This window comes from Martinezella miluonensis, assembly GCF_900094545.1.
Lineage (GTDB): Bacteria > Pseudomonadota > Alphaproteobacteria > Rhizobiales > Rhizobiaceae > Rhizobium > Rhizobium miluonense.
In genome coordinates this window covers 1-56,394 of the sequence record NZ_FMAH01000020.1, presented here as the reverse complement: position 1 = coordinate 56,394, position 56,394 = coordinate 1, and the positions used below count along the sequence as shown (strand labels likewise).

Sequence of the window (56,394 nt, the reverse complement as noted above, 5' to 3'; positions counted from 1 at the left end):
GATCGGCAAGGTGCTCTGGACAGAATTCTACAGCAACACCGACTGGCCGCTGGCCTCGGCGGTGGCGACCATCCTGCTTCTGGTGCTGGTGGTGCCCATCGTCTTCTTTCAGCATTTCCAGGCCAAGGCCGACGAGAAGGGGAGATAATCGATGATCCGCTGGTCTCGTTTCAATATCGTCTCGGTCACGCTCGGCTTGGCTTTCCTTTATTTGCCGATCCTGCTGCTGGTGATCTATTCCTTCAACGGCTCCCGGCTGGTGACGGTCTGGGGCGGTTTCTCGACGCAATGGTATGTGCACCTCTTCAGCAACGACACCATGCTGAGCGCCGCCTGGTTAACGGCGCGCATCGCCCTCCTGTCCGCGACCATCGCAACCGTGCTCGGCACGTTCGCGGCGCTGACCCTGGTGCGCTATACGCGCTTCCGCGGTCGCATCCTGTTTTCGGGCATGATCTATGCGCCGCTGGTCATGCCCGATGTCATCACCGGTCTCTCGCTGCTGCTGCTCTTCGTCACGTCAGGCGTCGATCGCGGCTTCTGGACGATCGTCATGGCGCATACCACGCTGACCATGTGCTTCGTCGCCGTCGTCGTGCAGTCGCGCCTGTTGAGCTTCGATCGCTCGATCGAGGAGGCGGCGATGGACCTCGGCGCGCCGCCCGTGCGCACCTTCTTCGAGGTGACGCTGCCGATCATCGCGCCGGCCGTATTCTCGGGCTGGGTTCTGGCTCTGACGCTTTCGCTCGACGATCTGGTGATCGCGACCTTCGCCTCCGGTGCCGGCGCCAAGACGCTGCCGATGCTGATCTATAGCCAGGTCAAGCTCGGCGTGACGCCGGAGATCAACGCCATCTGCACGATCCTGATCGGTGTCGTTGCCGTCGGTGTCATTTGTGCCTCGATCGCCACCAAGCGCCGCGAAGTGCAGCGTCAAAGGGACGAACAAGCAGCCGCCGCCGCGTGAGCGGCAGCGCTGGGCCGGCTTGACGGAAGAGCTATTGCTGCTGGGGTTTCTGCAGCAAAGTGGTAACAGGTGAAACGACCGGATCCGGCCAGCTGCCGCCAAGGAAGAAGGGCAGCATCGGCAGGTCGTCCGCATCGGACGGCGATGTCGCCTCGATCGCTCCCGACAGCGCCAGACCATTGCTGCGGAACGGAACAACACCGTTCAACGTGATGGTTTCGTTGCGGCCGGCGATGGTCGCGTTCTGCACTTCGGCGGATCCCTTGGCAAAGGTCGCATCGACATTGATGCTGTCGAAATTGAAGGCTGCGTCAGCGATATCGCTCATCCTGAAAAAGGCCTTTTGAGTGGCCAAGGACCTGAAAGACGAGAGATCGAACTCACGGAAGGATCCGGCTGATGACGCGAAATGCATCTTCCCGGCAACGTCCCCCAACCTGGCGACCCAGATCGGCCGGGTGGTGCTGAGTGCCAGATCCAGAGACCCGGCGGCCGTCATTGGCAGCGGCCCTGGCAGCTTGAGGCGGGTGAAGAGCCCGCCGAAATCGGCATTGCGGACCGATATCTGCAGCTTGCCGCCGCCGTCGAAATCACCCGGAGCGACCTCCAGATGCGCCGTCAGCGAGCCGCCCTCGAAGCCGCTATCAGCAATGTCGAACTTCGCTTTGCCGCCCGCGACCAGCAGGCTGGCGCCGATATTGTCGAACTGGAAGGGACCGAGCGCAGCCTTGTTGGAGGAGAGCCGCAAGTCGAGGTCGAGGCGCTGCAGCGGATTGCCGTTCAGGAGCGCATTGATGGCGGTCTCCGCGGCAAGGCGCATGGAAAAGGCGGCGAGGAACGGATTGAGGTTCATTTGGTCGAAGGCAAGCGTGCCGGAGACCTTCGGCTTTCCAGCCGTCGTGTAGTTCAGGTCCATGACGCCGGAAGCCGCGGAGTCGTTGACCTTGAAGCTGAGATTGTTGAAGCGCAGGCCTTTGTCGATCGCCGTCACATCGGCGTTGAGTGAGACGTTCTTGAGCGCATCGGCGGCGGGGAGGCGCTGGCCACTCCATGCCAGGAAGGTGGGAACGTTCGGTACGCTGAGCTCGAGATTGCCCGAAAGCGTCGAAAGGTCCGAAATGCTGGTAACCCCGGTATAGGCCCAGCTGATCACCGGCGAGGAAAAGCTGGTCTTGGCGTCGACGTTCTTGCCGGCAAAGAACAGCAGCGGTTGCGCCGAGTCGAAGTTGAGCTTGATATCCTGGTCGTTGAGACGGGCAAGGATGACGGCGGTCATTCGCTGCGAGAGCCGCGGCCAGGAAATGTCGGCATTGACGCCGGTCATCTTGTAGACGTTGCCGCTGCGGTCATCCGTCATCTCGACGCTACCGTCTTCAATGGTCAGCATACCGATCGCTGCATCCTGATCCTTTCGCATCGGCATGGCTTGGCCGGAGGAACTCTCCACCTGTTCGATCGCTTTCGACAGGCGGCCCTCATTGGTCCAGTCGATCAGCCCGTTCTCGTCGCGACGGATGTAGAGCACGGGTCGAACGAAGTGGAACTCGTGAAAATGTGCATGTCCACGGATAGCGGGCAGCAGCGAGAAGTCCGCAGAGAGACTATCGACATGGCCCAGCACTTTGCCGTTCTTTGCCGGTTCGCGGATGGTGACCTGATTGAGCGTTATGCGCGGCGTCGGCCAGAAGTCCAGCGTGGGATCGCCCTCGATCTGGGCTCTGTATCCCGTCCATTCCGAAAGCGCCCTCTCGATGCCGGAGCGCACGATCCCGCTGGAGATGAGGAAAGGAGCGGTAGCCCTGAAAACGACAAAGACGATCAGGAGGGTCAGAAGAACGATGCCGGTTGTCCGGGCAACGGCCGGCAACCATTGCGAGGCCGATCGCATCGTCAAACGCCACTTGTTGTTTCTCGACGCTCTCATATCCCGTGGAGACTCTCAAACTGATAGGGATGATGTGCCTATGCTTGCCGGATATAGGAAATGTTTGTCGGATGCAAACGTCGCAGGTTGGAAAGCCACATGACTCCGTGACTTTATAATGCGTTGCAGCATTGCTATATACTGGGAAAAACAGGGGAGAGAAATATGCAGGATCAGCAGCCGCTCTGGACGCCATCGGAAGAAGCACGCCGCCAAAGCCCGATGTTTGCCTTCATGCAGCAATGCAACCACCATTTTAACCTGTCGCTATCCGATTTCGCCGGCCTTCACGCCTGGTCGGTGGCCGATCGCGAGAATTTCTGGACGGCAGTTTGGGATTTCTGCGACATCAGGGGCGAACGCGGCGAGCGGGCGCTGATCAATGGCGACCTTATGCTGGAGGCACGCTTCTTTCCCGATGCGCAATTGAACTTCGCCGAAAACCTGCTGTCGCGAAGCGGCGGGGGCGATGCGCTGGTATTCTGGGGCGAGGATAAGGTCCGTGATCGCTGGTCATGGGATCGTTTGGCCGCCACGGTGTCGCGCCTGCAGCAGGCTTATCGGGCTGAAGGTATCGGCAAGGGCGATCGGGTGGCGGCAATGATGCCGAATATGCCCGAAACCATCGCCTGCATGCTGGCCGCCGCATCGATCGGCGCGATCTGGTCCTCCTGTTCTCCGGATTTCGGCGAGCAGGGCGTCATGGATCGCTTCGGGCAGATCGAACCGAAGCTGTTCATCGCCTGCAGTGGCTATTGGTATAGCGGCAAGCTGCAGGATGTCGGGGCAAAGGTCAGCGCCATCGCGCAGCGTCTGAATGTGCCGACCCTTGTCGTGCCCTATGCCGGCAGCGCCGATGCGGTGGTGGCGGCAACACCTGGCGCACGGACATTGACCGATTTTATTGCACCTTTCGAGGCGAAAGCCGTCGAGTTCGTTGCAGTGCCTTTCTCCCATCCGCTGTTCATCCTGTTTTCCTCCGGCACGACAGGCGTTCCCAAATGCATCGTACATTCGACGGGCGGCGCGCTGCTGCAGCTGATCAAGGAACATCGCCTGCATTGCGGCGTCGTACCCGGTGAAAAGGTCTTCTACTTCACCACCTGCGGCTGGATGATGTGGAACTGGCTGGTGACCGGCCTTGCCGCCGGCGCGACGCTTTGCCTTTATGACGGGTCGCCCTTTGCTCCCAGCGGCAATATCCTGTTCGATTATGCGCAGGAAGAGAAATTCGCAGTGTTCGGCACCTCGGCCAAATATATCGACGCCGTGCATAAGAGCGGCCTCACGCCGAAGACATCGCATGATCTCTCGAGCCTGCGGCTGATGACCTCCACCGGCTCGCCGCTGTCGCCCGAGGGCTTCACGTTTGTCTATGAAGGCATCAAGGACGATATCCAGCTCGCTTCCATTTCCGGCGGCACCGATATCGTTTCCTGCTTCGTGCTGGGCAACCCGCTGCAGCCGGTCTGGCGCGGCGAGATCCAGGGACCGGGTCTCGGCCTTGCCGTCGATGTCTGGAATGACGAAGGCAAGCCGGTGCGCGGCGAAAAGGGCGAGCTTGTCTGCACCAAGGCTTTCCCTTCCATGCCGATCATGTTCTGGAACGATCCGGAACGCGCCAAATATCGTGCCGCCTATTTCGAGCGCTTCGACAATATCTGGTGCCACGGCGATTTCGCCGAATGGACTGTTCATGGCGGCCTCGTCATTCACGGCCGCTCGGATGCGACGCTCAATCCCGGCGGCGTGCGCATCGGGACGGCCGAGATCTACAATCAGGTCGAGCAGATCCCCGAAGTTCTGGAAGCTCTGTGCATCGGCCAGGACTGGGATGACGATGTTCGCGTCGTGCTGTTCGTCCGCCTGGCTCCTGGTGCCTCGCTGACCGAAGATCTGGTGAAGACAATGAAGACCCGCATCCGCACCGGCGCTTCGCCGCGCCACGTCCCGGCCAAGATCATCGCGGTCGCCGATATTCCGCGCACGAAATCCGGCAAGATCGTCGAGCTTGCGGTGCGTGATGTTGTGCACGGGCGGCCCGTCAAGAACAAGGAGGCGCTCGCCAATCCGGAGGCGCTGGATCTATTCGCCGGGCTGGAAGAACTGAAAAGCTGAGATGCACCCTAAAATTGAGGGGCAAACGATGACCTCCGTTTGGTAACCTTGCGTTAGGAAAGATTGGTCAAAGGTAAAGGCCAACTTGAGACCGTTCGCATACGTCAGCAGCGGATTGGAGCTGGTTCTGGCTCCCGAAACATGAAGTTCACCGACTCGAGCTTTCTTTTGACAGCACCATTCTCAAAGGCAGCGCGGTTCGCTGCCTTTTTTTCGTTCTGGCTGATACAAATACGCGGCCGCTCTGTACATTGGCCTGCCGACCAAGTATGTGCAGGCTTGAAGAAGAGGCCTGCGACGTGCGGGCCACGATGATCGCCGCCTTTTGGCGGGCGAAGAATTCCGAAAGACAGACTATGACTGAATTCGAAGGCATCGTTCCTGCGATTGCCCAGGCTTTGGCGAAGCGCGGTTATGAAACGCTGACGCCGGTACAGAAAGCCATGCTCGATCCCGGCCTTGCCGGGAAGGATGCCCTCGTGTCGGCGCAGACCGGCTCGGGCAAGACGGTTGCCTTCGGCCTGGCGCTGGCGCCCGGACTGCTCGATGGTTCGGAGCGCTTCGGTCCGGCCGGTGCACCTCTGGCCTTGGCGATCGCGCCGACCCGCGAACTGGCGCTTCAGGTGCAGCGCGAGCTGGAATGGCTCTACGGGCTGACCGGCGCGACGATCGCTTCCTGCGTCGGCGGCATGGATATGCGCACGGAACGGCGGACGCTCGAGCGCGGCGCTCACATCGTCGTCGGCACGCCCGGCCGTCTCTGCGATCACATCCGCCGCAATTCGCTCGATATTTCGCAATTGCGCGCCGTCGTGCTCGATGAGGCCGACGAAATGCTCGATCTCGGTTTCCGCGAGGATCTGGAATTCATTCTGGAAGCCTCGCCCTCCGAGCGCCGCACCTTGATGTTCTCCGCGACCGTGCCGCGCTCCATCGCCAAGCTCGCCGAAAACTACCAGCGCGATGCCGTTCGCATCGCCACCGCTTCCGAAGCCAAGCAGCATGTCGATATCGACTATCGCGCGCTGACCGTGGTGCCGAGCGACAAGGAAAACGCCATCATCAACGTGCTGCGCTATTATGAGGCGCGCAACGCCATCGTCTTCTGCTCGACGCGCGCTGCCGTCAATCATCTGACGGCGCGGTTCAACAATCGCGGCTTTTCGGTCGTCGCTCTGTCGGGCGAGCTCAGCCAGAACGAGCGCACCCACGCTCTTCAGGCCATGCGCGATGGCCGTGCCCGCGTCTGCATCGCAACTGATGTCGCGGCTCGCGGCATCGATCTACCGGGTCTGGAGCTGGTCGTCCATGCGGACTTGCCGACCAATCCGGACACGCTGCTTCATCGCAGCGGCCGCACCGGTCGCGCCGGCAACAAGGGCGTCAGCGCCCTCATCGTGCCGCTCAGCGCCCGCCGCCGCACCGAGCGCCTGCTGGAAGCCGCCCGCATTCGCGCTACCTGGGCAAAGCCGCCGTCTGCCGACGAAGTGAGCCAGCGTGACGACGAACGTCTTCTCGCCGATCCGGTCTTCACGGCCGCGCTTGCCGAAGACGAAAAGTCCATCGTCCAGCAACTGCTGGAGCGCCACGGCGCCGAGCAGGTTGCCGCCGCATTCCTGCGGCAGTACCGGGCCGGCCACTCCGCGCCCGAAGATCTGCAGGATGTGCCGGCGGAGGGCGAGCGCAGGAAGCCTCGCCGGGATGATTTCCCGGTCACTCCCCGCGATGATGGCCCATCTGGCGGACGGAACGATTTCACCGATGGCGTCTGGGTGTCGCTCTCTGTGGGGCGCAAGCAGAATGCCGAGCCGCGCTGGCTGATCCCGATGCTCTGCCGCAACGGCAACCTGACCAAGCGCGACATCGGCGCCATCAAGATGCAGCCGGAGGAAACCTTCGTCGAGTTTTCACAGGAAGGTGCCGAGCGCTTCCTCTCCGCCATCGGCCCGGACAAGACGCTGGAACGCGGCATCCGCGTCAAGCCGCTCGCCGGCGTGCCGGATTTTTCGCAAGCAAAGCGCGAAGGGGCTTTCGAGAAAAAGAAGCCCTTCGCCGACAAGGGACCCCGCTCGCAGGAGGGCGGCAAGCCGAAGTGGAAATCCGATCGCAAACCGGAACGGACACAGGCGGGCGAGGGCGGCATTTCCGAACGCTCCGATAAGAAGCCCTGGGCAAAGAAACCAGGCAAGCCGAGCTTCACCAAGAACGATGGTCCCCCCAAGGGCGGCAAACCCAATTCCCGGGCCGCTCGCAAGGGTGCGAAGTCACGAGGCGAATGATCTCAACGCCGCGCTCGCAAGAAGGCGCGGCTCTGCGATCTGAGGTTTCAATATCCAGGCAAATTCACATTTCGCGACAAGGGATTTGACGTCGTGTCCGATCTGGGATCGGCGACAATCCCATGGTCAACTGTGACCGAGATTTGGGAGCGTCCGGCCCATCGGATGATATTTACCGCTCCGAGCCAGTTCCTGACGCTCCCCGTTGAAATGCTCTCGGCAACCGACCGGGATTTTCTGCGATCGAAAGTGCCCGCCATACGTTAGCTAAAGCCTGGGTCCAGCGCTGTATCATGCGCCATCATTCGGCGAAGAGGTTCGCGGCCATATGATCCACGAAGGCGCGAACCTTTGGCGATAGATACCGATTGGTCGGCCAGAGGACGCGAAATGTTCCCGTATCGGCCAGATAGTCGGTCAGCAGCGAAACCAGTTTCCCTTGTGCGATCTCCGACGCCACCGCAAACGGGGGAAGGCATGTGATTCCGAAGGAGCGCTCCGCAAGGTAGATCAGTGGTTCCAGCGTGCTTGCAACGGTGGTCACCGGCAGGTCGAGCTTCATCTCGCCCTCTTCGCGAACCAATGGCCATGGCTCGAGCCTTCCCGAGTTTGCGAAGCGGTGGTGAAGGCAGCGATGCCGGAGCAGATCCTCCGGAACCTTCGGATGGCCATGAGCCTTGAGATAGTCCGGCGAGGCGACGACCTTGTACTTGAAGGTGCCGAGCTTGCGGCTCATCAGGCGGGTGTCTCTGACCTCGCCCGTGCGGATGACGGCGTCGAACCCTTCTTCGATGACATCGACGAGGCGATCCGTGAAATCGAGATCGAGATTGATCTCCGGATAAGCCGTCATGAAGGCCGATAATGTCGGCATCAGCAGCATGCCGGCCAGAGGAAGGCTCACGCGCAGCTGTCCGCGCGGCACGGCCTGCGAGCTGGATAGCTTGGACTGCGCTTCCTCATATTCCGATTGAATGCGCCGACACGTCTCCAGGAAAAAGCTGCCTTCTTCTGTCAGGGCCATGCTGCGGGTCGAGCGATTGAACAATCGCACGCCCAACTCGTCCTCGAGGCGGCCAATGGCTTTGCCCACGGCGGAACCTGAAATGCCGAGGCGATGTCCGGCCGCGACGAAACTCCCGACCTCGGCGACCTGGATAAAGATGCCGAGCGTTCCAAGCTTATCCATGTCTGCCTATTCTGGAATTTTTATCCGATATGTTGAGAATACAGGCTACTTTATCCGCTATCTCTCGCCGGATATCCAGAGGTCGCCGCGGCTGAACAGCGCGAGCTTCAGATGGAGAGACTCATGGAAACGAAACATATCGCCAGCTTTGCGGGTTCTCCCGCTCCTACGACCTTTATCGTCAACGTCATCCACGCTCATCCCGGAAAGCAGGAGGAAGCCTTCGCCATCATTCAGGATGTTGTGCATTACGTCGCGGAACGAAAGGAAGGCTTCCTCTGGAGCAGCCTTGCGAAAAGCTCGGATGGTCAGACGGTCGTCAACATCGAGGCCATCCAGGATGCCGGCAATGTCGGCGAGTTCTTTTCCGATCCGCATTTCGTCGAAAAATTCCGGAAACTGGACACCGTCTCGAAGAGCGAGTTCCACACCTACACGGTCGGCGATCTGGTCTTGCCCAAGCGCGCCTAAGCGGCATGGCCGGCTTTGCCTCTGAAAGGAAGATGCCGGGCGGGCAGCCGTCCGGCAGGGGATACTGCCCCTGTCGGACCTAGTGGCGCCTGTACCCAGCGGTTTGGCTGCGATCTGAGAGAGGCTCTCCTCGTGGCGTGTCGTCTTCGGGAGAGCCTCATTTGCAGATGTCACGCAGCTGAAGCAGAATGCCATTCTCGAACAGGCAGAGGATTGCATTCTACATTCATGCTGATCGGCTCATGTCATTGCGGCAGGACAAGTTGGACCCTTACGGGCGATCCGGGCTCGATCACGGCCTGCAACTGCACGCTCTGCCGACGCTACGGTGCGCTATGGGCCTATGACTATGAAGGGGAGCGGATCTTGCTCAGCGGGCCAACCGCGTCTTACACGCGGGCCGCCGAGAAGGAGCCGTCTCTCGAAATATTGTTCTGCCCAACCTGCGCCTGCGTCTTAAGCTGGCGCGGCCTGCATCTGGAAAAGGATGGCCGCCGGCGCATGGCGGTCAATCTGCGGCTTGCGCCGCCGGATCTCGTCTATGACCTGCCCATCGATCGCTTCGATGGTCTGGACACGTTCGAAGATCTTCCGTCGGACGGAAAATGCGTGCGTGATCTCTGGTTCTGAGAGTTGACGACCGTGGGCGAGCGCCCGGCAGCGGATGCTGCCGAACCGAAAACGTCCCTTAGTTCGCCAGCACCCGCGGCGACGGGAAGGTGACTTCCACCAGCGTGCCCTCGTTCGGCGCGGAGTTGATCGAGAAGGTTGCGCGGTTGGCGTCGACCATCGCCTTGGTCAGCGGCAGGCCGAGGCCGGTGCCGTCGCCGCGCTTGCGGGAATTGGTCGAGACCTGCCGGAAGGGTTTCATCGCCTGCTCGAGTTCCGAGCGCGTCATGCCGACGCCGGTATCTCTGATGCGCAGGACGACACTGCCATTACCTTCATAGGACGTGGACACCACGATCTGGCCGCCCGACGGCGTGAAGCGGATGGCGTTCGAGAGGATGTTGAGTGCGATCTGCTTGATCGAGCGCAGGTCGGCGACGACATTCGGCACGGCCTGCGACAGCGCCGTGCGGATGATGACACGCTGGCTGTTGGCCTGCGGCTGCACCAGCGACACGGCCTCCGTAATCGCCTCGTTGAGGCCGACGGATGCGAAATCCAGATCCATCTCGCCGGCTTCGATCTTGGAGATATCAAGCAGGTCGTTGACGATATCGAGCACATGCCGTCCGGAGCGGCCGATATCGGTCGCATATTCGATGTAACGCGAATGGCCGATCGGCCCGAAGCGTTCGCCGGCCATCATGTCGGAGAAACCGATGATGGCGTTGAGCGGCGTGCGGATCTCGTGGCTGACGCGAGCGAGAAAATCCGTCTTGTGGGCATTGGCGGTTTCGGCGGCGCGCTTGGCGTTGCGCAGCTCCTCCTCGGTCCGCTTCCATTGCGTGATGTCGCGGATCACGGCGCAATAGCCGTTGGAGGAGTTGAGCTGACCCATGGTCATGAACAGCGGCAGGAAGCCCCCGGACGCCTCCCGACCGATCACTTCGCGGCCGTCGTTGAGCACGCTGGCAACGCCATGGCCGGAGAGGCCGCCGAGATAATCGAGCACCGCCTTCTGGCTTTCATGCGCAAACAGCATGACGAAGGGTTTGCCGCGGATCTCCTGGTCGTCATAGTTGAAGAGCGCGCTTGCCGAGCGGTTCATCGAGCGGATCTCGCCATCCTGGCCGACGATGATCACACCGTCGGTCGCCGTTTCCAGCGTCGAGCGCAGTTCCTCTATCTCCACCTGCAGCTTGCCGACCTTTTCGAGGATGCGTTCGGGCCGCCCTTCCTCGGAGACAGGTTGTGGCGGCGGGGCAGGCGGCTCGCTCTTCTCCACGGGCATCAGCGCCAGCATCAGGGCTGTGCCGTCTTCCCAGCGGATCGATTGCAGCCGCGCGGTGACCGGCACCAGCGCATCGTCGGCGCGCACCACCATCATCGTGCCCGGCTGTTCGGTCTTGCCTTCCAGATCGTTGCGCTGCAGCAGCGCATCCAGCCCACCGACCTGCTCGAGATCCGGCAGGTTCTCATAGCCAGTCAGTCGCAGGAATTCCGGATTGCCGTGGATCAGCCGGTCGCCGGCGTGGACGAGGATGGCGAGCGGCAGCTGATCGATGATATCGGACGACAGCCCCGTGCGCATCTTCACGCGCGGCGGAATGGCGGTGTTGAGCACATCGATAGGATCGAAATCCTCTTCCGGCTCGGCGGAGGAGACCGTCGCCTCAAAAGGAGAACCGGCATCCGCGACTGCTTCGCCGCTCGCCTCCTGCACCTGGGAAGGCTCAGCAACGGGCTCGGATGGAGAGGCGTCGGTATTCGACGCCGCGTTTTCCTGCCTGGTGTCGGCGTCGTCGTTTCCGATCGCCGTTTCGCTCGTGTCGGAAAGAATTTCGTCGGCCGCATTTGCTTGCGGGGCGGCATCGACATGTCTTTCGGCGGGTTCTGCCGTGGGTTGCTCGACAGGCGGCTCCGTGCGCTTGCCAAAAGGTTCGAGCTGCCGGGCGATTTCCCGGAAGGCCGCTTGTTCGCTGAGCGAAAGGCTTGCCTGCGCCAATGTCCGATGTTCGTGCAGACGGATGATCTTGTCTGTTTGCCGGCGGTTCGGCGTCTCGACGATATGCAAGGCGGGCGGTTCCGCGCTTGCAGTGGGAGCGTCTTTGGTGGTTGCTTGCTCGTTGCTTCCCGCTGCGGCGGAATCGTCCGGCTCGGAGCTGTGCTGGTCGCTCGCGGCTGCTTCCGCTTCGCCCGCCTGGTCGCTAGTCGTGGCTTCGGCATCCCAGCTTTCCTGCGCGTCCAGCGTCATGCCGCGCTTCATCGGATCTTCGATGGCATCCGCCAGGCGGACGACGCCGAAGCCTCTGAAGCCGTCGAATTCGCGGCTGCGGGTATAGGTCGGCAGGGCAGCCAGGTCGACCGGTACCATCAGGCCCGTGCCCTCCACCGGCCAATAGATCGTCCGGCCCGACCAGGTGTCGCGCCGTGCCAGCAGTTCCGTGATCTTGCCATCCGGATCGAGATTGAAGCGCGCGGCGACATCCGCGAAGGCATTGCCTGCAATTTGCGCCGCATGTGGTCCCACAGCATCGGCGAATTCGCGCGAAACCTCGCTGAAGCGGCCAGCAGCATCGATCTTCCATACGAACCGGGTCGCACGGCCGTTGCGCTTGAAGAGGAAGCCTTCGCCATCAGTGCTATCGGCAGAGACGGCTTCAGATTGGATTTGTTCCGGGCTTGCTTCCATGTGAGCATTGGCGAGGTGTTCTTCGCCAGCCGCCGCGGTCTCCGCCTCTTGCTCTTCAACAGGCGTGGCTTCTTCAACCGCAGCATCATTGGGAGCATCCATCAAAGTCGGAATTGGTACATGCTCGCCTGCCTCATGGCTAATCGGCGTCGCATCGGGCTCCTCATCCGCACTATATTCCGTCGTCTCGTCCAGCTCCTCGATATGGGCGACGGCATCGATGACATCGCTGAAGGGTGCGGACGGTGCGGGTTGCGGTGTTTCGTCGGCGGCTGCCGCTTCGAGCTCTGCCCGGGTCTCTTCCGCCTGCGGTTCGGCGGCGGCGGGCGCTGCCTCATCTGCAAGGCTTTCCGTCGGATCGAGATGGCCAAGGACCGTCTCGACGACGAACAGCAGATGCAGCGCCGGTATTTCCGAGAGCTTGCCGATGGCGGCGGGCAGGTAGCCGCGACCGGTCGAGATCGGCCGCTTGATCAGCCGGTCCGACTGCGCGCCGGCCATGGTCGTCAGCATTCGTGCCGTCTGCGGCGTGATGTCGAGCATGCGGAAACGCTCGGACGCCGCGACGATTTCGCCATCGCGGCCGATGACGGCCATATGCGTGTCGGGATCGTCGAATCCGTCGATCATGCGCTTGGCGCATTCGGAGGTGGCCATCGGTTTGGATGAGACCGGCGAGGAAAACAGGATCGCTTCTTCGCCTGCCTGGATGCGGATGCGCTCGACCGCTGCGTTTACCACAGAACGCTGGAATCCGGAGGCCATGCGGATGAGGAATGTGCGCTGATCGCCGACCGTGCCAAGGCCGCGCGCCGTCGCCTCGATCTGGCGGAACGAAACGTCGCCGGGCTTCGGCCCCTGGTCGAGGAAATCGTAGATGACGTCATAGCCGAAGAGGTTGGCGCCGGCGCCATTGGCCCACAATACGCGATCCATCCCGGTCGAAAACATGACCATGGCCTCGCCGCGGGCAAAGCGCTCCCGAACGCGCGGATGCACGGCAATGTCAATGAACGGATATTGAATTGCGGGCATATTCCAACCTGTTTTGCGGGCGTGACCGCCTCTCGTGTTTAACGGTTTATTAATAACCGCGACCCGCATTCGGGTCCAGCAAAGGCCCGATCTTTCGGCCGGAAAGGTTAACGTGTTGTGCGATGCAAAAAATATGTTGCACTGCACAAATCTTTATATTATATAAGCCTCACACAGGTTCACGAAGGGCGCCTCCGAGAGGGCCCACATAGGAGCGTAATCATGGCTACTGTAAAGAAAGACGACGTTTTTTCAACGGCTGCATTCGATCCGTCCAAGCTCTCCGAATCCTTCCGCGACTTTGCGGAAAAGGGCGCGGCCCAGTCCAAGGAAGCTTTCGCCAAGCTGAAGACCGCGACCGAGGAAGCCGGCAAGACGGTTGAAGCAACCGTACAGACCGCACAGGCCGGCTCTGTCGAAATCGGCCTCAAGGCCATCGACGTTCTGCGCACCAACGCCGAAAGCTCGCTGGCGCATATGGAAGCTCTGCTTCGCGTCAAGTCGGTCGCCGAACTCTTCGAACTTCAGACCGCTTTCATCCGCAAGCAGGCCGAAGTCACCGTAGAGCAGGCCAAGTCCATTCAGGAAACCACCAAGAAGGTTGCCGAAAAGCTGGTAAAGCCGGCCAAGGACGCCGCTGAAAAGGCAATGACTTCCTTCAAGGCCTAATCTTTTCGAAATACGCCTCTCAAGGTACGAATGTCCCGCCTCCAGCTTAGAGCCTGGGGGCGGGACTTTTCGTTCCGGGCGTGGGATGTGCGTGCTTTGATCCGTATCCCGCGGCGCATCTTCATTTGGATATCTGCAAAGCTTTTTTATATTGCGGGGAGATAGGACTTGAAATAATTTCAAAGTCCTCGTATGTCACCCCCGTTCGCGGCGACGCGAGCATGTGCGGTTGTAGCTCAGTTGGTTAGAGCGCAGGTTTGTGGCACCTGAGGTCGGAGGTTCGAGACCCCCCAACCGTACCATTCAATTCCCCGTAAATATCTGAGGTCATTCTGATCTAAGCGACATTAAAGTCGCCGCGTCGGGCACAAGACCGCCGTTCGGTCTGAATGATGGAATTCATCGCAGTTGAATGGGGAAGCCCGCAGCGCGGAGTACGGCCGTGACATAGGCTTTGGCATCCATGGCATGATCATCGCCGGGATAGGCCAGGAGCCGATAGGAGATGGCACCGCTAAGCAAATCCTGCATGAGTTCGGGGTCTAGGCTTTGGTCGATCTCGTGGTTTTGCTGGGCCTGCCGAATGATAAGGCTGAAGGCCTTTCGCCGCGGCTCCACGATTGTCGACCAGTAGAGGTGCTTGATCTCCGCTTCCTGGTCACTCAGTGCGAAGAGCTGGCGCAGGAGATTGCGGGCGAAGGGATCGGAAAAAGCCGCCGCCGTCTGATCCACGAAAATCTCAAGAATCTCGCCAAGCGGTCGACTTGCCCAATCTTCAAGTCCGCTCTCGGCTCTGGCCCGATATCCCAGCAGTGCGGAGGTCACCAGGGCCTCACGCGTGGCCCAGCGGCGATACAGCGCCGTGCGGCTGACGCCGGCCCGTTTTGCGACCTGATCGAAGCTCACCGCCGCCAGCCCGCCTTCCGCAAACAAGGCTAGGGCCGTCGCCTGTAACTCCTGATCGATCGTCTCATCCCGGGGCCTGCCGCCACTCAAAATTGCCACTCCACTTGCCAATCTCCCAATTACGATACATAAGTGTATCGTAATTGGGAGATGCCAGTAATGTCACATCCTATCTTTGACACGGCGATCACCGTCTTTGTAAGTGCCTTCGGCCTGTATGCGCTGATCAAGTTCGCTTTCTTCTTCGTGCTGAGCTACGCCGCTAGGCGCAAGCTTCTCGACAAGGCCTATGCCGGACGCGCCTACGCGACCAGCGGCTCCGACATCGCATCGCTCGTCATTGCGATCGCCATGTCGATCGCGCTATTGGTGCGCAGCGCCGAGCCCATCACCTTCCTCGGCGGTCTTTTGGCTGGCGGAACCCTGATCCAGCTCTATTTCCATGCCTTCCATGCGCCTGTATCCCGTGAACACGATGCGCCGGAGCCTCGCTCCCCACTTAAAATCATGTCCTATGCCATTCAGTCAGCGCCCTGGCGACCTTGGAAAGAGCTGCTTACCTACGCGGCGTTGGTGGTCGCCTGTATGTCGCTCTATTGGCTTGGCTGAATTTAGAGCATTTCCAGGAAAAGTGCGCAGCGGTTTTCCGTCCGGAATGCGTAAGGAAACAAGAAGATAGAGCGTTTTCGCGATTCGAAGAAAAGCGGAAATGCTCTGGCCGCTCTTCTGTCTTCAGAGGCGGACACAATGACCGCCTGAAAAAAATGCGAACGGAAATGGCCGAGGGTCGCTACACGCACCCCGGCCATTCCAGCCTATTTCTGGAAGTCGTACTTCATAACGAGCTCGCCACCTATGACGTCGTCGGTCATCCGAAATCCGACATGCTCATAAAGCCGGCGAGCCTTTTCGTTCTCGGGATGCACGCCAAGTACGACACATGGGCATCCGGGGATTTCCGATAGCAGCTTGACGATCTGGATCAGCGCAGCTCGACCATATCCACGACCCTGGAAGCGGCCGTCGATCATGAGGCGATAGATCCAATAGTTCCCGTCATCTTCATCGAGCGCGTACATGGCGAATCCCACCGGCTCGCCTGCGGCTCGGATGATGAGAGGAACGCAGGCAGGATTCTCCTCCGCTTCTTCAAGCGATTCCTCGTTACTGGCCAGATAGGATGTCTGGTAATCATGCGGGCGCAATAAGAGCACCTGCTGGCAGTCTTCGCGCGCAACGTGTTCAAGGGTAACGGCGGCAAGGTTTGCAGCGTGAAGCTGCTGGTTCTGTTTTGGATGCATTTTTTCGAATGGCGCTCGAACGGCGCCCCTATATTCGAGAGGAAGGTTGGGTCGGAAGACATACAGCAACCATCACGCAGACTTTAGCCGCGCGTTGAAAAACAGAGTTGCTATGCGGTTCCGATGTGCGTTGGTCCGGTAAGGCCTAGCGCTTGAGGCCAAGCCCGCTGCCGGAGTGTGCGGCTGATTCATACGTTTCGAACATCTGCGCACCTCCCTCGTTTGTTTGATGTGCAACCATTATGCTACATGCCGATCTTTGACAAGCATGGCGAGCCTTGATTCTTTGTGGCAAGCCGCAACACCGCTTTGATATGCAGCAGGACGCTATCACCCTCCAGCTGCCGATGTCCTTGGCTTTGATCCCTATTTCTTGTCTTGGGGCTTCTTCGACACATGGCCGGGCGAAATCGGGTCGCTGGCGGGAAAGGTCTCTTCCAGCGCTTCCTCCAGATAGTCGTCCTGCTCCTTGTGCTCTTTTTCGTTGAGCTTCTGCTGCTTCTTGTCGCTCATCGTCCTGGCTCCCTGATCTCTGTCTGAAATACTAGGCTTCGCTCGCCCTTTGTCCAGCATTAGAGGGAGAATGGCCAAGCGTGTGAGCGGCGGATGACGGCCAGGTTTGCCCGCATGCGGAAGCCGCCGATCGAGGAACTGCAGCCGGATGGGCTGCCGGACGAGTTTCCCGTTCCCAACCCGGATGAAAACGACGAGCCGCCGAAACAGATAGGATGGGCAAAAATGCCTAGAAAAACATCCGCCGTTCTTCGCTGACCAGCTCCTGCAGAAAGTCGGCGACAGTGCGCACGCGCACGAGATCGCGGGCGCTCTCGTGATAAGTCGTCCAGTAGGCGCGCTTGATGGAGACATCGGGCAGGATGCGGGTCAGCTCCGGAAATTGTCTGGCAATATAGTCGTGCAGGATGCCGATGCCAGCGCCGGAGCGGACGGCTTCCGTCTGGCCGATGGAGGTGGAGATCTCGAACGAGGCGTCCCAGCTGCGCATGATCTCGCCGGAAAAATTCAGCGAGGCCGTGAAGATGAGATCTTCGACGTAGCCGACGCGCGGATGCAGCTTCAGCGCCTCGACGCTGTCAGGCAATCCGGCCTGCTCCAGATAAGCTTTCGAGGCATAAAGGCCGAGCGTGTAGTCCGTCAGCTTCGATGAAACCAGGCGGCCCTGCTCGGGGCGTTCCAGCGTGATGGCGATATCGGCTTCGCGCTGCGACAGCGAAAAGGAGCGGGGAACGGGCACGAGCTGGATGCGCAGCTCGGGATAGCGGGCGATCAGTCGCCCCAGCCTTGGGGCAAGAAAGGAGACGCCAAACCCGTCGGGCGCGCCGATACGCACCGTGCCTGTGATGGCGCTGTCGAGATGACCGACGCTTGCCTGCGCGCGCAGCATTTCGGTTTCCATGCGCTCTGCGGCATGCAGGAAGATCTCGCCTTCCGCTGTCAGGTCGCAGCCATTGGTGCGGCGCACGAGCAACCGCGTCTTCAGGCGCTCCTCGAGCGTCGTCACGCGGCGGGAGAGGGTGGCGTGGTTGACGCCGAGCCGTTTGGAGGCGGCGAGAATCTGCCCCGTGCGGGCCACAGCGAGAAACATGCGGACATCGTCCCAATCCATATGCACATCCAGGGCTTTAATTTTTGCACAACGGTTGCTTATAACAGCTCATTGATTTGTGCAAATTGAAGTGCCATCCTGTCATTATCAAAGAAAACGAGGAGGCACATTCATGCGTGAGATCGGTCATTTCATCGGCGGCAAGCGCGTCGCCGGCACGAGCGGACGCACCAGCAACGTCTACAATCCGGCAACCGGCGAAGTGCAGGCAACGGTAGCACTCGCCAGCGTCGATGAGCTGCGCGCAGCCGTCGCAAACGCCAAGGCTGCGCAGCCGAAATGGGGGGCGACCAATCCGCAGCGCCGCGCCCGTGTTTTCTTCAAGTTCGTCGAACTGCTGAACCAGAACATGGATGAGCTGGCGACCCTGCTCTCCTCGGAGCATGGCAAGACGGTCGAAGATTCCAAGGGCGATATCATCCGCGGCCTGGAAGTCTGCGAATTCGTCTGCGGCATTCCGCATCTGCAGAAGGGTGAGTTCACCGAAGGCGCCGGCCCGGCGATCGACATGTACTCTATCCGCCAGCCGGTCGGTGTCGGCGCCGGCATCACGCCATTCAACTTCCCGGGCATGATCCCGATGTGGATGTTCGCCCCGGCGATCGCTTGCGGCAACGCCTTCATCCTCAAGCCGTCCGAGCGTGATCCGTCCCTGCCGATCCGCCTTGCCGAGCTTATGATCGAAGCCGGTCTGCCGGCAGGCATCCTCAACGTCGTCAACGGTGACAAGACCGCAGTCGACGCCATCCTGACCGATCCGGATATCGCTGCCGTTTCCTTCGTCGGCTCCACGCCGATCGCCCGCTACGTCTATGGCACGGCCGCCATGAATGGCAAGCGCGCCCAGTGCTTCGGCGGCGCCAAGAACCACATGATCATCATGCCCGACGCCGATATGGACCAGGCCGTCAACGCCCTGATGGGCGCCGGTTACGGCTCGGCCGGCGAGCGCTGCATGGCGGTATCGGTCGCAGTCCCGGTCGGCGAAGACACGGCCAACCGTCTCGTTGAAAAGCTGGTGCCGAAGATCGAATCGCTGCGCATCGGCCCCTATACCGACGACAAGGCCGATCTCGGCCCGCTCGTCACCAAGGATGCCTACAACCGCGTTACCGGCCTGATCGACCGTGGCGTCGAAGAAGGCGCCAAACTCGTCGTCGACGGCCGCGGTTTCAAGCTGCAGGGCTATGAAGACGGCTACTTTGTCGGCGGCACGCTGTTCGACCACGTCAAGCCTGACATGGACATCTACAAGACCGAGATCTTCGGGCCAGTTCTGTCCGTCGTCCGTGCCAAGAACTACGAAGAAGCGCTCGAACTGCCGATGAAGCACGAATACGGCAACGGCGTCGCCATCTACACCCGTGACGGCGATGCGGCCCGCGATTTCGCCTCGCGCATCAATATCGGCATGATCGGCGTCAACGTTCCGATCCCGGTTCCGCTTGCCTACCACTCCTTCGGCGGCTGGAAGGCTTCCAGCTTCGGCGACCTCAACCAGCACGGTACGGACTCGATCAAGTTCTGGACGCGCACGAAGACGATCACCGCCCGCTGGCCGTCCGGCATCAAGGATGGTGCCGAATTCGTCATGCCGACGATGAAGTAAGCATCGGCGCCTTTGCCATCATCGACCGCCGTCCGGGACTTCTCGGGCGGCGGTTTTTTGTTGCGTTTGTTTTCGATAGAGTCATCTTGCCTAAGCCGTCGTTTTCGTCTAGAACAAAACAAGAACAACGGGAGAGCCGCGATGTCCGTGAGCTATCAGATTGACTATCTCGAATTTCCGTCGAAAGACGGCCTGAAGACCCGCCGCTTCTTCGAAGAAGCCTTCGACTGGAGTTTTGTGAGCTACGGCCCGACCTATCACGCCATCGAGGCGGCCGGCATTGATGCTGGCATTCAGGGCGATGCGGCGGAAGCGACCGGAGCGCCGCTGCCAGTGGTGCGCACCACCGATCTGGAAGCGGCCCAGCGCGCGGTCGAGTTCGCCGGCGGCATCATCACGCGCCCTGCCTTCGATTTTCCAGGCGGCCGCCGGTTCCACTTCCGCGAACCGGGGGGGTGCGAAATGGCAGTATGGGTTTCTGCAACCTAAATGCCTGGATCCGACAAGGTGCTAAGGCTTTGGTTGTATGGACTTGGCACCCTGTTGATCAAGAATGGTATTCCGGCATTTTTTCATTGATCGGTGCATGTTTTCCTGCTCTCAAATACAACGGTAAGGCGAGCGATGTGTTGCGCAGCACATCCCGCGGCGGCCCGGGTGTGTGCGGATGCCTCCAGCGGAAAGCTCGTCCTCTTGTGGAGTAGGGGGAACATAAATATGGCAGCTGTCGAGCAAAGCTATCCGATCGGTGGAAGCCGGTATTTCCAGAGGGCTTCCTTCACGGGCAACGCCTCGGAATATTTCGGCATCTGGATCGTCAACATTCTGCTGACGATCGTTACCTTGGGCATTTACTCGGCCTGGGCAAAGGTACGCCGTAACCGATATTTCTACGGGAATACTGTCTTGCTGGGCCATAGTTTCGAGTATCATGCCAAGGGCAAGCAGATCCTCATCGGCCGATTGATCGTGTTCGGCTTTCTCATCGTAGTGAATATTCTGTCACATGTGGCGCCACTGGCGGTCCTGGCGATCTGGCCTGTCATGCTGGTGGTATTCCCATGGTTCCTCATGCGCGGCCTTCGCTTCAACGCGCGGGTCACGAGCTACCGCAATGTGCGCTTCGATTTCGTCGGGACCTATGGCGGCGCGTTCAAGGCGATCTTCCTCGGCGCCCTTGTAACGGTGGTATCGGTCGGACTTCTGTCTCCGATCGCAAGTCGCTGGTATTATAAATACATCTTCGACAATCTCCGTTACGGAGATCGACCGTTCTCGACGGAGCCGCGATTGGGGGCGATCTACAAGGTTTTCGGCGCAACGATCGTGATCGCGATTGGATGTGGCCTGATTCTTGGTTTTGTTGCTGGCGCCTTGGGCCTTTTCCACGGGATGCTGACGCGGTCGGCAGGCGCCGGCCTCAGTGCGGGGCATTTTGTAATTCTCCTTAACTTCCTCGCTTATATCGCCGCCGGCCTCTATTATCGCGCATCGATCCGCAACGTCATCTGGTCGGCTACAACGATTGATCGCCGGCATCAGCTCAGAAGCGATCTTGGCCGTCGGCGCTATATGTGGATTGCAGTTTCGAACGTGATCGTCACCTTGGTGACCCTTGGATTGATGCGCCCCTGGGCGGCGGTGCGCATGCAACGTTTTCTCACCGAGCATACTGCCGTCCATGTCGACGGCGAGATCGGCGTCGTCTTCGATCAGATCCGCTCGACAGGCAATGCGATCAGCGCGGAATATCTCGATGTCGATGGTTTCGACTTTGGCTTCTGATGGGCAGACAATAGCGACGGGTATCTGGCATCCGCCTCATTCCAGCCGGGAGGTTCCTGCCCGGCTGCAGGATATCGGCGGTTCGCTCATCGTGGTCTCGGACGAAGAGGGGGACGAGAGCAGGCGGCTCACCTGGGGCATTCGTTCCGATATCGAGATCAGCCCGCGCGTCGGTTCGATCCCGCGCCGCATCGTGTTCGGAAATGAATCGGTGTTCGAAGCCCGCGACAACGATGCCGTCGATGCCTATCTGCGCAGCCGCGGCGAAGGGCGCAGCGGCTTCGTTCATGGGTTGGAGATTGTTCGCCCCCGGCTGATTGCCTTTGCACTAGCAGTATTCGTCCTTGCTTCGATCATCTATCGCTATGCCTTGCCGGGCCTGGTGGAAGTTGCCGTGCTGGTGACGCCGCCGGTGGTGCCGGAGATGATGTCGGCGGGAACTCTGAAGACGCTGGATCGAGTGACCTTCGGCCCCAGCAAGCTGCCTGAGGCGCAGCAGACGGAAATCCGCGATGATTTCGCCAGGATAGCCGCCAATGCGCAAGGCGGTGCGGGTCGCTATCATCTGAACTTCCGCGATGGCGGCCTTATCGGCCCAAATGCCTTCGCGCTTCCGGACGGCAATCTCGTTCTTACCGATCAGCTTGTCGAACTGGCCGGCGGCGACAAGGAGATGATCACCGCCGTGCTCGGCCACGAGATCGGCCACGTCGAATACAAGCACAGTCTGCGCCAGCTCTACAGCGCCGCGGGTGTTGCCGGTCTTGTGCTTTTGATCGCCGGCGACGTCGGCTCCGGCATTCAGGACATACTGACGCAAGGCGGCGGTCTCCTTGCGCTTTCCTACTCCCGGCAAGCCGAGGCGCAGGCCGATCGTCGCTCGGTGGAGCTGATGATGGCGGCCGGCAAGGACCCGGCGGCATTGTCACGCTTCTTTGATCTGCTCGAGACGAAGCTGCACGATCATGGCAACACCAGCATGCTTTCGACCCATCCCGGCACGCCCGAACGCAAGCAGGCGATCCTCGACTACATCAGAGAGCTGAAGGAAAGGGGAGAGTAGCCGAACGGGTGAGGAGCTTGTGGCCTTCGGAATAAGCTGAATATGAATTTCATATTTTGGAATTGTTCAAAACTAAGAAAGCCACTATATACAGGTCCAGCCCCTAAGCAGCCTCGATTCCAGGAGATCGGCATGCGCCTGACCAAACAGACCAATTACGCAGTGCGCATGTTGATGTATTGCGCCGCCAATGACGGCCATCTGAGCCGTATCCCGGAAATCGCCAGAGCTTACAGTGTTTCAGAGCTGTTTCTCTTCAAGATCCTGCAGCCGCTGACCAAGGCAGGCCTTGTCGAAACCGTTCGCGGCCGCAATGGTGGCGTTCGTCTCGGCAAGCCCGCGAGCGATATCAGCCTCTTCGACGTTGTTCGTGTGACCGAAGACAGCTTCGCCATGGCGGAATGCTTCGAAGAAGGCGTGGTAGAATGTCCGTTGGTCGACAGCTGCGGTCTCAACTCGGCTCTGCGCAAGGCGCTGAACGCCTTCTTCGACGTCCTGACGCAATATTCCATCGACGATCTCGTCAAGGCGCGCCCGCAGATCAACTTCTTGCTCGGCCTGACCGATCTGGATCACAGAGCGATTGCCAAGAAGCCGTCGCTCACCGCTCCTGCAGCCTGATCTTCTGCTTCGAGTTGCATCGATTTTCCATCCGCGGTTGCTGCCGGCAGCCGCGGATTTTTGCATTTAGTACCCCGTATCAGGGCCGTGGAGGGTAATCGGATCGCAAGAGGAAAGCACTAAATCGTCCTGAATCTGACAAAACTGCGTCAAATTCCGGCAGATTATTACCAATTCAAAGGTTTTTTCGTCCAAAAATTTCCAAACTCGACAAATCGGAAAAAATTTAGGCGGGACTTGTTGCTTTCAAACTTAAAATAAAGTTCCATCGGCGCGATCCGAACGGCAACCTCTAGGGTGTCCGCGGCTTCAAAAGAATAACAAATCTGGGAAACGATATCATGAAAAAGATTTCTGCCCTGCTGGCAGTGACAGCTTTGGCTTCGGTCATGGCAACGTCCGCCTGGTCGAAAACACTTGTCTATTGCTCGGAAAGCTCGCCGGAAGGCTTCGATCCGGGGATCTACACCGGAGGCAATACCTTCGATGCTTCATCGCGTACGGTCTACAGCCGTCTCGTCGAATTCAAGCACGGTGGCACCGAGATCGAGCCGGGCCTTGCCGAAAGCTGGACCGTTTCCCCCGATGGCAAGGAATATACGTTCAAGCTCCGCAAGGGCGTGAAGTTCCAGACCACCGATTTCTTTACGCCGACGCGCGACCTGAACGCCGATGACGTCATCTTCGCCATCGGGCGCCAGATCAGCGCAGACAGCCCCTGGGCCAAGTACGTCGCTGGCGGTTCTTATGAATACGCCGACGGCATGGGCTTCCCCAAGCTGATCAAGTCGATCGAGAAGGTCGATGACCTCACCGTGAAGTTCGTGCTGAACCGCCCGGAAGCGCCTTTCCTCGCCGACCTGGCCATGGACTTCGGCTCGATCCTGTCGAAGGAATATGCAGACAAGCTGCAGGCCGACAAGAAGATGGAGCAGATGAACCAGCAGCCGCTGGGCACCGGCCCGTTCACCTTCGTTGCCTACCAGCCGGATGCCGTCATCCGCTACAAGGCAAACGAAAGCTACTTCAAGGGCAAGGAAAAGATCGACGATCTCGTCTTTGCGATTACGCCGGACGCATCCGTTCGCGCGCAGAAGCTGAAGTCCGGCGAATGCAACATCATGCCGTACCCGAACGCGGCCGATATCAAGGACCTCAAGGCCGACAAGAACCTCAATGTTCTCGAGCAGGCTGGTCTGAACGTTTCTTATCTCGCCTATAACACGCTGGTTGCACCATTCGACAAGGTCGAAGTGCGCAAGGCGATCAACATGGCTGTCAGCAAGCAGGCCATCGTCGACGCCGTCTTCCAGGGCTCTGCCAAGGTTGCCACCAACCCGATCCCGCCGACCATGTGGTCCTACAACAAGGAAGTGAAGGACGACGCCTACAACCCGGACGAAGCCAAGAAGCTGCTTGAAAAGGCTGGCGTCAAGGGTCTCAGCATGAAGATCTGGGCTATGCCGGTTTCGCGTCCTTACATGCTGAATGCGCGTCGCGCTGCCGAGCTGATGCAGGCAGATCTGGCCAAGATCGGCGTCAAGGTCGAGATCGTCACCTATGACTGGGCTCAGTACCTGAAGCTCTCCTCCGCTAAGGACCGCGATGGTGCGGCCATCCTCGGCTGGACCGGCGACAACGGCGATCCGGACAACTTCCTTGACACGCTGCTCGGCTGCGATGCCGTCGGTGGCAACAACCGTGCGCAGTGGTGCAACAAGGAATTCGACGATCTGGTGAAGAAGGCCAAGCAGACGGCTGACGTCAAGGAGCGCACCAAGCTCTATGAACAGGCCCAGGTCATCTTTAAGCGCGAAGCACCATGGATGACGATCGATCACTCCGAAGTCTTCATGCCAATGACGAAGAACGTCACCGGCTACTTCCAGGATCCGCTCGGCGTTCACCGCTTCGACGGCGTCGATATCGCCGAATAACGAAAAATCTGTGAGAATGCCCGGCTAGGACCGGGCGACCCGGCGGTCAGGCACTCAGTCTGACCGCCGGAAAAATTTGGACAACTGTCATGTTGCGATTTCTTTTCAGCCGCCTTGCGGTGCTGATCCCGACATTCCTCGGCGTATCGATTGTCGCCTTCTCCTTCATCCGCCTGCTTCCCGGCGATCCCGTCATGTTGCTGTCGGGCGAACGCGTCATGTCGCCGGAGCGCCATGCCGAGATCTCGCACGATCTCGGTTACGACCAGCCGATGATCGTCCAGTACGGCAAATACGTCTGGAACTCCCTGCACGGCGATCTCGGCACGTCTATCACCACCAAGCGTGACGTATTGACCGACTTCTTCACCTTCTTCCCGGCTACGCTCGAGCTGTCGATTTGTGCCATGATCCTGGCGATCTGTCTTGGCATTCCGGCCGGCGTTTTCGCCGCCGTCAAGCGAGGGACATGGTTCGACCAGAGTGTCATGGGAGTCGCCCTCGTCGGCTATTCCATGCCGATCTTCTGGTGGGGCCTGTTGCTGATCATCGTCTTCAACGGCTATCTGCACTGGACGCCGGTTTCGGGCCGCATCGGCCTCATCTATTTCTTCAAGCCGATCACCGGTTTCATGCTGATCGACAGCCTCCTCTCAGGACAGAAGGGCGCGTTTGCTTCCGCGCTCAATTCGCTGATCCTGCCGACCGTCGTGCTCGGCACCATTCCGCTCGCCGTCATTGCGCGCCAGACGCGCTCCGCCATGCTGGAAGTGCTCGGCGAGGATTATGTGCGCACTGCCCGCTCCAAGGGCCTGTCGCCGCTGCGCGTCGTTTCCGTGCATGCGCTGCGCAATGCGATGATCCCGGTGGTCACAACGATCGGTCTGCAGGTTGGCGTGCTGCTCGGCGGCGCCATCCTGACGGAAAGCATCTTCTCCTGGCCGGGCATCGGCAAATGGATGATCGATGCCGTCTTCAAGCGGGATTATCCGGTCGTGCAGGGCGGCCTGCTGTTGATCGCGGGCATCGTCATGCTCGTCAATCTCGCTGTCGACTTGCTCTACGGCTTCGTCAATCCACGCATTCGTCACTAGGAGCGGTCCATGAGCACGGTAAGCGTCAAAACCGACCGTCCTTCCGCTCTCGCGGAGTTCTGGTATTACTTCTCTCGCAACAAGGGCGCCGTCATCGGCCTTGTGATCTTCCTCTTCGTTCTGTTTCTGGCAATCTTTGCCGGCGTCGTGGCGCCTCATAACCCCGATGCCGCTTACGGCAGCGACATGCAGCGCCTACCGCCGGCATGGGTACAGGGCAGCAACAGCAGCTTCCTGCTCGGCACCGATGCCAACGGCCGCGATCTTCTGTCGCGCCTCATCTACGGCACGCGGTTCTCGCTGTTCATCGGTCTTGTGGTCGCCTCGCTTTCGGCGCTCGCCGGTATCCTGATCGGCCTCGTCGCCGGCTATGTCCGTGGCCGTACCGACACGATCATCATGCGCATCATGGACATCATCCTTGCCGTCCCGTCGCTGCTGCTCGCCCTGGTGCTGGTGGCAATCCTCGGGCCTGGCCTGACGAACGCCATGATTGCGATCTCCATCGTCAATCAGCCGCATTTCGTCCGCCTGACACGCGCTTCGGTCATGACCGAACGCGACAAGGAATATGTCATCGCTTCGCGCGTCGCCGGCGCGGGGTCGCTGCGGCTGATGTTCAAGACGATCCTGCCGAATTGCCTTGGGCCGCTGATCGTGCAGGGCACGCTTGCCTTCTCGGCCGCCATTCTCGATGCCGCGGCACTCGGCTTCCTCGGCCAGGGCGCCCAGCCGCCGACGCCGGAATGGGGCACGATGCTTGCGGATTCGCGTGAATTCTTCCAGAGCAACCCCTCGCTCGTTACTTTCCCCGGTCTCTGCATCCTGATCACCGTGCTCGCCATCAATCTGATGGGCGACGGCCTGCGCGATGCGTTCGACCCGAAGCTGAAGAGGTCGTGATGGCACTCCTCGATATTGAAAACCTATCCGTTGAATTCCAGACCTCGTCCGGCCTGTTCCGCGCAGTCGACGGTGTCTCGCTCCAATGCGACAAGGGAGAAATCCTGTCGATCGTCGGCGAGTCCGGCTCCGGCAAGTCGGTCTCCATGCTTGCCATGATGGGTCTTCTGCCCTGGACGGCAAAGATCACCGCCGACCGCATGATGTTCGATGGCAAAGACCTTCGCGGCATCTCCGCCCGTCAGCGCCGCAAGATCATCGGCAAGGACATGGCGATGATCTTCCAGGAGCCGATGTCGAGCCTCAATCCGTGCTTCACGGTCGGCTTCCAGCTCGGCGAAACCCTGCGCATTCACATGGGCCTCGACCGCAAGGCGCGCCGCGAGCGCTCGATCGAGCTGCTCAATCTCGTCGGCATTCCTGCGCCTGCGGATCGCCTGTCGAACTTCCCGCATCAGATGTCCGGCGGCATGAGCCAGCGCGTCATGATCGCCATGGCGCTGGCCTGCAATCCGAAGCTCTTGATCGCCGACGAGCCGACCACCGCGCTCGACGTGACGATCCAGGCGCAGATCCTCGATCTGCTCGTGCGCCTGCAGCAGGAGCAGGGCATGGCGCTCGTGCTCATCACCCACGACATGGGTGTGGTCGCCGAAACGGCAGAGCGCGTGCAGGTGCAATATGCCGGCCAGAAGGTCGAGGAGCAGCCGGTCAAGGAGCTGTTCCGCGATCCGCATCATCCCTATACGGCGGCTCTTCTCTCGGCTCTGCCGGAGCGCGCCGAAGTGGGCGAGCGCCTGCCGTCGATCGCCGGTGTCGTTCCCGGTCAGCACGATCGGCCGACGGGCTGTCTCTTTGCGCCCCGTTGTTCCTTCGCCACGCCGGAATGCGACAAGGGCGTCAAGCGTCAGGGTAGCGAACTCGGCCTGACCCTTTGCAACTATCCGCTGGAACATGGCAAGCCGCTCGGTCATCCCGGCATTGCCGCCACGAAATCTGCAGGAGGTGCCGCATGACCGGCGCTGTTCTCGAAGGGCGCGATCTCGCCCGTTTCTACACCATCAAGCGCGGCAGCTTCAAACCCGAGGCGACCGTCAAGGCGCTGAACGGCGTCAGCTTCAGCCTGCAGTCGGGCCGCACGCTCGCTGTCGTCGGCGAATCCGGCTGCGGCAAGTCGACGCTCGCCCGTCTCGTGACGATGATCGAAAATCCGACATCGGGCGAATTGCTGATCGATGGCAAGCCGGCGAAGCTCGGCGACCGCAGCCTGCGCAGCGCCGTGCAGATCGTGTTTCAGAACCCTTATGGCTCGCTCAACCCGCGTCAGAAGGTCGGCTCCATCCTGGAAGAGCCGCTGAAGATCAATACCGATGACGATGCCGCCACTCGCCGCCGCAAGGCCGAGGAGATGATGGCGCGTGTCGGTCTGCGCCCGGAGCATTATGATCGCTACCCGCATATGTTCTCCGGCGGCCAGCGCCAGCGTATCGCGATTGCGCGTGCCCTGATGCTGCGGCCGAAGGTGTTGGTGCTCGACGAGCCGGTTTCCGCGCTCGATCTGTCGATCCAGGCGCAGGTTCTCAACCTGCTGATGGATCTGCAGAAGGAGATGGGGCTTGCCTATCTCTTCATCTCGCACGGCCTTTCCGTTGTCCGCCACATCGCCGACGACGTGATGGTGATGTATCTCGGACGCCCGGTTGAGACCGGTACGGCCGAAGAGGTCTTCAACCGCCCGCGCCATCCCTATACGGCAGCACTTCTGTCGGCGACGCCGATCGCAGACCCCGATCGTGAGAAGAACCGCATCCGCCTGCAGGGCGAGCTGCCGTCGCCGCTCAACCCGCCGACCGGCTGCCATTTCAATCCGCGCTGCTGGCGCGCTCAGGACAAGTGCCGGCAGGTTGCGCCGGAATTAGCGGGCGAAGGCTCGCACAAATTTTCCTGTTTCTTTCCGCTGGATTGATCCAAGTTGTGAATCGGGCAGTTCCGGCTTTCCCATGCCTTTCTGCCTGGCCCCTCTCCCCGTATGCGGGGCGAGGGTTGGGGTGACGGGCTAGGCAATCGGATGCGTCAACGGTGGAACCTGCCTGATTGTCATTATCGGCCATGATTCAAGGCAGGAAACAAATGAGTGAACTATCCAAGACGCCCCTTGCCATCATCGTCATGGGCGTAAGCGGCAGCGGCAAATCCTCGGTCGGCGAGGGGGTGGCGGCTAAGCTTGGCATTCACTTCATCGAGGGCGATGCGCTCCATCCTGCCGCCAATGTCGAGAAGATGAGCAAGGGAATCCCGCTCACCGACGAGGATCGCTGGCCCTGGCTCGAAAAAATCGGCCAGGAGATTGCGGCAAGCCTAGCCAAGGGCGAGGGGATCAGTGTTTCCTGCTCGGCTCTGAAACGGACCTATCGCGAGCGCCTGCGGGCGTCCGCCGGCGGCCATCTCTATTTCATTTATCTCCACGGCTCCAAGGAGCTGCTGAGCAGGCGCATGGGCGAGCGCAAGGGTCATTTCATGCCTGCTTCGCTCTTGGAAAGCCAGTTGCAGACACTGGAAGTGCCGACCGGCGAGCCGGGCGTCGTCACCGTCGATATCGACGGTACCATTGATGCGATCGTCGAGGCTGCCGTGAAGAGCCTTAAGGCCATCCTCTAGAGCAAATAGCTCAGGGCGCAAACCGGCCCGGGCCATAGGCCGAGATATCGATGAACGGCTTCTCGCCGGTGATGAGTTCGGCAAGCACGCGGCCGGTTACCGGGCCGAGCGTCAGGCCGTGATGCGCATGGCCGAAGGCGAACCACAGACCGTTGTGGCGTGGCGCCTTGCCGATGATCGGCATCATATCCGGCGTACAGGGGCGGGCGCCCATCCAGGGCTCGGGATCGAGCCGTTCGCCAAGCGGGAAGGCGGCACGGGCGAGGGCTTCGGCACGGTCGAGCTGTACCGGCGTTTTCGGCGCGTCGCGGCGTGCGAATTCGGCGCCGGTCGTCAGGCGAATGCCGCGGCTCATGGGCGCCAGCAGATAGCCGCGCTCGGCATCCGCCGCCCAGTTGTTGAGGACGGCATTGCCTTCGGCGGCGTAATGCATGTGATAGCCGCGCTTCACGCCGAGCGGGAAGGCATAGCCGAAGCGTTTCGTCACCAGATCGGCCCAGGGGCCGAGCGCAACGACGACATCTTCCGCCTCGATGGATCCTTCCGCCGTCACCATTCTCCAGGCTGATCCAGACATGCCGAGCGAGACGGCATCGCCCGTGGTCACGCGGCCACCGATGCTCTCGAAATAGCGGCGATAGGCTGATATCAGCCCATGCGGGTCGAGCACCGACCAGGGATCGAGCCAGCGGAGAGCGCCTGCGAAGCCGCCCCTGAGATGCGGTTCCGCCGTCGCGATGTCCGCGCTGCTCAACGCTTCGTAACCGATCCCGAATTCCCGGTTGAGGCGCTCGGCTTCGGCAAACTCCGCGTCGCGCTTCTCGTTCGAGCGGTACAGCTCCAGCCAGCCGTTCTTGCGAATGAGCTCTTCAGCATGCGAGGCTTCGATAAGGTCATTGTGCTCGCTCACGGAATGCTCGATCAACGGCGCATAGGCGCGCGAGATCATCTGATGGCGCTTGGTATTGGAATTCCACCAGTAGCGGGCAAGGAAGGCGATCTGCGAAGGCAGGGCGCGCAGGTGATAATGCGCATCGACGCGATTGTTGAGGGCATAGCGCAGCAGCAGGCCGAATTGCTGCGGGAAGCCATAGGGCACCACGCCCTCGCGCTGAATGAGGCCGGCATTGCCGAAGGACGTTTCCCGGCCGGGCTCCCTTCTGTCGACGAGAACGACCTGGCGCCCCCGCCGCTGCAGATGGATTGCCGTCGAAACGCCGACGATGCCGGCGCCGAGAACGATTGCGTCCTTTGTCATTTTACCCTGCTATCCGCATGTTCATTGCATTTTCGCGCGAATTCGCATGGATATTGCTATCATTGCGTGAGTTGCGCTCTAAGCATCGAAAGTGCCTGCCAAATTTCGGCGGCGCAAATGAAAAATGCAGTCAGGTCGCAGTCCGTTTCAGACAGGCGTTCTCGGCGCGGATGCGGACCGTAAGAATGATGCCGTTCAGCAGCGAAAAGATCGCTGCATAGAGCGGCATCCCGAAGGAAAGCGGCAGGACGGCGATCTCGCCGACTACGATCGCATAATTCGGATGACGGAGGAAATGATAGGGACCTTTCGTTACGAGTGGGCTACCCGGCAGGATGATGATCCGTGTCGTCCAACGTTCCTTCAGCGTCGCTAATACCCAGAGGCGCAATCCCTGCAGCACCATGAACAGCAGGAACCAGGCGAGGACGACCGGCCTGCCGATGGCAAGCAACCAGAGGCCAGCCAGCCAGGCGGCATGCATCGCCACCATGAAGGGATAGTGTTCAGGTGCATATTCCCGGCCGCCGCGGGCAAGAAGGGCGGCGGTGTTGCGTCTGGCATAGATCAATTCGGCCAGGCGCTGCAGTGTCACGAATGTCAGAAGGGCGATCGAGGACCATAGCATCATGCGACCCTCTTCAACGTGATGCAGCTTGCCGAGAAGCCGGGGCCCAAGGCAAGCAATGCCGAACGTCGCGGCAGTCCCGCAGCGATCGCCCGCTCCAGCACGAACAGTACGGTGGGGGAGGACATGTTGCCATAATCGGCGATCACCTCGCGCTCGATATCGAGCGAGCCTTCGTCGAGATGGAGTGCGCTCTCCAGCGCCGCAAGCACTTTGGCGCCGCCGGGATGGCAGATGAAGCGGTCTATATCCGAGAGCGAAAGCCCGGCGCGGTCAAGAATGCCGGCGACCGCGCTCCTCAGATGTGTCTCGGCAAAGACCGGCAGCGATTGTTCCAGAATGATGCCGAAGCCCGTATCGTCGATCTTCCAGCCCATGATGCCGAGGCTGTCGGGGAAGAGATGTTCTCCGGTCGATTCGATTTCGACGACGCCACTCTCACCGGCTCGCAATACGCAGGCCGCCCCACCATCGCCGAACAGGGCCGTAGCGATGATGTTGGGTCTGGTCAGTTCGTCCAGTCGGAAGGCGAGCGAGCAAAGCTCGATCGCGACGAAGAGCACGACGGCGCCGGGCCGGCTTTTCGCCATCTTCGTCGCGATGGCAAGACCGGAAACGCCCGCCGCGCAGCCGAGCCCGAAGACAGGCACCCGCTCTATATCGCAGCGGAAGCCCATTTTTCCGGCCAGCCGTGCCTCGAGGCTTGGGGTTGCAAGCCCCGTCGAGGAAACCGTGACGACACAATCAACCTGATGCGCTTCAATGCCGGCGCGTTGCAGCGCCCCTGTCGCAGCTCGCCGGAAAAGCTCGGTTGCGACCTCGGTATAGGCCGCCATGCGATCCTCCCAGCCATGCGGCTCTTCGAACCAGGAAAGCGGTCGCGCCACATGCCGCTTGCGAATGCCGGTGCTCTCGAACACGCGGGCGAGATATTTGAAATCCTGAAATCGATCTGAGAACAGACGGCTTGCCGTCTCTGCTGCATCCGTTTGGAGGATGATATTGTCAGGCGTGGCGACGGCGAGGCTTAGAAGTTTGACGGTATCGGTCACGGGTTTCTCCTGCCGCCCTTAAAGGGCATGGGACGCAAACACGCGATGACGGCAGTCTATTCGATACTGGAGCGGTCACGAAACAGTGACGATCTTCACGGACCGGCCGCACGAAAAATATTCTGAAGCGACCCGAATAAATGCCGCAGGCGGTGTGTTCTCCCCTCGCAACGTTCATTTGCCAAGGAGACATTCCATGACGACCAAAGTATTTCGCCTGGCTTCCATCGCCCTCGGCGCAAGCCTGACCCTCGGCGCTTTCGCCGTTCCCGTCTTCGCCGCCGGCGATAATTCGAGCACGACGCCGACCTGCAAGAAGGGCGAGATCTACGATCAGAAGGCGAAGAAGTGCGTCAAGCAGCAGGGTGCCAACGTCACGGACGAAAACCGCGCCGATTACGCCTATTCTCTGGCCAAGAAGGATCATCGCTATCAGGAAGCTCTGGCGGTTCTGGACACGATGAAGAACCCGAACACGGCAGAGGCGCTGAACTATCGCGGCTATGCCACTCGCAAGCTCGGACGCACGGATGAAGGCATTTCCTACTACCAGAAGTCCGTTGCCATGGACCCGAAATATACGCTGGTTCGCGAATATCTCGGTGAAGCCTACGTCATCAAGGGCCAGATGGATCTCGCCAAGGATCAGCTGAGCACGATCAAGACGCTCTGCGGCAACACGACCTGCGAGGAATATCGCGACCTTCACGCCGCGATCCTGAATCCATCGACCCTTTGAGGTACGGGATCGGCTCAACCATGACTATCATCAGCAGGGAGCTTTGCGAGGGATATGGGAGTGATGCCAGTCGCTCGTGGCGCGATTTCTGCTTATAGTCGGGCTGCAACGGAGTCGCCGAAAAAGCCGGCGGCTCCCGGATGCGCGAATGCCGTGGAGGATGCCATAGCGAGCGAAGAGGATATCAGGACGGGCCTGTCCCAGCATCTGACGCGGCTGTGGCGCTATGGTGTAGTGCTGTCGCGCCAGCGCGACGTGGCCGACGATCTCGTGCAGGCGACCTGTGTCAGGGCGCTGGAGCGAGCGGCGCAGTTCACTGCCGGCACGCGGCTGGATCGTTGGCTCTTTGCCATCCTCCATTCGATATGGCTGAACGAGGTCCGTTCGCGTCGGGTGCGCATGGGGCAGGGCTTCGTCGACGCCGGCGAGACGCTGGTTTTCGACGGTGCGCACGAGACCGAGACTCACATCATGGCGGGCCAGGTGCTGCAGCGGGTGCAGGCTCTGCCGGAGGCGCAGCGTACGGCCGTGTTTCTGGCCTATGTCGAGGGGCTCTCCTACCGCGAGGTGGCGGAAGTCCTGAGTGTGCCGATCGGCACGGTCATGAGCAGGCTTGCAGCGGCGCGAGCGAAACTCGCCGATGGCATGGGGGTGGCGGCCGACGGAAGTTCTTCCGGAGGTGGGCGACTGGGGAATCGAAATGAGTGAATTGAACAAAGGACATATGCCCACGGACGAGCAGCTCACCGCCTTCATCGATGGCGAGCTGGATGCCGCCGACCGTGAATGGGTCGAACGATTGATCGCCGGCGACGCGCGCGTGGCGGAGCGTTTCGATTTCCTGTCGCGCAGCGCGCTGCCGTTCGAGGAGGCATTCGAGCCCATGCTTGCCGAGGCGCCGGCTGCGAAACTGGAAGCCATGCTTGCCGCTGTTACCACTGCGAAGAAGTCCAAGGCTCGTGCCGCCGGCATCGGCCGTCGCGGCTTCCTTGCAGCTGTTGCTGCAAGTTTCGTGGCCGCTATTGCGATCGACCGCGCCGTGATCGGCCTCGGCCGTCGGCTTTCGAAACCGGATGAGGACACCGAATGGCGTGCCGCGGTTGCCGAATATCTTTCCCTCTATACCGCCGACACCTTGAGCGCCCCGGCCGGCGATCATGTACAGCAGGTCGCGCAGCTGAACGAAGTCAGCATGAAACTCGGCTTGTCGCTGGCGCCGGAAGCCGTCGCCATGCCGGGCGTCGAATTCAAGCGCGCGCAGATCCTGAATTATGACAACAAGCCTCTCGCTCAGATCGCCTATCTCGATCCGGAAAGCGGGCCGATGGCTCTTTGCATTGTCCAATCTGCAAAGGGTGCGGCAGCGCCGGACATGGAGAGCCGTCGTGGCATGAATGTCGTCTACTGGTCGAGCGCCACCCATGCCTTCATGCTGATCGGCCACGCGCCGATTGATCGGATGCAGCAACTTGCGGCTGATGTCATGGCGCGCTTGGTCGCCTGATGGCTGTTCCGGATGCGCCCAAACTGGCGTGATTCAAAAAGAATTTGGCGAAAACCCATCCTGCTGGTATTCTTTGCCCAACGAAAATCAAACGAGTGCCAGCAGCATGCCTCCGGGCCTTGCGCGGCGCGGTGGAAAAGATACGTGAGTGACCCCGACAGCGGCTCAGCGCCGCAGGCAGACGGGGCGTCGGCAGTGGAGCGCAGGAAGGGTAAATCCTCCCGGCGCGCGAAGCGTAAGCGCGGCCATGGTCGCCCGAACGCTCATTCTGCGGAGGCCAATCAGGCAGGCAAGTCCAGCCAGGTGGCGGTGCGCCCAGTGGAAGACGAGGCCGGTTCTCCGGCCAAAAAGCGTAAGCGCCGACGCCGTTCCCGCGGTGGAGCACAAGTTGATGCGCAATCTTCCCCCCAGACACAGCACCCTTCATCAACGGCCGAGCATCGCGCAACGGCGGATCATGGCCATCGGTCATCGAACAAGAGCGGCAAAAATAGGCGCAAGCATCGCAGCAAGCGCGGCCTGCAGGGCCGGCCGCTGGCGCATGAAAAAACCGCGCAATTCGTCGCTCCCACAAGCTCGGCTGCGAACGCGCAGGCTCCGGCTCACGACGATCACCGCCAGATCAGGCAATCGCAGCCGCGTCGTGAAGGCCAGCATCATGCCGATGCTGATTCCCGTCCGCTCGACCTCTATGCCGCCCTCGATCTCGGCACCAACAATTGCCGCCTGCTGATCGCGCAGCCGACCCGTCCCGGGCAGTTCCGGGTTGTCGATGCCTTTTCCCGCATCGTGCGCCTCGGCGAGGGGCTTGGCGCCAGTGGCCGCCTTTCAAGCGATGCCATGGATCGGGCTGTCGAGGCCCTGCGTATCTGTGCTGCCAAGCTGAAGACGCGGGAAATCCGCCGCATGCGGCTGATCGCGACCGAAGCTTGCCGCGCGGCCGACAACGGCGAGGCCTTCCTCGAGCGCGTCACCGCCGAGACCGGACTGCAGTTGGAGATCATCGACCGCGAGACTGAGGCTCGCCTTGCTGTTTCCGGCTGCTCTTCTCTGGTTGGACCGGAGGCACGCTCCGTCGTGCTGTTCGATATCGGTGGCGGCTCTTCCGAGATCGCCGTCATCCGCATCGGCGAGAATCGCTCCAGCCGGCTTGCCAACCATATCACCCATTGGACCTCGCTTCCCGTCGGCGTCGTGACGCTCTCGGAACGGCACGGCGGACGCGATGTGACGCCGGAGCTGTTTGAGACGATGGTGTGCGAGGTCGAGCGTATGCTCGAACGTTTCGATTGCCCGCCGGTGCAGGGGGCCGCGCGCGACAGTGCCGACTTCCATCTCATCGGCACATCTGGCACGGTGACGACGCTTGCCGGCGTCCATCTCGATCTGCCGCGCTACGATCGGCGCAGGGTCGATGGCGTCTGGCTGTCGGACGACGAGGTGAGCGCGATGCAGGCCAAGCTGCTGTCCTGGGATTTTGCCGGCCGCGCCGCCAATCCCTGCATCGGGCCGGATCGCGCCGATCTGGTTCTGGCGGGATGCGCTATTCTGGAGGCGATCCGCCGCCGCTGGCCGAGCCCGCGCATGCGTGTCGCCGATCGCGGCCTGCGCGAGGGACTGCTGACTGACATGATGGCGGACGACGGTGTCTGGCGGCGGGGCCGCTCGCGCCGGGGCCATCGACCGAGGGATACGAAGGGGCCGCAGACGTGACCAAGCCAACCATCGCCGGCAACCGCACGGGCCGCAAGCTCGGCCAGCGCGTCAAGAAAAAGAAGCTCAAGGCCTCCTCGCGGCAATGGCTGCAACGGCATATTAACGATCCCTATGTGCAGCGCGCCCAGCTCGAAGGCTATCGCGCGCGCGCCGCTTTCAAGCTGCTGGAGATCGACGAGAAGCATCAGATCCTGAAGGGCGCGCGCCGCATCATCGACCTGGGTGCCGCACCGGGCAGCTGGTCGCAGATCGCCGCCAAGGTGACCGACTCGACAGAAGAGGATATCCGCGTCGCGGCCATCGACTTCCTGGAAATGGCGCCTATCCCCGGCGTAACGATCCTGCAGCTCGATTTCCTTGATCCGGAAGCGCCGCAACGGCTGATCGATGCGGTCGGCGGCACGCCGGATATCGTCATTTCCGATATGGCGGCGCCGACGACGGGCCATCACCGCACCGATCACCTGCGGACCATGCATCTTTGCGAAGTCGCCGCCCATTTCGCCGTCGAAGTGTTGGCGGAGGGCGGTCATTTCCTTGCCAAGACCTTCCAGGGCGGCACGGAGCGCGATCTCTTGACCTTCCTCAAGCAGAATTTCCGGCAGGTCATCCATGTGAAGCCGGGGGCATCCCGAGCCGAGTCGGTCGAAATGTTCCTGCTGGCGAAGGGCTTTAAGGGGCGCAAGGCAGATGAGGAAATAGCAGAGGCTTGATCTGACGGTCTTTTTCGTTCGATGATGCCGGTTCCCAAGGCATCACGGACAATCAAGACTCAATCATGCTTCTCTACATAACGCTCGGTTCCAACGACATCTCCCGCTCGCAAGACTTTTACGACGCCGTTTTGCCCGTGCTCGGCTACCGGCGTCAGCGCGAATCGGATGAGGAAATCGGCTACGCCGCCGATGGCGACAGCCGTTGCCGGTTCTGGGTGGTCAGGCCCTACAATCAAAGGGCGGCCACTGTCGGCAATGGCTCCATGGTCGCCCTGCATGCCGAAAGCCGTGCTGATGTCGATGCCTTCTATGCCGCGGCTCTTGCCCATGGCGGCATCGATGAGGGCAAGCCGGGCCTGCGCTCCTTCCATGCCAATTTCTACGCTGCCTATGTCCGCGATCCTGACGGCAACAAGCTGAGCGCCGTCTGCGAAAGGCCGGAATAGGTTCCGGTTGCGCCGGAGCGCAACCGAGACGGCATCATTTTGCAACCCGCTGCTCCACCTGCGGCTCCAGGGCGGCGACGCGCTTGAGGCCGGCCTTGTGGCCGGAGACCATGGCGCCGGCGTTGCGATCCATCCGGATGAAGGGGATGGTTGCGAGCACGGTCAGCACCGAGATGCAGAAGAAGGCGATGTGGAAATCGCGGACCTGCAGTTCCGTGCCGCTGAAGAAGGTCGAGGTTTCCAGGATCATGGCAGCGACGGCCACGCCGAGCGCGAGGCTGATCTGCTGCATGACGGAGCTCATCGACGTCGCCTGGCTTGCCTGCTTGTCGTTGATGTCGGCGAAGGCAAGAGCATTGATGCCGGTGAAGAAGAACGAGCGCGAGAAGCCGCCGATCAGCAATATGGCGACGATGATGATATGCGCCGTCCAGGGCTGGAAGAAGCCGGTGCAGATCGTGGTGATTGTCGTGATGGCCGCCGCCGATAGCAGCGCCGTCTTGAAGCCGACGGCGGTGAAAACCCGGCGAGCGATGAACTTGGTGGTGATCGCACCGATCGCGCCCGCAAAGGTGATAAGGCCGGACTGGAACGGATTGAGGCCGAAACCGAGCTGCAGCATCAGCGGCGTCAGGAAAGGCATGGCGCCGATGCAGATGCGAAAGAGCGTGCCGCCGGTCACCGAGGCGCGGAAGGTGGCGTTCCTCATCAGCGACAGGTCGAGGATCGGTGCCGGGTGACGGCGCGCATGGCCGATATAGAGGAAGCCGCAGACGAAACCGATGACGACGGTCGAGGTGCCGACGATCGGTGGCAGGGCAGGCAGGCTAATCACGGACATGCCGAAGACGACGCCGGATGCAGCGAAAGACGTCAGCAGGAAGCCTGTCACATCGAGCTTCGGCGGCATGGTCGCTTCCACATCGGGCAGGTAGATCGTCGACAGGATGACGCCGAGAACGCCGACGGGAACGTTGATGAGAAAGATCCAGTGCCAAGAGGCGTAGGTGGTGATGAAGCCGCCAAGCGGCGGGCCGGCGAGCGGGCCGACAAGGGCCGGAATGGAGAGCAGCGCCATGGCCGAAACCAGATCGCTCTTTTGGGTGGTGCGCACCAGCACCAACCGCCCGACCGGCGTCATCATCGAGCCGCCGACACCCTGCAGGAAGCGGGCGAAGACGAATTCGAACAGGCCGCCGGAAAAGGCGCACATGATGGAGCCGATGACGAAGACGCAGATGGCGATGCGGAAGATGTTCTTCGCGCCGAAGCGATCCGCCATCCAGCCGCTGATCGGGATGAAGACGGCGAGCGACACCATGTAGGAGGTCAGCGCCAGCTTGAGGGTGATCGGGCCGACATGGAGATCGTTGGCAATGGCCGGCAGCGCTGTCGCGATAACGGTGGAATCCATCTGTTCCATGAAGAGAGCGACTGCGAGGATCAATGGAACGATGCGATTCATAGGCATCTGCCTTGATGGGTCTGTCTTCGGGAAGGCGGCCGCCATGGGCGGTCGCCGCTCTGTAGTCCTATGCGGGGCTGCTGCCAATCCCGGATTTTGCACCATGACTGCTTGAGGATCACGTCTTCGTGATGTCCGCTGCCATATGGCGCCGAAAGCAAGATTTGACATATGCTAAGAGCATGGAAATGCTAATCGCATAAAACGTCGTCCGGTGTATTAGCGGATTCGGAAAAGGTTGTCATGGCCAAATCGCCGGCCAGCCAAGATCACTTTCCGGACCGTTTTCACCGTGGCGACGATAGGCGCGGCTTACGCTGAGACAAGCATAAGGAGTAACATATGACTGCTGTTCCGCCCCCGGACATGCATCGGTTCAAACTGGGATCCTGCATCATCACAGTCATCAAGGACGGTGCCAGCATCATGGATAGCCCTTGGGAAATCTTCGGCTCGAACCAGGCGCCCGATACCGTGCGCAAGCTGTTGGAGCAGAATTTCCTGCCGACGGAAAAGCTGGTGAATAGCTATGCCCCAGCCATCATCGACACCGGCTCCGACCTGATCGTCGTCGACACCGGCTTTGGCGCGACTGGTCGCGCTCGCGGTCTCGGCCGTTTTCGCGAGGGGCTGAAGGCTGCCGGCTACACGCCGGAACAGGTCACCGTCGTTGCTCTCACGCATCTGCACGGCGATCACATTGGCGGATTGATGGAGGAGGGCGCTCCGGCCTTTCCGAACGCCCGCTATGTCACCGGTGAGATCGAATATGGGTTCTGGACCGACAAGGCACGCGAGGGAACGCCGGCAGACGGCGGTCACAAGACCGTTCTCGCCAATGTCGCGCCCTTCGCCGAAAAGATGACCTTCCTGAAGGACGGCGGCCAGATCGTCAGTGGCATGACGGCCATGCTGGCGCCTGGCCACACGCCCGGCCATCTCGTTTTTCATCTCGAATCCGACGGCAAGCAGCTTGTCATGACCGGCGACACCGCCAATCACTATATTCTCTCGCTCGGCCGCCCGGATTGGGAAGTCCGCTTCGATGCGGATAAGGCCCAGGCCGCAAAGACCCGCCGGCGCATCTTCGACATGATCGCCGCCGACCGCATCCCCTTCCTCGGCTTCCATATGCCTTTCCCCGCCGTCGGCTTCGTCGAAAAACAACCGGAAGGCTTCCGCTACATTCCGAAAACCTATCAGTTTGAAATCTGAAGACGGAAGGCTTGGTAGAGCTTGAGCGCCCGGCATATCTGCCCAGCGCTTTTTGCTATTCCCTTCCTGTCATAGACGTGTTACCAGCCCTCGCCAACTTCCAAGCAACACTTGCAAGATCGCCCGGTAGACGATTCGTTCCGGAGCCATCCTGCTTTTCACAGACGAAGGAATTGGCCATGGCACGCATTATTGAAACGTCAACAGGGTTGGATGCGCTGACATTCGACGACGTACTCCTGCAGCCGGGACACTCCGAGGTCATGCCCGGGCAGACGAATATCGCCACCCGCATCGCCCAGGACATCGAGCTCAACCTGCCGATCCTCTCCGCCGCCATGGACACAGTGACGGAAAGCCGCCTTGCGATCGCCATGGCCCAGGCCGGCGGCATGGGCGTTATCCACCGCAATCTGACGCCGGTGCAGCAGGCCGAAGAGGTCCGCCAGGTCAAGAAGTTCGAAAGCGGCATGGTCGTCAATCCGGTCACCATCGGCCCGGACGCAACGCTTGCCGAAGCACTCGCTCTGATGAAAGCGCACAGCATTTCCGGCATCCCGGTCGTTGAAAAGTCGCATCGCCTCGTCGGCATCCTCACCAACCGCGACGTGCGTTTCGCTTCTGACCCTTCGCAGAAGATCTATGAACTGATGACCCGCGAGAATCTCGTGACGGTCAAGGACGGCGTGCAGCAGCAGGAAGCCAAGCGCCTGCTGCACACGCATCGCATCGAAAAGCTGCTCGTCGTCGACGGTGACGGCCGCCTCGTCGGCTTGATCACGGTCAAGGATATCGAGAAGTCGCAGCTCAACCCGAATGCCTCGAAGGATGCGCAGGGCCGCCTGCGTGCCGCCGCCGCCATTAGCGTCGGTGATGATGGCTTCGAGCGCGCCGAACGCCTGATCGAGGCAGGCGTCGACCTTCTGGTCGTCGATACCGCCCACGGTCACTCGCAGCGCGTTCTCGATGCCGTCGCCCGCGTCAAGAAGCTTTCCAATTCGGTCCGCATCATGGCCGGCAACGTCGCCACCTATGATGGCACGCGGGCGCTGATCGATGCCGGTGCTGATGCAGTCAAGGTCGGTATCGGCCCCGGCTCCATCTGCACGACGCGTATCGTCGCCGGCGTCGGCGTGCCGCAGCTTGCCGCCATCATGTCGGCTGTGCAGGCTGCGCAGGACCAGAACATCCCTGTTATCGCCGATGGCGGCATCAAGTTCTCCGGCGATCTGGCAAAGGCGATCGCCGCCGGCGCATCCGCCGCCATGATCGGCTCGCTGCTGGCCGGCACGGACGAAAGCCCGGGCGAGGTCTATCTGTATCAGGGACGCTCCTTCAAGGCCTATCGCGGTATGGGCTCCGTCGGCGCCATGGCCCGCGGCTCGGCCGATCGCTATTTCCAGGCTGAAGTCCGCGACACGCTGAAGCTCGTTCCGGAAGGCATTGAAGGCCAGGTTCCCTACAAGGGCCCTGTTGCTGGTGTGCTGCATCAGCTCGCAGGCGGCCTCAAGGCTGCCATGGGCTATGTCGGCGGCGCCGATCTCAAGGATTTCCAGGAGCGTGCGACCTTCGTGCGCATCTCCGGCGCAGGCCTGCGCGAAAGCCATGCCCACGACGTCACGATTACCCGCGAAAGCCCGAACTATCCGGGCGCAGGCGGCTGATCGATGGCGGATCGCGCTCAGGGCAACGCCAGGTCCTTGCAGGGCCTGGCGGCGATCCTCGCGGCTCTTTCCCTGGCTCTGTTTGCCTGGATCCATGCCGGCTTCGTCAGAGCATTCAGCGATGCTGCAGCCGGCCAGCAGATGCTCGATGCGCGCATCGGCGGCTATGAGCGCGACGACGTCATCGGCATGCTGCACTACCTCAAGGATCACCCCGATCCGGCTGCGATCCTGCATTCCATGTATCTCGGGCCGGAGCTGATCTTCCCATTGGTGTTGGGCGGGTTGCTGTTTTGCCTGATGCGCCTGATCGGTCCTGGCGGCTTTTTCTTCGGCCGGCCGATCCCGCCCGGCGCGACTGCAGTTATTTTTTGCCTGCCGATCTTCTATACGATTGTCGATTATGCCGAGAATATCGCCGGCCTGATGCTTTACCCGCCGGCAACGCCCTCCGATGCCATGGTGTCGCTGCTGGCGAGCCTGTTGCCGATCGTTGTCAGGCTGAAATTCCTGACGCTGGTGGTCACCGTTATTCTACTGGCTCGGTTTGCCATTTTTCGCTACCTCTCGCCAGACGGCTCGCGGCCGTCCTGATTGACCCTATCGGCAATGTGGCATTCCAAAGGAGTTGGCGACGTGACAGGCTATGAAATGTTCTGGCCCATGGTGGCGCATGCGGTGCTGGTCTTCATCCTCTACGCGCTCCTCGGATGGCGCCGCCGCGTTCTGACTAAAGCAGGCCGAATTCAACCCACGCAATTTCGCGAGAACCACGCCGCAAACGAGCCGGCTGAAAGCCTGGTGGTACGAAACAGCCTCGCCAATCAGTTCGAGCTTCCCTTGCTCTTCCACACTTGCTGCATCCTGCTCTATACCACCCAGGCGGATAACCTGCCTTCGGTGATCCTTGCCTGGATCTTCGTCGTCGCGCGCTACGCACATGCTTTCGTGCATGTGACCAGCAATGATCTGCGCTATCGCAGCCCGCTCTTCGCTCTTGGCTTTGTCGCGCTGGTCGGCATGTGGATCTGGCTGGGCGTCTGGCTCGCCTTCTCCTGACGCCACTGCGTGATCGCGGGCGCAACCGGCGGTCACGTCTTTGTGTTCTTCTTTTACCGTTACGTCGTCGCTCGCTGACCTATCTTGTCAGCGGATGGCTGGCTGTTTGCGCCTGCCGCGCGGAGCAACAGGGAAAGCAGGACCATGAGCACGGAAAAGCCCATCGTGACGCAGGCGATGATCAACGCCTATGATGAATACACGCATCTGACGCTCGATCGTCGTGGTTTCATGGAAAAGCTGACCAAGCTTGCAGGGTCCGCCGGCGCGGCCGCCGCCATCGCGCCGCTGCTCGCCGCCAGCAAGGCAAGCGCCGAGGTCATTACCGCTGACGACAAGAGGCTGGAGGCGAAGGATGTCACGTTTGCCGGCAGCAAGGGCGAGATGAAGGGCTATCTCGTTCGGCCGAAAGACACAGCCGGCAAGCTCGGCGGCGTCATTGTCATCCATGAAAATCGTGGCCTCAATCCGCATATTCGCGATATTGCCCGTCGTATGGCGCTGGAGGGCTTCGTGGCGCTGGCGCCGGATTTCCTTTCCCCGCTTGGCGGCACGCCTGAGGATGAGGACAAGGCGCGCGACCTGTTCACCAATCTCGACCCGGCGCTGACAGCAGCCAATGCCGAAGCGAGCCTGACTTACCTCGCCAAGCTAGACGGGGCTAACGGCAAGGTCGGTGCGATCGGCTTCTGCTGGGGTGGTGGCGTCGTCAACCGTTTTGCGACGATCTCGCCGGAGCTGAAGGCGGGCGTCGCCTATTACGGCACGCAACCGCCGGCAAGCGATGTGCCCAAGATCAAGGCTGCCTTGCTGCTGCACTATGCCGGCCTGGACGATCGCATCAATGCCGGCATCGATGCCTATCGCAAGGAGTTGCAGGCAGGCGGCAAGACTTTCGAGATATTCATCTACGATGGCGTCAATCATGCCTTCAACAACGACACGTCGGCTGCCCGCTACGACAAGAAGGCGGCTGATCTGGCGTGGGGCAGGACGGTTGAATTCCTGAAAAAGTACCTGTCCTAGAACGATACGAATCGTCGATACCGGCCTAGCGTCCACAGGCTGATTACCGGGTCGAAACCATATTTCGGCCGCAGCTGCGGAGCCTGAGCATGGCTCCTAAGTAATGATTAAAATTGGACTTTTCCCGTTTACGCGCATTGAACGCGTCGGATGCCATAGCGTCTGCCGCGCCTAAGCGTCGTTCAGTATGACAATGAAACGGGTAAAGAATGAATTCGAATAACCCCGACCGCATCACGTTCCGAAAGAAGCCACAGCAGGAGCGGAGTATTCAACGTGTCGATGCCATCCTGTCTGCGGCGGCCTCGCTGATCGCCGAGAAGGGGGTCAGTGCCATGAAGATGACGGAACTGGCTGTGGTTGCCGCTATCCCGATCGGTTCCGTCTACCAGTATTTTCCGGACAAGGCAGCGATCGTCCGGGCGCTGCTCGACCGTCATGCCAATTTAATTCAACAGAAAGTCGAGGAGGCTTTCGCCGGCGTCAAGTCTTGCGATCATGCCATCGAACTCGTCTGCGGTATGATCGACTGGTACTATCGCGAGTTCCGCAACGATCCCGCCTATCTCGGCGTATGGCTTGGCACGGATATCGATAGGGATATCCTGCAGCTCAACATACTGCACAGCAATCGCGTCGCCGGTATATTCCAGGAGAGCATCCGGCCTTTCCTGCCGGCCGAAAGCCGGGTCGACCTGAAGGCGCGCACCCAACTCTTCAGCCATCTGATCGGCGCGTCGATCCGCTTTGCCATCATGAGCGACGACGACATGGCATTGCGCGCGTTGAACGAATGGAAACAGGTGATCCGCGTCACCCTGCTGGCCGAGCCGACATCGTAACGGCGGCCGAAGAAGATCGGTTGGTGGGCCGTCGGCTCACCAGCCCGGCAAAATCTGTCCGGCGCGCTGCCGCGGATAGATGCGTGCGTAGGTCTTCACATCGCCATCGAGATCATCATCCACAACAGCCGGCGTGATGTTGTCCAGGCAGGCAGAGATATGTGCGGTGATGGCGTTCATCAGCGACACCGAAAGTCCGGGCCGCTTCATGATGCCAATCTGCACTGGCGGCAGGGGCGGGAAGCCGTCGGCCTGCGTCAGCACCTTCATGCCGGTGCGCAGCGCCGATTCCGGCATGACCGAAACAGCCATGCCGGCAAGCACGGCTGCTGCGACGACTGTGCAGGACCAGCTTGTGAACAGAATCTGATAGTCGCGGCCGCCGGCATCGAGCGCCGAGCAGGCAAGCTGGCGCCACTGGCAGTCGCGCCGCCCGACGGCAAGCGGAATGGGCGCATCGTCCCGCAGCGGATGGTTGGCTGAGCCGACCCAGCAGAGCGGTTCCGTACGCACCACGTCAGACATCCGCTCGCGTGGATTATGGGTGACGAGCGCGATATCGAGTTCGCCGCGATGCATGCGTTCGGCCAGATCGACCGAGGGCTCGCAGACGATGTAAAGCTCGACATTCGGATGCGTCTTGGCAAAGCGGCCGATGATTTCGGGCATGTAGCGGTCGGCATAATCGTCCGGCGTGCCGATGCGCAGCGTGCCCTCGAGGCGGTTGTCGTCGAAGGCGGCGATGGCCTCGTTGTTCAGGCGAATGATGCGGCGGGCGTAGTTCAGCAGCTTGTCGCCTTCGGCCGTCAGGCGGTTGCCGCGGCCATCCTTGATGAAAAGCTGCTTGCCGACGCGCTCTTCCAGCCGGCGCATCTGCATGGAAACGGCCGATTGCGTCTTGAACACCCGGTCGGCTGCCTTGGTGAAGCTGCCGGAATCCACGATTGCGATGAAGGTCTGCAACTGATCGATATCAAGCGGCGCGGACATGGGTTCACCTATAAAGGAGTTTGATAGTTATCATTAGAAACATTCGTTGGACTGATCAATAGGGCTTTGGCATCTTCTGAATGCAATTCAGCATACCAATCGAACAGATACTCCTGTCGAACTCCTCCCGGCCTGCGCCCCTTCTCCGGTCCCTGGGAAGGGGCTTGGCTGGCGCGTGCCTCAAGGAAAGGACTACGGAAATGCGCACGACAGATCAGACCCTTGGCCTTGTAACGCCATCGCTGTCTCTGACGGCTCGTATGACGGTTGCTTTCGGCAAAGCGGCTTCCGTCTGGCGCGCGCTCCGCAATCGCCGCGAGATTGACTACCTGAACGAGCTTGATGACAGTCAGTTGAGAGACATCGGCTTGACCCGTCAGGACCTCAACACCGCGTTGACCACCTCGACCTTCTTCGAGGATCCGTCCGGCCATTTGACCCAGTCCGCGCGCCGCTGCGCGCGATCCTCCGCTTTCGGCAGCATGCGCAGCTGAAAGCGGACACTCGTTTCCCCGCAGGGTGATAGCCAATAAGCCCTGCTTCTTTCCCGGTGTTCGGCCCAAGGGCCAGCACCGGGTTTTTTCTTTCTGGAGATGCTGTTTCGCAGCAGGTCGTGCGCGGTTAAGTTGCCTCCTGCGGCAATTGCCTTATCTTACAGCCTGATCGAAACAGCAGGCCCGATCGAAACAACAGGAAAGCTGCGATGGCAACGGTGATCTTTTTCCACTCGGTCTATGGTTTGCGTTCGCTCGAGCATGAGGCGGTAGAGCGCGTGCAGGCGGCAGGGCACCGAGCCTTCGCACCGGATCTCTATGACGGGCTGATTGCCCGATCGATCGAAGAGGGCTTCGAGTTCAAGGATGAGATCGGCTGGCCGACGATCTGCGAACGCGCGGAATGGGCGCTGGCGGGCCTGCCCGCCTCGACGGTCCTTGCCGGCTTCTCGATGGGCGCCGCTGTCGCGGCAAGTCTCTGGCCGAAGCGACAGAACACCGCCGGTATCCTTTTCCTGCATGGCATTGCCGCGATTGCCGACAATGCCCGCAAGGGTCTGCCTATGCAGCTACATCTAGCCGACCCGGACCCGTTCGAGCCGGAGGAAGACGTTGCCGCCTGGCGGCAGGTGGCCGCACGGTCCGGGACCGCTGCGGAGATCTTCAGATATCCGGGCGGCGGCCATCTCTATACCGATGCCAGTCTGCCCGATTATGATGCCAAGGCAGCCGACCTCACCTGGAAGCGCGTCATCAGCTTCCTTGATGCGATCGACGCCCAGACTTGAACGATCCTGACTTGAAACGGCGCAACTTGTCGCTTAGCTTATAGGCATCGTTGATACCAACAGGATGTGTGCAGCAATGGATTCCACCTCGACCGCAATGCCGTTCAGCCTTGCCATCGGGGAAATTCTTGCTCATGCCTATATCCATCGTTCTATCCAATCTTTCGTGGTCCACGCCTGAGGGTCGGCCGCTTCTTTCCAATCTCGATCTAAGCTTCGGCGCCGAGCGCACCGGCCTTGTGGGCCGCAATGGCGTCGGCAAGACGACGCTGATCAAACTCGTCTCCGGGGAATTGCAACCGCAATCCGGCAGCATCTCCTTCAACGGCAGATTGGGAATCCTGCGCCAGAGCGTGCAGGTGCAGGCCGAAGAAACCGTTGCCGATCTTTTCGGAGCGAGCGAAGCACTGGCGGTGCTGAAGCGTGCGGAGGCGGGGGAGGCGACGAATGAAGAGCTCGCCTCGGCCGACTGGACGCTCGAGCAGCGTATCGCCGCGGCACTTGACCGTGTCGGGCTCGACGTTACGGCGGAAACGCGTCTTGTGACTCTATCCGGCGGGCAGCGCACCCGCTGCGGCCTTGCTGCGCTCATCGTCGACGATCCCGATTTCCTGATTCTCGACGAACCCACCAACAACCTGGACCGTGACGGCCGCGGCGCAGTGATCGATCTCCTCTCGGGTTGGAGGGCAGGCGCCATCGTCATCAGCCATGACCGGGAGCTGCTCGATACCATGGATGCGATCGTCGAGCTGACGTCGCTCGGCGCATCGCGTTACGGCGGCAACTGGAGCCAGTATCGCGAACGCAAGGCGCTGGAGCTTTCCGCCGCCGAACACGATTTCGCCGAGGCGGAAAAGCGCATCGCCGAGGTGGAAAGAAGCGCCCAGGCGGCCGTCGAGCGCCAGGCAAGGCGGGACAAGGCTGGCCGGAAAATGGCGGCCAAGGGCGGCATACCGCGTATCCTGCTTGGCGGGATGAAAGAGCGAGCCGAAATGACGGGCGGCGAGAACACGCGGCTTGCCGAGCGGCGGCGCGGCCAAGCCCTGCAGGATGCCTCGGCCGCCCGCGAAAAGATCGAGATCCTACAGCCCTTGACGGTCAAGGTTCCGACATCCGGCCTGCCGGCGAATCGGGTCGTGCTCAGGCTGGAAGGCATCACCGCCGGCTATGATCCCGAGCGGCCGATCTTCCGCAGTCTCGATTTCGTCATGACGGGGCCGGAACGCGTCGCGATCACCGGGCCGAACGGGTCGGGCAAGACGACGCTTCTGGCGCTGATATCAGGCGCGCTGGAACCCTGGAGCGGGAGTGTGCGGGTCGTCTCGTCGGCTCTCCTGGACCAGAGGGTTAGTTTCCTCGATCCAGCGCTTTCGATTCGCAACAATTTCCGCAGGATCAATCCGGACGCAGACGAGAATGTCTGCCGCGCCGCCTTGGCGCGGTTCATGTTCCGGGCCGATGCCGCGCTGCAGATTGTTTCGAGTCTCAGCGGCGGGCAGCTTCTGCGCGCGGGGCTTGCCTGTGTGCTCGGCGGCTTGGTGCCACCCTCGCTATTGATCCTCGACGAGCCGACCAATCATCTGGACATCGATTCCATCGCCGCAGTCGAAGCCGGATTGCGCGCCTATGACGGAGCGCTTCTGGTCGTCAGCCATGACGAAGTGTTTCTCGAGAATATTGGCATAGAGAGACGGCTCGAGCTGCCTGCGCGAGCCGTCTCGGTCTTGCCGGATAACCGGTAACGTCAGGCGTGGCCGGCGCCAGCGATGCGGTCGAGCTCAGTGATCGCATCATCAGGCAATGTCAGCCCGGCGGCCGCGATATTCTGCTGCAGGTGGGCAAGTGACGAGGTGCCCGGAATGAGCAGGATATTCGGCGCGCGACGCAGCAGCCAGGCAAGCGCCACCTGCATCGGCGTCGCGTTCAGGCGCGCGGCCACATCGGAGAGCGCCGAGGATTGCAGCGGCGTGAAGCCGCCGAGCGGGAAGAAGGGCACATAGGCGATGCCATCGCGGCCTAATTCTTCGATCAGCGCGTCGTCCGAACGTTGCGCCAGATTGTAGAGATTCTGCACGCAGACGATATTCGTGATCGTGCGGCCTTCGGCGATTTGGCTGCGCGTGACGTTACTGAGCCCGATATGGCGCACGAGGCCCTGCTGCTGGAGATCCGCAAGGACTGTCAGCGGCGCCTCGATGGAGCCTTCGCTCGGGTGATGCGGGTTGAGCATGACGCGGAGGTTGACGACGTCGAGCACATCCAGTCCCAGATTGCGCAGATTGTCATGCACCGCCTGCTTCAGCTCGTCAGGCGAGAAAGCCGGCAGCCAGGAGGCGTCCGCACCGCGCCGCGCGCCGATCTTGGTGACGATGACGAGATCGTCGCGATAGGGATGGAGCGCCTCCCGGATCAGCCGGTTGGTCACATGCGGACCGTAGAAATCGCTGGTGTCGATATGGTTGACGCCGGAGGCGATGGCTTCGCGCAAAACCGCAAGCGCCGTCTCATGATCCTTCGGCGGGCCGAACACGCCAGGACCTGCGAGCTGCATGGCGCCGTAGCCAAGCCGTTTGACCTTGAGGTCACCGAGGGCAAAATTACCGGATTGATCGATGCTGGACATGGCTGTCTCCTTTCAAGCTGAAAGCAGAAATAGGCTGTGTTTTAGTGTAAGATAACTGGGTGCAATGTGCACGGGCCGTACGATATGGCGAACAATGAACCTCAGCCATGACGCGATACTTCTGCCTGCCATCGTGATATCGCGCCGGCGAGCTTGTCCATGCGGCCGGCTCATATACCACGCTGACAGCGGGATGACGCATGCGTTTATTCTTCGCGAAGCCGTTCTCGCAGGAACTCGATAAAGCGTTGTGTCTTGGCGGGAAGCAGGCGTGTTTCCGTCACTGCATAGACCGAAGTGGGAGCCAACTGCCATTCCGGCAAGATGCGCCGCAGTTGTCCGCTTGCCAGCTCTTCCATGACGACTCTCTCCGGAAGGGCGCTAATGCCCATCTCCAATACCGCGAGCCGCCGGATCATGGCGACGCTATTGCCGCGAAAGCGGCTTCCCACCGTGGTCTCAACGCTTTCCGCTTCGCGATGGAGGATCCAGCTGCCGATATTCTGCATCGTCAGACATTGGTGCTGCTTCAGCTCGGACGGATGGTGCGGTTCGCCTTTTTGTTGAAGATAGCCGGGAGCGGCATATAGCCGAGGCGTAAGCCGGGCGATGACCCGTGCGATCAGGTTTGACGTTTGAGGGGCTGCCATGCGGATCGCCAGATCGAAAGGCTCGGCAACGAGATCGACATTACGGGGTGTCAAGTCGAAATCAAAGTCCATGCCGGGGTAAAGTGCGGCAAACTCCGGCAGCATCGGCGCCAGATATGTTGTCGCGAAGTCGACCGGTAGGGAAACCCTGAGCACGCCACTTGGCTGCGCAACCATCTCCCCCAGCTGTTCATGGGCTATTCTCGCCTCTTCGACGATGCGCTTGCTGCGTTCGTAGTAGAGCTGCCCTGCTTCGGTAAGCTCGATCCGGCGCGTCGTGCGATGCAGAAGACGCAACCCGATCGACTTCTCAAGGAGGCTGATCCTGCGGGAAAGCGTGGAATTCGGCATGCCAAGGGTCTCCGCTGCACGGCGGAAGCTCCGGGCTTTCGCCACCTCAACGAAGAGCGCCATGTCATTCAGGTATTCCATAAAGATTGCGCCATTGTTGGAATAATCATTTCCACAATAGCCCGTTTATGCCATCAAGGAAAAGTCCCATGTCTTGTTCGAACAGACAGAAAGGACGTTCCATGAGCAAGATTTTCACATCCACTCGCCTCGGCCGCATCGAGATTGCCAACCGCCTTGTCATGGCTCCGATGACCCGTTCCCGCGCCGATGATGATGATGCCGTGCCGGGAGATCTGGTCGCCACCTACTACGCGCAACGCGCCAGTGCGGGTCTTATCGTCACCGAAGGTGTCTTCCCGACATCTGGCGGTAAGGGCTATGTGCGCACACCGGGTATCCAGACGGAACCGCAACTCAAGGCGTGGAAAGCCGTGGTCGATGCCGTTCACGCTGCGGGTGGGCGGATTTTCCTGCAGCTGATGCATACGGGCAGAATCTCCCATCCCCTATTGCTGCCGGGCGGCGAACTGCCGGTCGCTCCTTCGGCCATCCGTCCGAACGGGCAGACCTGGACAAATGAGGGTCAAAAGGATTTTGTCACGCCCCACGAGCTTTCGCTCGCCGAGATCAAGGAGACTGTCAGAAATTATCGCGTCGCAACACGCCACGCGCTTGCCGTCGGCTTCGACGGTGTCGAACTCCATGGCGCCTCGGGCTATCTTCCGGAGCAATTCCTCTCATCAGGCAGCAACCAGCGCACGGATGAGTATGGCGGCTCTGTCGCCAACCGCGCCCGTTTCATGCTCGAAGTCCTGGCAGCGATGATCGATGAGGCCGGGGTCGGTCGGGTCGGTCTGAAAATTTCGCCGGAAATGAATTTTAACGATATATCCGACGCCAATCCGCAGGAGACCTACTCTTATTTGGTCGAGCATCTTCAGGCCTCGGACATGGCCTATCTCCATGTCGCCCTGTTCGGGGCAGCGGTGAATTATCGTGAGCTGCTGCGCCCGCGTTTCGCCGGATCATATATTATCGGCGGCGGGCTCACTCGGGCGAGCGCTGAGGAACTCTTGCAGGAAGGCAAAGCCGATGCTGTGGTTTTCGGCAGCGCGTTTCTCGCCAATCCGGATTTGGTGGAGCGCTTCCGCCGTAACGCGCCTTTAAATGAACCGGATCGTTCAACCTTCTATGCGCCGGGAGCCGAAGGCTACATCGACTATCCAACGCTTGCAGGATAGCGGTACGCGCAGTCGCCAGCGCATCTGCAGCCGCATCCCAGGCACAAACAGGCAGCGCGGCTAAGACTTGCTTTCGGGCGTCTTGGCCGGGCTGCTGCCTTGCATGTAGCTGTCGAAGATCGATTCCATGTTCTTCTGATAGCTCTTCTGCACTTCGAGGCCGCTGTCGAACATGGCGTTGAACATCTCGGTATAGGCGGCCATGTCGACGCCGGCGGCAGGTTTTGGCTTCGGTTCTTCCTTCGGCGGCTCGGCGGCCATCGGGAAGTTCTTCATCATGTCCTGGAAAGCCTTGGCAAAGGGATTGTCGAGGAACGGATTGGTCGCCGCAGCCTTCTCGTGTTTGACACTATCGGCGCCGAACATCAGTTCCATCGCCTGCGTGAAGGGATTGTCGAAGATGCTCGCCTGCGGTGTCGGCTTCTGCTTCGGCGCAAAACCGATGGTCTGCAGCCAGCCCTGCATCATCTCGCCCATGGCCGTGTTTAGAAAGGGGTTGGCCATCGGCGGGATCTGGCCGCTGGTCTCCTTGAACAGGCCGCCCATCAGCGTATCGGCCATGGCGGGCAACATGCGCTTGTAGACTTCCTGGCCGATGCCGGTCATCTGTGCGGCTTGTGCCGCGATCGCGCGGGAAACATCCTTGGAACCGAACAGCCGCGCCAGCACAGTGTTGCCGTCGGAGATACCTTCAGGTGTGAAGGCCTTGCTCATGTCCTCGAAATACTTGGCGTAGCTGCCTGACGTAATGTCCTGCATCACGCCCATGAAATTATAGGGGTCGGTGGCACTGCGCTTGAAGCCGGTAGAGAAAGCCGGCATTAATGCAGCCATCGCCTTGGTCGCCTGCTCCTGCGCAAGGTTGAACTGCTTGGCCATGGCCTCCGTGGCGGCGCCGTTCTGTGCCTGCATCATCATGTCGAAGAGTGGCAGCATCGAAGTCCCTTTCCCCACAATGAGGCCGCTTCGGAATCAGGCGGCGCTTGATTCCGATAGTATAGCGGGAAAAAAGAGGGCGCATACCGGTTTCTGCCCTCATGCTATCCAGGCGATGAAGGCATGCAAGCTGATTATCAGTATTGATATTCTTCGAAGATCGGCTCGACCGATTGGTTCCAGCGGCCGTTGTAGAGCATCAGCAGATCGTCGGCGAGCGTGCCCTTCTTGGCAAGCACTTCGTCGAGCGGCGCAAGGAAGACGGTTTCGTCCAGCCCGTCACCATTCAAACGGCCGCGGTTCTTCAGGCCGAGGCGGGAAATGCCGACCACTTCGCGCGCCACATCCATGAGGCTGTGGCCCTTGATCACAGCGTTCAGACCCTCTACCGGCACGACGTCGCGAAGCGCGTTGACCTCGTCGAAGCTCCAGTCCTTGGTCAACTCGTCGGCAGCCGTGAGCGCCTCGTCGTCGTAGAGCAGGCCGACCCAGAAGGCAGGCAGCGCACAGATGCGGCGCCAGGGGCCGCCGTCTGCGCCGCGCATTTCGAGGAAGCGCTTGAGGCGCACATCGGGGAACAGCGTGGAGAGATGGTTCGTCCAGTCGCCCATCGTCGGCTCCCAGTCAGTAATCTCGCCCTTCAGCGCGCCGTCCATGAACTGGCGGAAGGTGACATGGGTGCAGTCGTGATAGCGGCCGTCGCGGACGACGAAGTACATGGGAACGTCGAGCGCCCACTTCACATAGTCCTCAAAGCCGAAATCGTCGCGGAAGGTAAAATCGAGCAGGCCGCCGCGGCGATTGTCGGTGTCCTTCCAGATTTCGCCGCGCCAGGAGGAAAGCCCGTTCGGCTTGCCTTCGGTGAAAGGCGAGGAGGCGAAGAGTGCGGTTGCCAGCGACTGCAGCTTCATCGACACGCGCATCTTGCGGCGCATGTCCGCTTCCGACGAGAAATCGAGATTCACCTGGATCGTGCAGGTGCGATACATCATGTCGAGACCCTTGGTGCCGACCTTCGGCATGTAGCGGGTCATGATGTCGTAGCGCGATTTCGGCATACGCGGCGTTTCCGCCAAGGTCCATTTCGGGCTGCCGCCGACGCCGAGGAAGCGAATGCCCATCGGCTCTGCGATCTCGCGCACTGCCGCCAGATGGTTGTTCGATTCCTTGCAGGTCTCGTGGATAGTTTCGAGCGGCGCGCCCGACAGTTCGAACTGGCCGCCCGGCTCGATCGAGATCGCGCCCATTCCGGTGGGTTCGCCGAGCCCGATGATGTTCTCGCCATCCATGATCGGCTCCCAGCCGCTCTTTGCCTGCAGCCCCTTGAGGAGCGCAGAAATGCTGGCATCGCCGAAATAGGGCACGGGGCTGTTGTCGGCGCGGAAGAATACGAATTTCTCGTGTTCCGTGCCGATGCGGAATTTCTCCTTCGGCTTGTTGCCCGCGGCCAGATAGGCCGTCATTTCCGAGACCGAGGAGAGCGGAGTCTGGTCGGTAGTGTCGCGCGCCATGGTATTACCTTAGATCTCGGAGGATAACCCGCGCCAGTCGCAGGTCAATTGGAGGGTGATTGACGCGGATTGAGGTACGGTGCAAGTGAATTTCTTTCAAGGGTCGTTCAAAAAAATAGGATTTTATGTCTCGCAAGTGCATCACGGTCGTGACAGCCACCGGCATATTTGCACAAGCGTTCAAGACATCTCGCTATTGGCACGGATAATTCGCTTCGACTGACGTCAAGCGGAGCATATCGATGAACGGTTCAGACGGCCTTTACTATCCCATACTGACGCTGCTTGTGGCCTCACTGGTGATCATGGGCAGCCCTGGCCCCTCGACGATCAGCGCGACAGCGATGGGCGCGGCCTATGGCTTCCGGCGGTCGCTCGGTTATGTCTCCGGCCTTATCGCAGGCACCGTGGCGGTCTTGCTGGCCGTAGCAGCCGGCGTCGTTGCGATCCTTTTGTCCGTCCCACACGGCGCCGTCGTGCTGACGGTGGTTTCGGCCGTCTATATCCTCTATCTCGCCTTCAAGATCGCCACCGCACCGCCGCTGTCGCGCCGTGATGATCAGGTGGCAGCGCCGGCTTTTTCAGGCGGCTTCCTGCTCGCAGTAGCTAATCCCAAGGCCTATCTCGCGATTGCCGCCGTCTTTGCCGGTGTCAGCCTGTTTCAGGGCCAGAGACTGCTCGATGCCACGGTCAAGATCGTATTGCTCACGGCAATGATCGTCGCCATTCACATGGTATGGCTTCTTGTCGGCGCTTCGCTCTCACGCTTCCTGCAAAATCCGAGGGTTTCGCGGATCGTCAATATCTCGCTGGCGATCCTGCTGATCGTTGCGACCATCGTTGCAGTCTTGGAGTGAAGACTTAGTTCCAGTCGCCGATCGCGGCCTGGATCACCGCCATGGCGGCAACGGCTGCCGTGTCGGCGCGCAGGATGCGCGGTCCGAGCGGAATGGCGGTGACGAAATCGAGGCTGCGCAATAGGGCGCGCTCCTCTTCGGAAAAGCCGCCTTCGGGGCCGACCAGCAGCGCCAGATGCTTCTCCTTCACCTGCGCCAGCAGCGGTAGCGGATTCTGGCCGGCATCGCCTTCGTCGCAGTAGATGATGCGCCGCTCGCGCGGCCAGCCGGCGAGCAGGTCGGCAAGCTTCACGGGCTCGGCCACGTCGGGAATGCCAAGGATGCCGCATTGCTCGGCAGCCTCGATGACATTAGCTTTGACCTTGTCCAGATTGGTGATCTTGCCCTGCACATGCTGTGTCGTGACCGGCTGCAGCAGGCCTGCACCCATCTCCACGGCTTTCTGCACGAGATAATCGAGGCGCCCCACTTTCAGCGGCGCGAAGAGATAGTGCAGGTCGGAGGGTGCCGGTTGCGGGCGCGTTTCCTCGACCGGCGTCAACAGGATGCGCTTGCGAGAGGGGAAGGAGACGCTGACCTTCCATTCGCCGTCGCGGCCGTTGAATACAAGCAGTTCGTCGCCGCCTTCCATGCGCAGCACATTGGCGAGATAGTTGAACTGATCCTGGTCGGCTTCGATGGCGGAGCCTGCCTTGATGTCTGACGTCACGAACAGCCGCTGCATGCGGAAATTGGCGCGCATGGATTACCCCCTAAAGCAATTTCCGGAAAAGTGCGCAGCGGTTTTCCGTTCGAAATTGCGTAAAACAAAAAGATTGAGCGGTTCAAAGATGCCGTGAAAAGCTGAACTGCTCTTCTGTAACGGGCATTGAGTCAATCCCTTTTGAGCTTAATCCCTCGCCGAGTGCTTGCTTCTGTCCGCAGTCGACGCTGGGGCCGCTGCTGTATGGGGTCTGCTGAGGACCGGCTGGCCAATCTAAAGATGCGCAGTCATTTGAGTGCTGCGTGAGCGGTTGCGGCCTAACCCATCCATCGTCCCGGCGAAGGGACCTTGCTCAGAGGGCTGATGGCAGTGCCCCCGAAGTCTGTCTATGCTTTCTTCCTACTCAAGCGGCCATGGCTGGCGCTGCCTTGCGAGGAATGAAGTCGGTCCCATCTCGAAG

54 protein-coding genes and 1 tRNA gene (1 of these 55 only partly in view) are annotated in these 56,394 nt (G+C 60.6%); 38 read left to right on the top strand and 17 right to left on the bottom strand.

From position 1 onward, the window contains the following. Nucleotides 1–148: the end of an ABC transporter permease subunit gene (locus GA0061102_RS17125; RefSeq protein WP_092851246.1), read on the top strand. Its footprint begins 764 nt before the window's first position; 148 of the gene's 912 nt are visible here — the last part of the coding sequence; its start codon lies beyond the left edge, outside the window; it ends in the stop codon at nt 146–148. Between the two features lie 3 nt (nt 149–151). Continuing rightward, complete coding sequence (locus tag GA0061102_RS17120) at nt 152–967, top strand: ABC transporter permease subunit (protein WP_092851244.1); 816 nt, start codon at nt 152–154, stop codon at nt 965–967. A gap of 31 nt (nt 968–998) precedes the next feature. Here GA0061102_RS17120 and GA0061102_RS17115 read toward each other — a convergent pair whose 3' ends face one another. Beyond that, the gene (locus GA0061102_RS17115; RefSeq protein ID WP_092851242.1) at nt 999–2,891 is read right to left on the bottom strand and encodes an AsmA family protein; all 1,893 of its coding nucleotides are present in this window, start codon (nt 2,889–2,891) and stop codon (nt 999–1,001) included. A gap of 165 nt (nt 2,892–3,056) precedes the next feature. Here GA0061102_RS17115 and GA0061102_RS17110 point away from each other — a divergent pair, with 165 nt between their 5' ends. The 3 genes from GA0061102_RS17110 (at nt 3,057) to GA0061102_RS34060 (ending at nt 7,555) form a co-directional block, all read left to right on the top strand. Then, nucleotides 3,057–5,009, top strand: coding sequence for an acetoacetate--CoA ligase (locus tag GA0061102_RS17110; RefSeq protein WP_092851240.1), 1,953 nt, complete (start codon nt 3,057–3,059; stop codon nt 5,007–5,009). 356 nt (nt 5,010–5,365) lie between these two features. Beyond that, nucleotides 5,366–7,288: a DEAD/DEAH box helicase gene (locus GA0061102_RS17105; RefSeq protein ID WP_092851364.1), complete on the top strand. Its 1,923-nt coding sequence runs from the start codon at nt 5,366–5,368 to the stop codon at nt 7,286–7,288. Nucleotides 7,289–7,327: 39 nt separating this feature from the next. Beyond that, nucleotides 7,328–7,555 carry a YcxB family protein gene (locus tag GA0061102_RS34060; RefSeq protein ID WP_092851237.1) on the top strand — a complete coding sequence of 76 codons (228 nt, stop codon included), beginning with the start codon at nt 7,328–7,330 and terminating at the stop codon, nt 7,553–7,555. Between the two features lie 34 nt (nt 7,556–7,589). Here the strand turns inward: GA0061102_RS34060 and GA0061102_RS17095 are convergent, their stop codons facing one another. Further along, entirely contained in the window at nt 7,590–8,477 is an 888-nt protein-coding gene (locus GA0061102_RS17095) for a LysR family transcriptional regulator (RefSeq protein ID WP_092851234.1), read from the bottom strand. A gap of 123 nt (nt 8,478–8,600) precedes the next feature. Here GA0061102_RS17095 and GA0061102_RS17090 point away from each other — a divergent pair, with 123 nt between their 5' ends. Further along, complete coding sequence (locus tag GA0061102_RS17090; protein ID WP_167668000.1) at nt 8,601–8,948, top strand: antibiotic biosynthesis monooxygenase; 348 nt, start codon at nt 8,601–8,603, stop codon at nt 8,946–8,948. A 228-nt stretch (nt 8,949–9,176) separates the two neighbouring features. Continuing rightward, on the top strand, nt 9,177–9,578 hold the full coding sequence (locus GA0061102_RS17085; protein ID WP_092851230.1) for a GFA family protein: 402 nt from the start codon (nt 9,177–9,179) through the stop codon (nt 9,576–9,578). A gap of 58 nt (nt 9,579–9,636) precedes the next feature. Here the strand turns inward: GA0061102_RS17085 and GA0061102_RS17080 are convergent, their stop codons facing one another. After that, nucleotides 9,637–13,284: an ATP-binding protein gene (locus tag GA0061102_RS17080; RefSeq protein WP_092851227.1), complete on the bottom strand. Its 3,648-nt coding sequence runs from the start codon at nt 13,282–13,284 to the stop codon at nt 9,637–9,639. 222 nt (nt 13,285–13,506) lie between these two features. On the opposite strand from GA0061102_RS17080, the gene GA0061102_RS17075 reads away from it, so the two are divergent. Together GA0061102_RS17075 and GA0061102_RS17070 are read left to right on the top strand one after the other, a co-directional pair. Continuing rightward, nucleotides 13,507–13,953, top strand: a complete 447-nt coding sequence (locus GA0061102_RS17075; RefSeq protein ID WP_092851221.1) for a phasin — start codon at nt 13,507–13,509, stop codon at nt 13,951–13,953. Between the two features lie 225 nt (nt 13,954–14,178). Continuing rightward, nucleotides 14,179–14,255 (top strand) — tRNA-His (locus GA0061102_RS17070). Between the two features lie 97 nt (nt 14,256–14,352). On the opposite strand, the gene GA0061102_RS17065 is transcribed toward GA0061102_RS17070, so the two are convergent. After that, nucleotides 14,353–14,949 carry a TetR/AcrR family transcriptional regulator gene (locus tag GA0061102_RS17065; protein ID WP_139115068.1) on the bottom strand — a complete coding sequence of 199 codons (597 nt, stop codon included), beginning with the start codon at nt 14,947–14,949 and terminating at the stop codon, nt 14,353–14,355. 69 nt (nt 14,950–15,018) lie between these two features. On the opposite strand from GA0061102_RS17065, the gene GA0061102_RS17060 reads away from it, so the two are divergent. Further along, nucleotides 15,019–15,468 (top strand): hypothetical protein, encoded by a 450-nt coding sequence (locus GA0061102_RS17060; protein ID WP_092851212.1) that lies wholly within the window; start codon nt 15,019–15,021, stop codon nt 15,466–15,468. Between the two features lie 206 nt (nt 15,469–15,674). Here GA0061102_RS17060 and GA0061102_RS17050 read toward each other — a convergent pair whose 3' ends face one another. The 3 genes from GA0061102_RS17050 to GA0061102_RS17045 all read right to left on the bottom strand — a co-directional run bounded on the left by GA0061102_RS17050 (nt 15,675) and on the right by GA0061102_RS17045 (nt 17,784). Continuing rightward, nucleotides 15,675–16,160, bottom strand: coding sequence for a GNAT family N-acetyltransferase (locus GA0061102_RS17050; protein WP_092851208.1), 486 nt, complete (start codon nt 16,158–16,160; stop codon nt 15,675–15,677). 366 nt (nt 16,161–16,526) lie between these two features. Further along, nucleotides 16,527–16,673, bottom strand: a complete 147-nt coding sequence (locus tag GA0061102_RS33185) for a hypothetical protein (protein WP_167667998.1) — start codon at nt 16,671–16,673, stop codon at nt 16,527–16,529. Between the two features lie 229 nt (nt 16,674–16,902). Next, nucleotides 16,903–17,784, bottom strand: coding sequence for a LysR family transcriptional regulator (locus tag GA0061102_RS17045; protein WP_092851206.1), 882 nt, complete (start codon nt 17,782–17,784; stop codon nt 16,903–16,905). 112 nt (nt 17,785–17,896) lie between these two features. Here GA0061102_RS17045 and GA0061102_RS17040 point away from each other — a divergent pair, with 112 nt between their 5' ends. The 11 genes from GA0061102_RS17040 to GA0061102_RS16990 all read left to right on the top strand — a co-directional run bounded on the left by GA0061102_RS17040 (nt 17,897) and on the right by GA0061102_RS16990 (nt 29,454). Continuing rightward, complete coding sequence (locus GA0061102_RS17040; protein WP_092851204.1) at nt 17,897–19,393, top strand: CoA-acylating methylmalonate-semialdehyde dehydrogenase; 1,497 nt, start codon at nt 17,897–17,899, stop codon at nt 19,391–19,393. A gap of 141 nt (nt 19,394–19,534) precedes the next feature. Further along, entirely contained in the window at nt 19,535–19,882 is a 348-nt protein-coding gene (locus GA0061102_RS17035) for a VOC family protein (RefSeq protein ID WP_092851202.1), read from the top strand. A 228-nt stretch (nt 19,883–20,110) separates the two neighbouring features. After that, entirely contained in the window at nt 20,111–21,178 is a 1,068-nt protein-coding gene (locus GA0061102_RS17030) for a YjgN family protein (RefSeq protein ID WP_092851200.1), read from the top strand. Then, nucleotides 21,150–22,241, top strand: coding sequence for a M48 family metallopeptidase (locus GA0061102_RS17025; protein WP_092851198.1), 1,092 nt, complete (start codon nt 21,150–21,152; stop codon nt 22,239–22,241). The genes GA0061102_RS17030 and GA0061102_RS17025 overlap by 29 nt, the downstream gene beginning before the upstream one ends. A 132-nt stretch (nt 22,242–22,373) precedes the next feature. Then, nucleotides 22,374–22,862, top strand: coding sequence for an iron-responsive transcriptional regulator RirA (gene rirA, locus GA0061102_RS17020; RefSeq protein ID WP_092851196.1), 489 nt, complete (start codon nt 22,374–22,376; stop codon nt 22,860–22,862). A 341-nt stretch (nt 22,863–23,203) separates the two neighbouring features. After that, nucleotides 23,204–24,799 (top strand): ABC transporter substrate-binding protein, encoded by a 1,596-nt coding sequence (locus tag GA0061102_RS17015; protein ID WP_092851194.1) that lies wholly within the window; start codon nt 23,204–23,206, stop codon nt 24,797–24,799. 89 nt (nt 24,800–24,888) lie between these two features. Continuing rightward, nucleotides 24,889–25,893 (top strand): ABC transporter permease subunit, encoded by a 1,005-nt coding sequence (locus tag GA0061102_RS17010; protein WP_092851192.1) that lies wholly within the window; start codon nt 24,889–24,891, stop codon nt 25,891–25,893. Between the two features lie 9 nt (nt 25,894–25,902). After that, nucleotides 25,903–26,796, top strand: a complete 894-nt coding sequence (locus GA0061102_RS17005) for an ABC transporter permease subunit (RefSeq protein ID WP_092851190.1) — start codon at nt 25,903–25,905, stop codon at nt 26,794–26,796. Beyond that, nucleotides 26,796–27,812, top strand: coding sequence for an ABC transporter ATP-binding protein (locus GA0061102_RS17000; RefSeq protein WP_092851188.1), 1,017 nt, complete (start codon nt 26,796–26,798; stop codon nt 27,810–27,812). The genes GA0061102_RS17005 and GA0061102_RS17000 overlap by 1 nt, the downstream gene beginning before the upstream one ends. Beyond that, complete coding sequence (locus tag GA0061102_RS16995; protein ID WP_092851186.1) at nt 27,809–28,762, top strand: peptide ABC transporter ATP-binding protein; 954 nt, start codon at nt 27,809–27,811, stop codon at nt 28,760–28,762. Before GA0061102_RS17000 ends, GA0061102_RS16995 begins: the two co-directional genes overlap by 4 nt. A gap of 164 nt (nt 28,763–28,926) precedes the next feature. Further along, nucleotides 28,927–29,454 carry a gluconokinase gene (locus GA0061102_RS16990; protein ID WP_092851184.1) on the top strand — a complete coding sequence of 176 codons (528 nt, stop codon included), beginning with the start codon at nt 28,927–28,929 and terminating at the stop codon, nt 29,452–29,454. A gap of 10 nt (nt 29,455–29,464) precedes the next feature. On the opposite strand, the gene GA0061102_RS16985 is transcribed toward GA0061102_RS16990, so the two are convergent. The 3 genes from GA0061102_RS16985 to GA0061102_RS16975 all read right to left on the bottom strand — a co-directional run bounded on the left by GA0061102_RS16985 (nt 29,465) and on the right by GA0061102_RS16975 (nt 32,392). Beyond that, a complete protein-coding gene (locus tag GA0061102_RS16985; RefSeq protein ID WP_092851182.1) occupies nt 29,465–30,712 on the bottom strand; it encodes an NAD(P)/FAD-dependent oxidoreductase in 1,248 nt (415 codons plus the stop codon). 130 nt (nt 30,713–30,842) lie between these two features. Beyond that, entirely contained in the window at nt 30,843–31,340 is a 498-nt protein-coding gene (locus tag GA0061102_RS16980) for an isoprenylcysteine carboxyl methyltransferase family protein (RefSeq protein ID WP_092851362.1), read from the bottom strand. After that, the gene (locus GA0061102_RS16975; protein WP_092851178.1) at nt 31,340–32,392 is read right to left on the bottom strand and encodes a type III polyketide synthase; all 1,053 of its coding nucleotides are present in this window, start codon (nt 32,390–32,392) and stop codon (nt 31,340–31,342) included. The genes GA0061102_RS16980 and GA0061102_RS16975 overlap by 1 nt, the downstream gene beginning before the upstream one ends. A gap of 196 nt (nt 32,393–32,588) precedes the next feature. Between GA0061102_RS16975 and GA0061102_RS16970 the strand changes: the two genes are divergently transcribed. From GA0061102_RS16970 to GA0061102_RS16945, 6 genes are all read left to right on the top strand, one after another. After that, nucleotides 32,589–33,131: a tetratricopeptide repeat protein gene (locus GA0061102_RS16970; protein WP_092851174.1), complete on the top strand. Its 543-nt coding sequence runs from the start codon at nt 32,589–32,591 to the stop codon at nt 33,129–33,131. 63 nt (nt 33,132–33,194) lie between these two features. Next, nucleotides 33,195–33,839: an RNA polymerase sigma factor gene (locus GA0061102_RS16965; protein WP_092851171.1), complete on the top strand. Its 645-nt coding sequence runs from the start codon at nt 33,195–33,197 to the stop codon at nt 33,837–33,839. Further along, nucleotides 33,832–34,635, top strand: coding sequence for an anti-sigma factor family protein (locus GA0061102_RS16960; protein WP_245298038.1), 804 nt, complete (start codon nt 33,832–33,834; stop codon nt 34,633–34,635). Before GA0061102_RS16965 ends, GA0061102_RS16960 begins: the two co-directional genes overlap by 8 nt. Before the next feature lie 144 nt (nt 34,636–34,779). After that, complete coding sequence (locus tag GA0061102_RS16955; protein ID WP_092851168.1) at nt 34,780–36,348, top strand: Ppx/GppA phosphatase family protein; 1,569 nt, start codon at nt 34,780–34,782, stop codon at nt 36,346–36,348. Then, nucleotides 36,345–37,064 carry an RlmE family RNA methyltransferase gene (locus tag GA0061102_RS16950; protein ID WP_092851164.1) on the top strand — a complete coding sequence of 240 codons (720 nt, stop codon included), beginning with the start codon at nt 36,345–36,347 and terminating at the stop codon, nt 37,062–37,064. Before GA0061102_RS16955 ends, GA0061102_RS16950 begins: the two co-directional genes overlap by 4 nt. A 65-nt stretch (nt 37,065–37,129) precedes the next feature. Beyond that, entirely contained in the window at nt 37,130–37,513 is a 384-nt protein-coding gene (locus GA0061102_RS16945; protein WP_092851162.1) for a VOC family protein, read from the top strand. A gap of 34 nt (nt 37,514–37,547) precedes the next feature. Here the strand turns inward: GA0061102_RS16945 and GA0061102_RS16940 are convergent, their stop codons facing one another. Next, nucleotides 37,548–38,978: an MFS transporter gene (locus GA0061102_RS16940; RefSeq protein WP_092851160.1), complete on the bottom strand. Its 1,431-nt coding sequence runs from the start codon at nt 38,976–38,978 to the stop codon at nt 37,548–37,550. A 342-nt stretch (nt 38,979–39,320) separates the two neighbouring features. Between GA0061102_RS16940 and GA0061102_RS16935 the strand changes: the two genes are divergently transcribed. From GA0061102_RS16935 to GA0061102_RS16910, 6 genes are all read left to right on the top strand, one after another. Then, nucleotides 39,321–40,193 carry an MBL fold metallo-hydrolase gene (locus GA0061102_RS16935; RefSeq protein WP_092851158.1) on the top strand — a complete coding sequence of 291 codons (873 nt, stop codon included), beginning with the start codon at nt 39,321–39,323 and terminating at the stop codon, nt 40,191–40,193. A 179-nt stretch (nt 40,194–40,372) separates the two neighbouring features. Further along, complete coding sequence (gene guaB / locus GA0061102_RS16930) at nt 40,373–41,857, top strand: IMP dehydrogenase (protein ID WP_092851156.1); 1,485 nt, start codon at nt 40,373–40,375, stop codon at nt 41,855–41,857. A 3-nt stretch (nt 41,858–41,860) separates the two neighbouring features. Further along, entirely contained in the window at nt 41,861–42,451 is a 591-nt protein-coding gene (locus GA0061102_RS16925; RefSeq protein ID WP_092851154.1) for a hypothetical protein, read from the top strand. 42 nt (nt 42,452–42,493) lie between these two features. Further along, nucleotides 42,494–42,916, top strand: coding sequence for an MAPEG family protein (locus GA0061102_RS16920; protein ID WP_092851152.1), 423 nt, complete (start codon nt 42,494–42,496; stop codon nt 42,914–42,916). 144 nt (nt 42,917–43,060) lie between these two features. Beyond that, nucleotides 43,061–43,942 (top strand): dienelactone hydrolase family protein, encoded by an 882-nt coding sequence (locus GA0061102_RS16915; RefSeq protein WP_092851150.1) that lies wholly within the window; start codon nt 43,061–43,063, stop codon nt 43,940–43,942. A gap of 209 nt (nt 43,943–44,151) precedes the next feature. Beyond that, a complete protein-coding gene (locus GA0061102_RS16910; protein ID WP_092851148.1) occupies nt 44,152–44,784 on the top strand; it encodes a TetR/AcrR family transcriptional regulator in 633 nt (210 codons plus the stop codon). Nucleotides 44,785–44,820: 36 nt separating this feature from the next. On the opposite strand, the gene GA0061102_RS16905 is transcribed toward GA0061102_RS16910, so the two are convergent. After that, nucleotides 44,821–45,774 carry a LysR substrate-binding domain-containing protein gene (locus tag GA0061102_RS16905; protein ID WP_092851146.1) on the bottom strand — a complete coding sequence of 318 codons (954 nt, stop codon included), beginning with the start codon at nt 45,772–45,774 and terminating at the stop codon, nt 44,821–44,823. Between the two features lie 200 nt (nt 45,775–45,974). Here GA0061102_RS16905 and GA0061102_RS16900 point away from each other — a divergent pair, with 200 nt between their 5' ends. The 3 genes from GA0061102_RS16900 (at nt 45,975) to GA0061102_RS16890 (ending at nt 48,801) form a co-directional block, all read left to right on the top strand. Further along, nucleotides 45,975–46,268 carry a DUF1127 domain-containing protein gene (locus GA0061102_RS16900; RefSeq protein ID WP_092851144.1) on the top strand — a complete coding sequence of 98 codons (294 nt, stop codon included), beginning with the start codon at nt 45,975–45,977 and terminating at the stop codon, nt 46,266–46,268. 209 nt (nt 46,269–46,477) lie between these two features. After that, nucleotides 46,478–47,056 carry a dienelactone hydrolase family protein gene (locus GA0061102_RS16895; RefSeq protein WP_092851138.1) on the top strand — a complete coding sequence of 193 codons (579 nt, stop codon included), beginning with the start codon at nt 46,478–46,480 and terminating at the stop codon, nt 47,054–47,056. A gap of 134 nt (nt 47,057–47,190) precedes the next feature. Continuing rightward, nucleotides 47,191–48,801 (top strand): ABC-F family ATP-binding cassette domain-containing protein, encoded by a 1,611-nt coding sequence (locus GA0061102_RS16890; protein WP_092851133.1) that lies wholly within the window; start codon nt 47,191–47,193, stop codon nt 48,799–48,801. 2 nt (nt 48,802–48,803) lie between these two features. Here GA0061102_RS16890 and GA0061102_RS16885 read toward each other — a convergent pair whose 3' ends face one another. Together GA0061102_RS16885 and GA0061102_RS16880 are read right to left on the bottom strand one after the other, a co-directional pair. Further along, a complete protein-coding gene (locus GA0061102_RS16885; RefSeq protein ID WP_092851128.1) occupies nt 48,804–49,682 on the bottom strand; it encodes an aldo/keto reductase family oxidoreductase in 879 nt (292 codons plus the stop codon). A 206-nt stretch (nt 49,683–49,888) separates the two neighbouring features. Then, the gene (locus tag GA0061102_RS16880; protein ID WP_092851123.1) at nt 49,889–50,764 is read right to left on the bottom strand and encodes a LysR family transcriptional regulator; all 876 of its coding nucleotides are present in this window, start codon (nt 50,762–50,764) and stop codon (nt 49,889–49,891) included. A gap of 101 nt (nt 50,765–50,865) precedes the next feature. On the opposite strand from GA0061102_RS16880, the gene GA0061102_RS16875 reads away from it, so the two are divergent. After that, nucleotides 50,866–51,927, top strand: a complete 1,062-nt coding sequence (locus GA0061102_RS16875; RefSeq protein WP_092851358.1) for an alkene reductase — start codon at nt 50,866–50,868, stop codon at nt 51,925–51,927. A 60-nt stretch (nt 51,928–51,987) separates the two neighbouring features. Here GA0061102_RS16875 and GA0061102_RS16870 read toward each other — a convergent pair whose 3' ends face one another. Further along, nucleotides 51,988–52,863, bottom strand: a complete 876-nt coding sequence (locus tag GA0061102_RS16870) for a DUF937 domain-containing protein (RefSeq protein ID WP_092851121.1) — start codon at nt 52,861–52,863, stop codon at nt 51,988–51,990. A 137-nt stretch (nt 52,864–53,000) separates the two neighbouring features. Continuing rightward, nucleotides 53,001–54,374 (bottom strand): glutamate--cysteine ligase, encoded by a 1,374-nt coding sequence (locus GA0061102_RS16865; RefSeq protein ID WP_092851117.1) that lies wholly within the window; start codon nt 54,372–54,374, stop codon nt 53,001–53,003. A 242-nt stretch (nt 54,375–54,616) separates the two neighbouring features. Here GA0061102_RS16865 and GA0061102_RS16860 point away from each other — a divergent pair, with 242 nt between their 5' ends. Continuing rightward, nucleotides 54,617–55,231, top strand: a complete 615-nt coding sequence (locus GA0061102_RS16860) for a LysE family translocator (protein ID WP_092851112.1) — start codon at nt 54,617–54,619, stop codon at nt 55,229–55,231. Nucleotides 55,232–55,235: 4 nt separating this feature from the next. On the opposite strand, the gene GA0061102_RS16855 is transcribed toward GA0061102_RS16860, so the two are convergent. Then, nucleotides 55,236–55,973, bottom strand: coding sequence for a 16S rRNA (uracil(1498)-N(3))-methyltransferase (locus GA0061102_RS16855; RefSeq protein WP_092851108.1), 738 nt, complete (start codon nt 55,971–55,973; stop codon nt 55,236–55,238). Nucleotides 55,974–56,394 lie beyond the last annotated feature (421 nt).

Coding starts and splice junctions, on each gene's coding strand:
- GA0061102_RS17120 (WP_092851244.1), top strand. CDS start 152: ATGATCCGCTGGTCTCGTTTCAATATCGTCTCGGTCACGCTCGGCTTG.
- GA0061102_RS17115 (WP_092851242.1), bottom strand. CDS start 2,891: ATGAGAGCGTCGAGAAACAACAAGTGGCGTTTGACGATGCGATCGGCC.
- GA0061102_RS17110 (WP_092851240.1), top strand. CDS start 3,057: ATGCAGGATCAGCAGCCGCTCTGGACGCCATCGGAAGAAGCACGCCGC.
- GA0061102_RS17105 (WP_092851364.1), top strand. CDS start 5,366: ATGACTGAATTCGAAGGCATCGTTCCTGCGATTGCCCAGGCTTTGGCG.
- GA0061102_RS17095 (WP_092851234.1), bottom strand. CDS start 8,477: ATGGATAAGCTTGGAACGCTCGGCATCTTTATCCAGGTCGCCGAGGTC.
- GA0061102_RS17090 (WP_167668000.1), top strand. CDS start 8,601: ATGGAAACGAAACATATCGCCAGCTTTGCGGGTTCTCCCGCTCCTACG.
- GA0061102_RS17085 (WP_092851230.1), top strand. CDS start 9,177: ATGCTGATCGGCTCATGTCATTGCGGCAGGACAAGTTGGACCCTTACG.
- GA0061102_RS17080 (WP_092851227.1), bottom strand. CDS start 13,284: ATGCCCGCAATTCAATATCCGTTCATTGACATTGCCGTGCATCCGCGC.
- GA0061102_RS17075 (WP_092851221.1), top strand. CDS start 13,507: ATGGCTACTGTAAAGAAAGACGACGTTTTTTCAACGGCTGCATTCGAT.
- GA0061102_RS17060 (WP_092851212.1), top strand. CDS start 15,019: ATGTCACATCCTATCTTTGACACGGCGATCACCGTCTTTGTAAGTGCC.
- GA0061102_RS17050 (WP_092851208.1), bottom strand. CDS start 16,160: ATGCATCCAAAACAGAACCAGCAGCTTCACGCTGCAAACCTTGCCGCC.
- GA0061102_RS33185 (WP_167667998.1), bottom strand. CDS start 16,673: ATGAGCGACAAGAAGCAGCAGAAGCTCAACGAAAAAGAGCACAAGGAG.
- GA0061102_RS17045 (WP_092851206.1), bottom strand. CDS start 17,784: ATGGATTGGGACGATGTCCGCATGTTTCTCGCTGTGGCCCGCACGGGG.
- GA0061102_RS17040 (WP_092851204.1), top strand. CDS start 17,897: ATGCGTGAGATCGGTCATTTCATCGGCGGCAAGCGCGTCGCCGGCACG.
- GA0061102_RS17035 (WP_092851202.1), top strand. CDS start 19,535: ATGTCCGTGAGCTATCAGATTGACTATCTCGAATTTCCGTCGAAAGAC.
- GA0061102_RS17030 (WP_092851200.1), top strand. CDS start 20,111: ATGGCAGCTGTCGAGCAAAGCTATCCGATCGGTGGAAGCCGGTATTTC.
- GA0061102_RS17025 (WP_092851198.1), top strand. CDS start 21,150: ATGTCGATGGTTTCGACTTTGGCTTCTGATGGGCAGACAATAGCGACG.
- rirA (WP_092851196.1), top strand. CDS start 22,374: ATGCGCCTGACCAAACAGACCAATTACGCAGTGCGCATGTTGATGTAT.
- GA0061102_RS17015 (WP_092851194.1), top strand. CDS start 23,204: ATGAAAAAGATTTCTGCCCTGCTGGCAGTGACAGCTTTGGCTTCGGTC.
- GA0061102_RS17010 (WP_092851192.1), top strand. CDS start 24,889: ATGTTGCGATTTCTTTTCAGCCGCCTTGCGGTGCTGATCCCGACATTC.
- GA0061102_RS17005 (WP_092851190.1), top strand. CDS start 25,903: ATGAGCACGGTAAGCGTCAAAACCGACCGTCCTTCCGCTCTCGCGGAG.
- GA0061102_RS17000 (WP_092851188.1), top strand. CDS start 26,796: ATGGCACTCCTCGATATTGAAAACCTATCCGTTGAATTCCAGACCTCG.
- GA0061102_RS16995 (WP_092851186.1), top strand. CDS start 27,809: ATGACCGGCGCTGTTCTCGAAGGGCGCGATCTCGCCCGTTTCTACACC.
- GA0061102_RS16990 (WP_092851184.1), top strand. CDS start 28,927: ATGAGTGAACTATCCAAGACGCCCCTTGCCATCATCGTCATGGGCGTA.
- GA0061102_RS16985 (WP_092851182.1), bottom strand. CDS start 30,712: ATGACAAAGGACGCAATCGTTCTCGGCGCCGGCATCGTCGGCGTTTCG.
- GA0061102_RS16980 (WP_092851362.1), bottom strand. CDS start 31,340: ATGCTATGGTCCTCGATCGCCCTTCTGACATTCGTGACACTGCAGCGC.
- GA0061102_RS16970 (WP_092851174.1), top strand. CDS start 32,589: ATGACGACCAAAGTATTTCGCCTGGCTTCCATCGCCCTCGGCGCAAGC.
- GA0061102_RS16965 (WP_092851171.1), top strand. CDS start 33,195: ATGCCAGTCGCTCGTGGCGCGATTTCTGCTTATAGTCGGGCTGCAACG.
- GA0061102_RS16960 (WP_245298038.1), top strand. CDS start 33,832: ATGAGTGAATTGAACAAAGGACATATGCCCACGGACGAGCAGCTCACC.
- GA0061102_RS16945 (WP_092851162.1), top strand. CDS start 37,130: ATGCTTCTCTACATAACGCTCGGTTCCAACGACATCTCCCGCTCGCAA.
- GA0061102_RS16940 (WP_092851160.1), bottom strand. CDS start 38,978: ATGAATCGCATCGTTCCATTGATCCTCGCAGTCGCTCTCTTCATGGAA.
- GA0061102_RS16935 (WP_092851158.1), top strand. CDS start 39,321: ATGACTGCTGTTCCGCCCCCGGACATGCATCGGTTCAAACTGGGATCC.
- guaB (WP_092851156.1), top strand. CDS start 40,373: ATGGCACGCATTATTGAAACGTCAACAGGGTTGGATGCGCTGACATTC.
- GA0061102_RS16925 (WP_092851154.1), top strand. CDS start 41,861: ATGGCGGATCGCGCTCAGGGCAACGCCAGGTCCTTGCAGGGCCTGGCG.
- GA0061102_RS16915 (WP_092851150.1), top strand. CDS start 43,061: ATGAGCACGGAAAAGCCCATCGTGACGCAGGCGATGATCAACGCCTAT.
- GA0061102_RS16910 (WP_092851148.1), top strand. CDS start 44,152: ATGAATTCGAATAACCCCGACCGCATCACGTTCCGAAAGAAGCCACAG.
- GA0061102_RS16905 (WP_092851146.1), bottom strand. CDS start 45,774: ATGTCCGCGCCGCTTGATATCGATCAGTTGCAGACCTTCATCGCAATC.
- GA0061102_RS16900 (WP_092851144.1), top strand. CDS start 45,975: ATGCGCACGACAGATCAGACCCTTGGCCTTGTAACGCCATCGCTGTCT.
- GA0061102_RS16895 (WP_092851138.1), top strand. CDS start 46,478: ATGGCAACGGTGATCTTTTTCCACTCGGTCTATGGTTTGCGTTCGCTC.
- GA0061102_RS16890 (WP_092851133.1), top strand. CDS start 47,191: ATGCCTATATCCATCGTTCTATCCAATCTTTCGTGGTCCACGCCTGAG.
- GA0061102_RS16885 (WP_092851128.1), bottom strand. CDS start 49,682: ATGTCCAGCATCGATCAATCCGGTAATTTTGCCCTCGGTGACCTCAAG.
- GA0061102_RS16880 (WP_092851123.1), bottom strand. CDS start 50,764: ATGGAATACCTGAATGACATGGCGCTCTTCGTTGAGGTGGCGAAAGCC.
- GA0061102_RS16875 (WP_092851358.1), top strand. CDS start 50,866: ATGAGCAAGATTTTCACATCCACTCGCCTCGGCCGCATCGAGATTGCC.
- GA0061102_RS16870 (WP_092851121.1), bottom strand. CDS start 52,863: ATGCTGCCACTCTTCGACATGATGATGCAGGCACAGAACGGCGCCGCC.
- GA0061102_RS16865 (WP_092851117.1), bottom strand. CDS start 54,374: ATGGCGCGCGACACTACCGACCAGACTCCGCTCTCCTCGGTCTCGGAA.
- GA0061102_RS16860 (WP_092851112.1), top strand. CDS start 54,617: ATGAACGGTTCAGACGGCCTTTACTATCCCATACTGACGCTGCTTGTG.
- GA0061102_RS16855 (WP_092851108.1), bottom strand. CDS start 55,973: ATGCGCGCCAATTTCCGCATGCAGCGGCTGTTCGTGACGTCAGACATC.